The sequence below is a fragment of the Thauera sp. 28 genome (assembly GCF_000310145.2).
GTDB lineage: Bacteria > Pseudomonadota > Gammaproteobacteria > Burkholderiales > Rhodocyclaceae > Thauera > Thauera mechernichensis.
On the sequence record NZ_AMXA01000009.1, the window covers coordinates 1 to 57,671 of the forward strand.

General features: G+C 67.0%; 47 protein-coding genes and 1 tRNA gene (1 of these 48 running past the window's edge). 20 read left to right on the forward strand and 28 right to left on the reverse strand.

Annotation, left to right across the window (positions count from 1 at the left end):
- Window positions 1-286: 286 nt before the first annotated feature.
- Complete coding sequence (locus C662_RS08610; RefSeq protein WP_002927484.1) at window positions 287-706, forward strand: DUF4395 family protein; 420 nt, start codon at window positions 287-289, stop codon at window positions 704-706.
- 133 nt (window positions 707-839) lie between these two features.
- Here the strand turns inward: C662_RS08610 and pqqE are convergent, their stop codons facing one another.
- From pqqE to nhaR, 6 genes are all read right to left on the reverse strand, one after another.
- Window positions 840-1,994, reverse strand: coding sequence for a pyrroloquinoline quinone biosynthesis protein PqqE (pqqE, locus tag C662_RS08615; protein WP_002927486.1), 1,155 nt, complete (start codon window positions 1,992-1,994; stop codon window positions 840-842).
- Window positions 1,995-2,003: 9 nt separating this feature from the next.
- On the reverse strand, window positions 2,004-2,285 hold the full coding sequence (gene pqqD / locus C662_RS08620; RefSeq protein ID WP_002927490.1) for a pyrroloquinoline quinone biosynthesis peptide chaperone PqqD: 282 nt from the start codon (window positions 2,283-2,285) through the stop codon (window positions 2,004-2,006).
- On the reverse strand, window positions 2,278-3,081 hold the full coding sequence (gene pqqC / locus C662_RS08625) for a pyrroloquinoline-quinone synthase PqqC (RefSeq protein ID WP_002927491.1): 804 nt from the start codon (window positions 3,079-3,081) through the stop codon (window positions 2,278-2,280). The genes pqqD and pqqC overlap by 8 nt, the downstream gene beginning before the upstream one ends.
- Window positions 3,078-3,992: a pyrroloquinoline quinone biosynthesis protein PqqB gene (gene pqqB, locus C662_RS08630; protein WP_002927494.1), complete on the reverse strand. Its 915-nt coding sequence runs from the start codon at window positions 3,990-3,992 to the stop codon at window positions 3,078-3,080. The genes pqqC and pqqB overlap by 4 nt, the downstream gene beginning before the upstream one ends.
- Before the next feature lie 121 nt (window positions 3,993-4,113).
- Window positions 4,114-4,188 carry a pyrroloquinoline quinone precursor peptide PqqA gene (pqqA, locus tag C662_RS20645; protein ID WP_002927495.1) on the reverse strand — a complete coding sequence of 25 codons (75 nt, stop codon included), beginning with the start codon at window positions 4,186-4,188 and terminating at the stop codon, window positions 4,114-4,116.
- Between the two features lie 215 nt (window positions 4,189-4,403).
- A complete protein-coding gene (gene nhaR / locus C662_RS08640; RefSeq protein ID WP_232433246.1) occupies window positions 4,404-5,417 on the reverse strand; it encodes a transcriptional activator NhaR in 1,014 nt (337 codons plus the stop codon).
- Between the two features lie 36 nt (window positions 5,418-5,453).
- On the opposite strand from nhaR, the gene C662_RS08645 reads away from it, so the two are divergent.
- The 6 genes from C662_RS08645 to C662_RS08670 all read left to right on the forward strand — a co-directional run bounded on the left by C662_RS08645 (window position 5,454) and on the right by C662_RS08670 (window position 13,434).
- Complete coding sequence (locus tag C662_RS08645) at window positions 5,454-6,011, forward strand: hypothetical protein (protein WP_002927501.1); 558 nt, start codon at window positions 5,454-5,456, stop codon at window positions 6,009-6,011.
- 126 nt (window positions 6,012-6,137) lie between these two features.
- Window positions 6,138-6,440: a P-II family nitrogen regulator gene (locus tag C662_RS08650; RefSeq protein WP_002927502.1), complete on the forward strand. Its 303-nt coding sequence runs from the start codon at window positions 6,138-6,140 to the stop codon at window positions 6,438-6,440.
- Window positions 6,441-6,522: 82 nt separating this feature from the next.
- A complete protein-coding gene (gene pip / locus C662_RS08655; protein WP_002927503.1) occupies window positions 6,523-7,512 on the forward strand; it encodes a prolyl aminopeptidase in 990 nt (329 codons plus the stop codon).
- A gap of 154 nt (window positions 7,513-7,666) precedes the next feature.
- Window positions 7,667-9,865, forward strand: a complete 2,199-nt coding sequence (locus tag C662_RS08660) for a TonB-dependent receptor family protein (RefSeq protein WP_002927504.1) — start codon at window positions 7,667-7,669, stop codon at window positions 9,863-9,865.
- A 208-nt stretch (window positions 9,866-10,073) separates the two neighbouring features.
- Window positions 10,074-10,682, forward strand: a complete 609-nt coding sequence (locus tag C662_RS08665) for a LemA family protein (RefSeq protein WP_002927505.1) — start codon at window positions 10,074-10,076, stop codon at window positions 10,680-10,682.
- Between the two features lie 13 nt (window positions 10,683-10,695).
- Entirely contained in the window at window positions 10,696-13,434 is a 2,739-nt protein-coding gene (locus tag C662_RS08670) for a DUF6498-containing protein (protein ID WP_002927509.1), read from the forward strand.
- A 33-nt stretch (window positions 13,435-13,467) separates the two neighbouring features.
- Here the strand turns inward: C662_RS08670 and C662_RS08675 are convergent, their stop codons facing one another.
- The 4 genes from C662_RS08675 to C662_RS08690 form a co-directional block, all read right to left on the reverse strand.
- A complete protein-coding gene (locus C662_RS08675; protein ID WP_002927512.1) occupies window positions 13,468-15,468 on the reverse strand; it encodes a sigma-54-dependent Fis family transcriptional regulator in 2,001 nt (666 codons plus the stop codon).
- 174 nt (window positions 15,469-15,642) lie between these two features.
- Window positions 15,643-16,023 (reverse strand): DUF779 domain-containing protein, encoded by a 381-nt coding sequence (locus C662_RS08680; protein ID WP_002927521.1) that lies wholly within the window; start codon window positions 16,021-16,023, stop codon window positions 15,643-15,645.
- A 95-nt stretch (window positions 16,024-16,118) separates the two neighbouring features.
- Window positions 16,119-17,639, reverse strand: a complete 1,521-nt coding sequence (adh, locus tag C662_RS08685) for an aldehyde dehydrogenase (protein ID WP_002927522.1) — start codon at window positions 17,637-17,639, stop codon at window positions 16,119-16,121.
- Window positions 17,640-17,849: 210 nt separating this feature from the next.
- Window positions 17,850-19,043 (reverse strand): porin, encoded by a 1,194-nt coding sequence (locus C662_RS08690; protein ID WP_002927529.1) that lies wholly within the window; start codon window positions 19,041-19,043, stop codon window positions 17,850-17,852.
- Between the two features lie 304 nt (window positions 19,044-19,347).
- Here C662_RS08690 and C662_RS08695 point away from each other — a divergent pair, with 304 nt between their 5' ends.
- The gene (locus C662_RS08695) at window positions 19,348-20,280 is read left to right on the forward strand and encodes a ketopantoate reductase family protein (RefSeq protein WP_002927536.1); all 933 of its coding nucleotides are present in this window, start codon (window positions 19,348-19,350) and stop codon (window positions 20,278-20,280) included.
- Window positions 20,281-20,292: 12 nt separating this feature from the next.
- Here the strand turns inward: C662_RS08695 and gabD are convergent, their stop codons facing one another.
- The 8 genes from gabD to C662_RS08735 form a co-directional block, all read right to left on the reverse strand.
- Complete coding sequence (gene gabD / locus C662_RS08700; protein ID WP_002927539.1) at window positions 20,293-21,750, reverse strand: NADP-dependent succinate-semialdehyde dehydrogenase; 1,458 nt, start codon at window positions 21,748-21,750, stop codon at window positions 20,293-20,295.
- 35 nt (window positions 21,751-21,785) lie between these two features.
- A complete protein-coding gene (locus tag C662_RS08705) occupies window positions 21,786-22,736 on the reverse strand; it encodes a diguanylate cyclase (RefSeq protein ID WP_002927541.1) in 951 nt (316 codons plus the stop codon).
- Entirely contained in the window at window positions 22,733-25,780 is a 3,048-nt protein-coding gene (locus C662_RS08710; protein WP_002927543.1) for a hybrid sensor histidine kinase/response regulator, read from the reverse strand. Before C662_RS08710 ends, C662_RS08705 begins: the two co-directional genes overlap by 4 nt.
- The gene (locus C662_RS08715; protein WP_037984350.1) at window positions 25,773-26,318 is read right to left on the reverse strand and encodes a YfiR family protein; all 546 of its coding nucleotides are present in this window, start codon (window positions 26,316-26,318) and stop codon (window positions 25,773-25,775) included. Before C662_RS08715 ends, C662_RS08710 begins: the two co-directional genes overlap by 8 nt.
- A gap of 13 nt (window positions 26,319-26,331) precedes the next feature.
- A complete protein-coding gene (locus C662_RS08720) occupies window positions 26,332-28,554 on the reverse strand; it encodes a TonB-dependent receptor plug domain-containing protein (protein ID WP_002927546.1) in 2,223 nt (740 codons plus the stop codon).
- A 251-nt stretch (window positions 28,555-28,805) separates the two neighbouring features.
- Window positions 28,806-28,882, reverse strand: a tRNA-Pro gene (locus tag C662_RS08725).
- Between the two features lie 38 nt (window positions 28,883-28,920).
- Complete coding sequence (ispB, locus tag C662_RS08730) at window positions 28,921-29,889, reverse strand: octaprenyl diphosphate synthase (protein ID WP_002927547.1); 969 nt, start codon at window positions 29,887-29,889, stop codon at window positions 28,921-28,923.
- Window positions 29,890-30,020: 131 nt separating this feature from the next.
- Window positions 30,021-31,280 (reverse strand): extracellular solute-binding protein, encoded by a 1,260-nt coding sequence (locus tag C662_RS08735; protein ID WP_002927548.1) that lies wholly within the window; start codon window positions 31,278-31,280, stop codon window positions 30,021-30,023.
- Between the two features lie 188 nt (window positions 31,281-31,468).
- On the opposite strand from C662_RS08735, the gene C662_RS08740 reads away from it, so the two are divergent.
- Window positions 31,469-31,885, forward strand: coding sequence for a hypothetical protein (locus C662_RS08740; protein WP_002927549.1), 417 nt, complete (start codon window positions 31,469-31,471; stop codon window positions 31,883-31,885).
- A 38-nt stretch (window positions 31,886-31,923) separates the two neighbouring features.
- Here C662_RS08740 and C662_RS08745 read toward each other — a convergent pair whose 3' ends face one another.
- A complete protein-coding gene (locus C662_RS08745) occupies window positions 31,924-32,961 on the reverse strand; it encodes an aldo/keto reductase (protein WP_002927550.1) in 1,038 nt (345 codons plus the stop codon).
- A 178-nt stretch (window positions 32,962-33,139) separates the two neighbouring features.
- Between C662_RS08745 and rlmM the strand changes: the two genes are divergently transcribed.
- The 3 genes from rlmM (at window position 33,140) to C662_RS08760 (ending at window position 37,854) form a co-directional block, all read left to right on the forward strand.
- Window positions 33,140-34,234: a 23S rRNA (cytidine(2498)-2'-O)-methyltransferase RlmM gene (gene rlmM, locus C662_RS08750; protein ID WP_002927551.1), complete on the forward strand. Its 1,095-nt coding sequence runs from the start codon at window positions 33,140-33,142 to the stop codon at window positions 34,232-34,234.
- A 217-nt stretch (window positions 34,235-34,451) separates the two neighbouring features.
- On the forward strand, window positions 34,452-35,945 hold the full coding sequence (locus tag C662_RS08755; RefSeq protein ID WP_002927552.1) for a DEAD/DEAH box helicase: 1,494 nt from the start codon (window positions 34,452-34,454) through the stop codon (window positions 35,943-35,945).
- 100 nt (window positions 35,946-36,045) lie between these two features.
- Window positions 36,046-37,854, forward strand: a complete 1,809-nt coding sequence (locus C662_RS08760) for a putative bifunctional diguanylate cyclase/phosphodiesterase (RefSeq protein ID WP_002927556.1) — start codon at window positions 36,046-36,048, stop codon at window positions 37,852-37,854.
- On the opposite strand, the gene C662_RS08765 is transcribed toward C662_RS08760, so the two are convergent.
- The 9 genes from C662_RS08765 to C662_RS08805 all read right to left on the reverse strand — a co-directional run bounded on the left by C662_RS08765 (window position 37,848) and on the right by C662_RS08805 (window position 47,178).
- Entirely contained in the window at window positions 37,848-38,210 is a 363-nt protein-coding gene (locus C662_RS08765; protein WP_002927559.1) for a hypothetical protein, read from the reverse strand. The genes C662_RS08760 and C662_RS08765 overlap by 7 nt on opposite strands.
- Window positions 38,211-38,303: 93 nt before the next feature.
- The gene (locus tag C662_RS08770) at window positions 38,304-39,683 is read right to left on the reverse strand and encodes an NAD(P)(+) transhydrogenase (Re/Si-specific) subunit beta (RefSeq protein ID WP_002927565.1); all 1,380 of its coding nucleotides are present in this window, start codon (window positions 39,681-39,683) and stop codon (window positions 38,304-38,306) included.
- Window positions 39,680-39,982 carry an NAD(P) transhydrogenase subunit alpha gene (locus C662_RS08775; RefSeq protein ID WP_002927570.1) on the reverse strand — a complete coding sequence of 101 codons (303 nt, stop codon included), beginning with the start codon at window positions 39,980-39,982 and terminating at the stop codon, window positions 39,680-39,682. The genes C662_RS08770 and C662_RS08775 overlap by 4 nt, the downstream gene beginning before the upstream one ends.
- A gap of 12 nt (window positions 39,983-39,994) precedes the next feature.
- The gene (locus tag C662_RS08780; RefSeq protein WP_002927572.1) at window positions 39,995-41,119 is read right to left on the reverse strand and encodes an NAD(P) transhydrogenase subunit alpha; all 1,125 of its coding nucleotides are present in this window, start codon (window positions 41,117-41,119) and stop codon (window positions 39,995-39,997) included.
- Window positions 41,120-41,329: 210 nt separating this feature from the next.
- Entirely contained in the window at window positions 41,330-42,106 is a 777-nt protein-coding gene (locus C662_RS08785; protein WP_002927575.1) for a PP2C family protein-serine/threonine phosphatase, read from the reverse strand.
- A gap of 122 nt (window positions 42,107-42,228) precedes the next feature.
- Window positions 42,229-43,485: a glycolate oxidase subunit GlcF gene (gene glcF, locus C662_RS08790; protein WP_002927578.1), complete on the reverse strand. Its 1,257-nt coding sequence runs from the start codon at window positions 43,483-43,485 to the stop codon at window positions 42,229-42,231.
- 3 nt (window positions 43,486-43,488) lie between these two features.
- Window positions 43,489-44,559, reverse strand: coding sequence for a glycolate oxidase subunit GlcE (glcE, locus tag C662_RS08795; RefSeq protein ID WP_002927581.1), 1,071 nt, complete (start codon window positions 44,557-44,559; stop codon window positions 43,489-43,491).
- Window positions 44,560-44,624: 65 nt separating this feature from the next.
- Window positions 44,625-46,136 (reverse strand): FAD-linked oxidase C-terminal domain-containing protein, encoded by a 1,512-nt coding sequence (locus tag C662_RS08800; protein WP_002927589.1) that lies wholly within the window; start codon window positions 46,134-46,136, stop codon window positions 44,625-44,627.
- Between the two features lie 160 nt (window positions 46,137-46,296).
- The gene (locus C662_RS08805) at window positions 46,297-47,178 is read right to left on the reverse strand and encodes a LysR substrate-binding domain-containing protein (protein ID WP_002927590.1); all 882 of its coding nucleotides are present in this window, start codon (window positions 47,176-47,178) and stop codon (window positions 46,297-46,299) included.
- Window positions 47,179-47,350: 172 nt separating this feature from the next.
- On the opposite strand from C662_RS08805, the gene C662_RS08810 reads away from it, so the two are divergent.
- From C662_RS08810 to C662_RS08845, 8 genes are all read left to right on the forward strand, one after another.
- Window positions 47,351-49,042: a SulP family inorganic anion transporter gene (locus tag C662_RS08810; RefSeq protein WP_037984339.1), complete on the forward strand. Its 1,692-nt coding sequence runs from the start codon at window positions 47,351-47,353 to the stop codon at window positions 49,040-49,042.
- A 95-nt stretch (window positions 49,043-49,137) separates the two neighbouring features.
- Window positions 49,138-49,449: a 50S ribosomal protein L21 gene (rplU, locus tag C662_RS08815; protein ID WP_002927594.1), complete on the forward strand. Its 312-nt coding sequence runs from the start codon at window positions 49,138-49,140 to the stop codon at window positions 49,447-49,449.
- 20 nt (window positions 49,450-49,469) lie between these two features.
- Window positions 49,470-49,733 (forward strand): 50S ribosomal protein L27, encoded by a 264-nt coding sequence (gene rpmA / locus C662_RS08820; protein ID WP_002927597.1) that lies wholly within the window; start codon window positions 49,470-49,472, stop codon window positions 49,731-49,733.
- A 108-nt stretch (window positions 49,734-49,841) separates the two neighbouring features.
- A complete protein-coding gene (gene cgtA / locus C662_RS08825) occupies window positions 49,842-51,038 on the forward strand; it encodes an Obg family GTPase CgtA (protein WP_002927599.1) in 1,197 nt (398 codons plus the stop codon).
- A 37-nt stretch (window positions 51,039-51,075) separates the two neighbouring features.
- Window positions 51,076-52,185, forward strand: a complete 1,110-nt coding sequence (gene proB / locus C662_RS08830) for a glutamate 5-kinase (RefSeq protein WP_002927602.1) — start codon at window positions 51,076-51,078, stop codon at window positions 52,183-52,185.
- Between the two features lie 83 nt (window positions 52,186-52,268).
- Window positions 52,269-53,495 (forward strand): glycosyltransferase, encoded by a 1,227-nt coding sequence (locus C662_RS08835; protein WP_002927604.1) that lies wholly within the window; start codon window positions 52,269-52,271, stop codon window positions 53,493-53,495.
- Between the two features lie 165 nt (window positions 53,496-53,660).
- Window positions 53,661-56,435: an XrtA/PEP-CTERM system TPR-repeat protein PrsT gene (prsT, locus tag C662_RS08840; RefSeq protein WP_002927613.1), complete on the forward strand. Its 2,775-nt coding sequence runs from the start codon at window positions 53,661-53,663 to the stop codon at window positions 56,433-56,435.
- Window positions 56,436-56,617: 182 nt separating this feature from the next.
- Window positions 56,618-57,671, forward strand: the 5' portion of a protein-coding gene (locus tag C662_RS08845) for a sulfotransferase family protein (RefSeq protein ID WP_157354489.1). The gene runs 77 nt beyond the window's last position; only the first 1,054 of its 1,131 coding nucleotides appear in the window; the start codon lies at window positions 56,618-56,620; the stop codon falls past the right edge of the window.

Below are 57,671 nucleotides of genomic sequence, written 5' to 3' on the forward strand. Positions count from 1 at the left end.
TAGGAGCGGCGCCAGCCGCGAGGGGTTGAAGGCGATGGGCGTCGAGCGGGTGCGATGAAAGGCTCGCGGCTGGCGCCGCTCCTACGGGAGAGTGCCGCGGTGTCCGTTCCCGCCGTAGGAGCGGCGCGAGCCGCGAGGGGTTGAAGGCGATGGGCGTGGGGCGGGTGCGATGAAAGGCTCGCGGCTGGCGCCGCTCCTACGGGAGAGCCCACCGCGGCGATGCCTTGATAAATCAGAATTCGCTGATATACTTCATGACAACCCAACTTCCACTCGAGGACCTGTCATGCTGCGCTTCGACATCGCCCCCGTCTGCTCCAACGCCTATCGCTTCCAGGCCGCTGTCACCCTGGCGGTGAGCGCCATCTACTTCTTTACGCCCTACCAGTGGGTAGCGATCATCCTCGCGCTGGGCGGTGCACTGCGCGGCTTCGTGTCACCCCACAAGTGCCCGTCCTATCTCGCTTTCTCCGCCCTCACCCGCAAGCTGGGCATGGCCAAGCCGATCAACGCCGGGGCCAAGATGTTCGCCGACAAGCTGGTGGCGATCGCCGGCACGATCATGTTCGTCACCTGGCTGATGGGCTCTGAGATCGGCCTGATCCCGGCCGCCGTACTGATGGTGTTCGCCTTCATCGACCTCGTCAGCGGCTTCTGCGCGGCGTGCTGGGCCTACGCCATGTGGTACAAGGTGCGCGGCACCTGATCCGCTCCGGCGGCATCGCACACTGCATGAAGCAAAGCCCGGCCAACGTGCCGGGCTTTCTGCTTCTGCCGGCCAACACCGCAAGACAGGGCGCTAGGCCGGCATCCGCGCCCGGAGCCGGGCTGGACGGCGCTCACTTCATCCCGGCCAGCCCGGCAAGGCGCCGCCGCGACTCCTCAGGCCCGCGGAACACCAGCGGCTTCGCCACCACTGCAACCTCGCCGCGCTCGGCGCGCACCACGGCCTCCACCACCTTGTGGTGCGCGGGCGACTTGTCGCACACCGGGTCGGCTGCCGCGGGGTCGCCGGTGAGCATGAAGGCCTGGCAGCGGCAGCCACCGAGATCCTTCTCCTGCTCCGGGCAGCTGCGACAGGGCGCCTTCATCCAGCCCTTGCCCCGATAGCGGTTGAAGCCCTCGGAGTCGAACCAGATGCTGCGCACGTCCAGGTCGCGCACATTGGGGAAGGCGAGACCGGGCAGCATGCGCGCTGTGTGGCAAGGCAAGGCGGTGCCGTCGGGGGTGATGGTGAGGAAGACGTTGCCCCAGCCGTTCATGCACTTCTTGGGCCGCGTCTCGTGATAGTCGGGCACGACGAAGAAGATGCGGATGCGCTCGCCGTAGTGCTGGCGGCGCTCGTTGGTGACGCGCTCGGCGCGCTCGATCTGTTCGCGCGAGGGCAGCAGCTGGTCGCGGTTGAGCATCGCCCACGAGTAGTACTGGCTGTTGGCGAGCTCCAGGTACTCGGCGCCGAGCTCGACCGCCATGTCGATGATGCGGTCGATGTAGTCGATGTTGAGGCGGTGGATCACGCAGTTCATCACCATCGGCCAGCCGTGGTCATTGATGGTGGCGGCCACCTTCTGCTTGAGCTCGAAGGTGCGGGTGTGCGACAGGAAGTCGTTGAGCTCCCTTGTCGAGTCCTGGAACGAGAGCTGGATGTGGTCGAGGCCGGCGTCCTTGAGCGCCCGCGCGCGCGCATCCGTGAGGCCGACGCCCGAAGTGAGCAGGTTGGTATAGAAGCCGAGCTTGTGCGCCTCCGCGACCAGCACCTCGAGGTCGTCGCGCAGCAGCGGCTCGCCGCCGGAGAAGCCGCACTGCACACTGCCCGCTGCGCGTGCCTCGCGCAGTACGCGCAGCCAGTCGTCGGTGCACAGTTCGTCCGGCGCATGGGCGAAATCGACCGGGTTGTAGCAGAACACGCAGTGCAGCGGACAGCGGTAGGTCAGCTCGGCCAGCAGCCACAGCGGCGGGCCGGGCTGGTGTTTAACGACTTCGGGCGCATTCATGGCCTCACCTCACATATCGATCCACTGCTGCTTGCGCGCCAGCTCGAGAAAGGCAACGACGTCGGCTTCGAGCCCGGCGGTGGCGAAAGCCTGCTCCAGGTCGGCGACCACCTCGGCGACGCTGCTCACACCGTCGCAGCGGCGCAGGATCTCGCCCGCGCTCTGGTTGAGTTTGACCATGCCTTCCGGGTAGAGCAGCACCCAGGCCTGCTGCGCCTCTTCCCACTGCAGGCGGAAGCGCTTGGAGACGCGCGGCGTGGCGGTCGCGCCGATCGCCGAGGTGTCACTCATCGTGCGCCCCCTTGCGCGGGCCCACGATCGCCACCTTGCATTGACTCAGCATGATGGCGTCGGCCATCGCCCACAGCACGTCGAGCTTGAACTGCAGGATGTCGAGCGCGCGCTGCTGCATCGCCCGGCTCTGGCTGAAGTAGTCGAGCGTGAAGCGCAGGCCGTGCTCGACGTCGCGCCGCGCCTGGGTGAGGCGGTTGCGGAAGTACTGCAGGCCGGCGGTGTCCACCCAGGGGTAGTGCGTCGGCCAGGTGTCCAGGCGCTGATGGTGGATGTGCGGCGCGAAGAGCTCCGTGAGGCTGGAGGCCACCGCCTCCTGCCAGGGGCGCTGGCGGGCGAAGTTGATGTAGGCGTCGACCGCGAAGCGCGTGGCCGGCGCGACGAAGCGCAGCGAAGTGACGTCGTCGCGGCTGAGGCCGGTGGCCTCGCCGAGCCGGATCCAGGCCTCGATGCCGCCGGGGTCCTTGATGTCCCCGATCTCGAAGCCGTCGTGGTCGAGGATGCGCTGGATCCATTCGCGGCGGATCGCGCGCTCCGGGCAGTTGGACAGGATGGCCGCGTCCTTCACCGGGATCGAGATCTGGTAGTAGAAGCGATTTGCCACCCAGCCCTGGAGCTGTTCGCGGGTGAGCTTGCCCTCGGCCATCATGACGTGGAAGGGATGGTAGATGTGGTAGCTCGTGCCCTTCTCGCGCAGCAGGGCCTCGAACTCTTCGGGAGACCATGGCGGCTGATCGCCGGTACTGGTGATCAGCGCCGCGGTATGTTCGATGCTCGATTGTTCGATGTAGCTCACAGCGCGATCTCCATGCCGTCGAAGGCGACCTCGATGCCGTGCGCAGCCAGTTCGGCGCGCTCGCGGCTGTCCTCGTCGAGGATCGGGTTGGTGTTGTTGATGTGGATCAGCACCTTGCGCGTAGTCCCCGGCAGCCTGTCCAGCCACTCGAGCATGCCGCCGGGGCCGGATTGCGGCAGGTGGCCCATGGCGCGCGAGGTCTTCTGCGAGGCGCCAAGGCGGATCATCTCGTCGTCGGTCCACAGCGTGCCGTCGACCAGCACGCAATCCGCAGCCTGCATGGCGGCCCACACGTGGGGCTCCATCTCGCCCAGGCCGGGGGCGTAGAACAGCCGCTTGCCGCTCGCCGCATCGACCAGGGTGACGCCGATGTTGTCGCCCGCCTGCGGGCAATCGCGGTGCGGCGAGTACGGTGGCGCGTTGCTGGTCAGCGCCAGGGCCTCGAAGCCGAGCCCGGGCGCGCCGTCGATGGCGAAGCGCGTCTGCAGCGGCAGCTCGCGCCAGGCGATGCCGCTGTAATGGCCGAGCACGCCGAACACCGGGTTGCCCACCGACAGGTCCTCGCGAACGCAGGCGGTGCACCACACCGGCCATGGCTGGCGGTGCTCGCGCAGCATGTAGAGGCCGGTGGTGTGGTCGATCTGGGCGTCGATCAACACGATCGCGGCGATGCCGGTGTCGCGCAGCGCACGCGCGGGTTGCAGCGCGGGAAAGCTGCGGATCTGCTGCAGCACGTCGGGGGATGCGTTGAACAGCACCCAGTTCTCGTCGTCACCGCTGACGGCGATCGACGATTGGGTGCGGGCCTGGGCGCGGATACGGCCCTTGCGCAGGCCGTCGCAATTGGGACAGTTGCAATTCCACTGCGGGAAGCCGCCACCGGCGGCGGAACCGAGCACGCGGATCTTCATCGGTTCTCCTCGGGCCACGCGCTGGCCGGGTCGACCCGTGCGGGCCATGCACGCACAGGGCGCGCACGCAAAAAGGGCGACACGGCGCGGGGACACGCACCGTGTCGCCCCGGATCACGCCTTAGCGGTTGGCGATGTACATGGTGATTTCAAAGCCGAAGCGCATGTCGCTGGCTGCGGGGGTTTCCCATTTCATGGTCGTCTCCTGTCTCGTCTCTGGGTGGGATCGGCACCGCTTGTCGGCACCGCCGACCGGTGAGCCGACCGTGTGAGTAAGATTGGCTGGACGAGGAATAATTCGCATCACGAAAGTGCGGAAGCTGGCCTCATGAAAATCTTGAGCCCCCCTCGCCTCGAGTCCCTCGCGCTGCGGGCGGTTCAGGCCCGGGGGCATTCCGTTGCTCCGTTTGCCTACGCAGCGTATGGCACGAACAGTGCCGTGCGTGCAGCCTCGAGGACGGCACGTACTGCGGGTTGCTTGACGTGGCGTTCGGTGCTGATCAGCCAGAACGCTTCGCGCACCTGCTCCACCCGCCCCACCTCCCTGACGCCATAGCGGGCGCCGATCTCTTCCGAGAGGATCGCAGGTGCCGGGAAGAAGCCTTCTCCCGCCTGGGCAAAGGCCTTCATCAGCGCACTATCGTCAAACTCCCCGACCACCTGCGGCGACAGGCGTGCTTCGCCCAGCCAGCGCTCGATCTCGCTGCGCACCGCCGCATTCGGCCCCGGGAGCAGGAGCGGAGCCCCATGCAGGCAACCCGGGAAGGCTCCGCAGCGATCCGCCAGGGCCGGAGCGGCCAGGAAGGACACGGCGCTCTCGCCCAGTTTGTGGCTATGGCAGCGGACCGAAAGCCCCGCCGGCATGGGACGGTCAGCCAGCACCATATCCAGGCGATGCAGCGCCAGTTCGCCGAGCAGCCAGTCGATCTGCCCTTCGCGACAGATCAGCCGGACCGGCTCGGAGAGCGCCTTCAGCGAGGCCAGCAGCTGACGGGTGAGCGACTTGGGCACGACCACAGAGACGCCGACCCTGAAGGCGGGCAGCGCGCGGCAAGAGTGCGCGCGCAGCGACGAGAGCATTTCATCGCCCAGGGCGAACATCTCGTCGGCAAACGAGAGGGCGATCCGCCCCGCTTCGGTCAGTTCGAGCCCGCGGCCCGCCGGGCGCAGCAGAGGCACCCCCACCTCCTCTTCGAACAGGTTGATCTGGGCGCTGACCGTCTGCGGCGTCAGATGCAGGCGCTTCGCTGCGCTAGCGACGCTGCCGGTATGGGCGACGGTCCAGAAATAGCGGAGGTGTTTGAGGTTCATGAGCGTAAAGGATTCGTAAAAATCTGCGCGTTCATAAATATTAATCGACTTTATCTGATTGATTGAGCTTGTCAGAATTTCCGGCAGGAAGGCGACGACCCATCCCAGGGTCATCCAGGGCCGAGAGCAACGACAGGAGGGCGTACGTCAATGGACTGTGCTGTACACGAAAGCGCCGTAGCGGCTTCGACTCATCGAAGCCGTGACGCCGCGCTGCTGAGCGCACCGGAGGAGCTGGAATGCCTGCGCCACGAGCTGACCGGCTTGCTGTCGGTCCTCGGCAGCCGCAAGCCCTCGGTCCGCATGCACGATGCCCTGCTCGGCCTGTGGATCGACTCGCAGGGGCACACAGGCATGCCTGACATGCGGATGTGCAAGGTGCAGCCCGCTGGCGGTCACGACCTGCGCATGGTCGAGGCGATCAGCGCCGATGGCGTCTGGATGCTTTTCCATCTGGACCAGAAGACAGACGGGCCATCGCGCGCTGATCTCCTTGCATGCGTGCTGGAAGCATTCGGGCACGATGAGCATCGCGGCACGAGCGGGCGCTTCGTCCCGATATTCGGCGCCGATGCTCAGCCCACCGAGGTGCAGCAGGAAATGGAGCACCTGAGGCGCCTGCATGGCGATCTGACGCTGGCACCTCGACGCCCCGACCTCTCACCCTGGCACGGACGAACCGACATCCGGGCACGCCCCGCGGCCTGACGAACTGGCGTCCGCACCGATCCCACCCTGTTCCCGCCGCTGGCCTCGCGGTAGTATCCCACCCAGGGTTGCGGGCCTTGCCCCTGCCCTGACCGCGGAGCCCTTTCCAGACTCGAGACCGAACCGATGAACCGCCATGTGCGCAAGCTGCTGACCATCGTCACCGAGGCCGCCCTCGAAAACCTGCTCGTCAAGGACCTGGAGCGTCTCGGCGCCCATGGCTATACGGTAAGCGATGCCCGCGGCAAGGGCGCCAGAGGGGCACGCACCTCGGCCTGGGACACGAGCAGCAACATCCGCATCGAAGTGGTGTGCGACGAAGCGACCGCCGATGCCATTGCTGCCCACCTGCAGGCCCACTACTACGACAACTACGCCATGATCCTCTTCATGGCAGACGTGACGGTAATGCGGCCGGAGAAGTTCTGACCGGCTCCGGCAAGGCGATCGCAGCGGCCGCTGTGATGTCCTGCGCCCGCGCGCCCAGCCATACCGATCACACCGAGCAGCCTTGCCGCCAGACGCCCCGCTCTTCCCGCCCTTGCCACCCCTCGCCCACGGCGTGCTAGACGTCGGCGACGGTCATCGCCTGTACTTCGAACGCTGCGGCCATGCCGAAGGCCTCCCCGTACTGTTCCTGCACGGCGGACCGGGGAGCGGCTGCAGCCCTCGCCAGCGCCAGCTCTTCGACCCTGCGCGCTTCCATGTCGTGCTCTTCGACCAGCGCGGCTGCGGGCGCAGCACACCGCGCGGCGACTGCCATGCCAACACGACCCGCGAGCTGGTCGAGGACATCGAGCGCCTGCGCTTGCACCTTGGGATCGAGCGCTGGCTGGTCTTTGGCGGCTCGTGGGGAGCCGCACTCGCCCTGGCCTACTGCAGCGCGCATCCGCAAGCCTGCCTGGGCGCCATCCTGCGCGGCAGCTTTCTCTGCGGGCAGGCCGACCTCGACTGGTTCTTCGGCGCGGAAGGCGTGGGTGCAATCTGCGCCGAGGCCTGGTCAGCGCTGTGCGCAGCCCTGCCCGAGGCGGCCGAAGGGCGCGCCCTCGCCGCTCTGTGTGCCGCGCTGGGCGGCCCCGACGCGCAGGCCGCTGCCCGTGCGGCGCTGGCCTGGGCGGCATGGGAGAACGCCGTGATCGCGCCGGGGCAAGCGGCCCCCGCGCCACCCGCGCGCGACGATGCCGCCATCAGGGCACTGATCGACAAATACCGCGTGCAGGCACACTACCTCGCCCACCGCTGCTTCCTCGACGAGGACGGCGTGCTCGAGGCCGCTCGCCGCATCACCGCCATGCCCACTGCGCTGATCCATGGCCGGCTCGATCTGGTGTGCCGCGCGCGCAATGCGCTGCGCCTGCACCGTGCCCTGCCGGGCAGCCGCCTGCGCCTGGTCGACGGCGCTGGCCACAGCCCGTTCGAGCCGGCAATGGCGGCGGCACTGATCGGGGCCCTCGAGCACTTCGCCGTCCATGGCGACTTCAGCCACTGGCGCACGGACTGAGGCGATGCCGCCACTTTTACGCTGCACACCGGGCACGTGTGGAGCGGGCGGCTAATGATTTTCTGTAGGTGGCGCTCGGGCTTGCCATGAGGCGGGCACTGCCGGCCATCGGCGAGAATCGGGGTCAAGCCAAGACCCGCAAAGGATTCCGACCGTGACCGCCACACCCCGCGCCGTGAGCACCCCTGCCCCCCGACCCATCGCCCGCCTGCTTCGACTCGGCATCCCTGGCGCCTTGGCGGGCTTCGCCTGTGTAGCCGGCGCGCAAGACGCAGCAACGGCCGATCAAAGCGCCGTCACGCTCAATCCGGTCGTGGTCACCGGTAGCCGGGTCGAGACCAACAGTTTCGATCTACCCTTCTCGGTCGATGCGGTCGACATGCGCGCCAACCAGGCGGGCAACCTCGGCGTGAATGCCTCGGAGGCACTGGCCGGCGTCCCCGGCCTGGTCATCCAGAATCGCCAGAACTACGCCCAGGACCTGCAGATATCGGTGCGCGGCTTCGGTGCCCGCGCCGCTTTCGGCGTGCGCGGCGTCAAGCTGATCGCCGACGGCATCCCCGCCAGCAACCCGGACGGCCAGGGCCAGGCCGCCACCTTCAACCTCGACACCGCCGAACGCATCGAAGTGATGCGCGGCCCCTTCTCCACCGTGTACGGTAACCACGCGGGCGGTGTCATCCAGCTCTTCTCGCGCACCGGCGAAGGCGCACCGCGCATGCGCGCCAGCGTGCTCGGCGGCAGCTGGGGCACGACCAAGATCGGCGTCGGCCTGGAGGGCGAGCAGTCCGGCGTCGGCTTCATCGTCGATGCCTCGCGCTTCGACACCGATGGCTACCGCGACCACAGCAAGACCCGGCGCGACCAGGGCTTTGCCAAGCTCAGCTTCCGCCCGGACGAGGACAGCACGCTGACGCTGGTGGCGAACGGCCTGCGCCAGCCCGACACCCAGGACCCGCTGGGGGTGACGTGGGCAAGCTACCAGAACGACCCCCGGTCCTTGACGATCGACCCTGCTGACACGGAAACGCCGAAACGCCCCTTTGCCGTGCGCTATAACACGCGCAAGAGCATCCACCACCTGCAGGGTGGCGCAACCTACGAACGCCGCTTCGGCGAGGACAGGCTGCAGCTTTCGGCCTACACAGGGCGGCGCAGCGTCACGCAGTATCAGTCGATTCCCACCGGGCCGCAGGGCAACGCCCGCCACGCCGGCGGCGTGGTCGATTTCGACCGCGACTTCTACGGTCTCGGCGCACGCTGGATCGCCCAGCGCAGCCTCGGCGACGGCGAACTGACCCTCACCGTCGGCCTCGACTACGACCGCTCGGAGGACGACCGCCGCGGTTACGAGAACTTCATCGGCACCACGCTCGGCGTCAAGGGCAATCTGCGCCGCAAGGAAATCGACACCATCACCAGCACGGACCCCTATATCCAGGCCCTGTGGAAGCATGGCCCCTGGCAGTGGTCGGCGGGCGTCCGCCACTCGCGGGTGGCGTTCAAGGTCGACGACCGCTACATCGTGGGCATCAACGGCGACGACAGCGGCAGCGCGCGCTACAGCGAGACCACGCCGGCCCTTGGCGTGGTCTATGCACTGAGCCCGGTCACGAACGTCTATGCCAGCGCCGGCCTGGGCTTCGAGACGCCGACGCTCAACGAGCTCTCCTACTCACCGGCTGACGGTTCCTTCAACCTCGGCCTGAAGCCCTCCACCAGCCGGCAAGCCGAACTGGGCATCAAGACCTTCGTTGGCGACTCGACGCGCGTCAATGCGGCCGTGTTCAGGATCGAGACCGAGGATGAGATCGTCGTTGCGCGCTCGATTGACGGGCGCACGACCTTCAAGAATGCCGGCAAGACCTTGCGCCAGGGCCTGGAGCTGGCGCTCGAGTCCGAACTCGCGCACAACTTGACGGCACGCGCCTCATTCACCTATCTGAAAGCCGAGTACGACGAGGCCTTCACCACCCGGATCGGGATGGCCGACGTCACGATCCCGGCCGGAAACCGCCTGCCAGGCATTCCCAAGCTCAGCGCCTATGCCGAGCTCGCCTGGAAACCGATCGAAGCGGTCACACTCGCGGGCGAGGTGATCTACCGCGACAAACTCGAAGTGCATGACCGCAACATCGACAGAGCGGCACCCAGCTACACCTTGTTCAACCTGCGGCTCTCGGCGGAACAGCAACAGGGCCCATGGACGTTTGGCCAGCTGCTCCGCATCGACAACGTGTTCGACCGCAAGCACGTCGGCTCGGTCATCGTCGGCGACAGCAACGGCCGCTACTACGAGCCCGGCCCCGAGCGCAGCTGGTACGCGGGGGCGAGCGCAAGCTACCGCTTCTGATTGCGGCGGCGTGGTGGAGTCCCTGCGCCACCACCTTCAAGAGCTCGCGGCTGGCGCCGCTCCTACAGCGGGCGACGTGCGTGAGGGTTTCCCGTAGGAGCGGCGCCAGCCGCGAGGGGTTGAAAGCGATGTGCCTTGGGAGCATGAGCACCCGCACGCAGTCACGGCCGGAATTCTGGCAGGATACCGGCTCAAGGAGGGCAAGCTCATGGAATGGATCATCCTCGCGCTGGTGGCCGGCGTCATCGGCTACGGCATCGTCATCTACAACGGCCTGGTGGTGCTGCGCAACCGGGTCAGGAACGCCTTCTCGCAGATCGACGTGCAGCTGCAGCGGCGCTACGACCTGATCCCCAACCTGGTCGAGACCGCCAAGGGCTACATGGCGCACGAGCGCGAGACGCTGGAGGCGGTGATCGCGGCGCGCAACCGCGCCCACTCCGCCGCCCAGCGCGCAGCGGGCACCTCGGGCGCTGACGCTGGCGCACTGGGTGCCGGCGCGGTCGGCGAGCTGGCGAGCGCCGAAGCCGCACTGGGCGGGATGCTCACCCGCTTCTTTGCCCTCGCCGAGGCTTATCCCGACCTCAAGGCCAACCAGAACATGGCGCAGCTGCAGGAAGAGCTGGCCAGCACCGAGAACCGCATCGCCTTCGCCCGCCAGGCCTACAACGATGCGGTCATGACCTACAACACGCGACGCGAGCAGTTCCCCGACAGCATCGTTGCCAACAGCTTCAACTTCACGGCCGCCGAACTCTGGCAGCTGGAGAACGCCGAGGCGCGCCAGGCGCCGCGGGTAAGCTTCGGCAACCGCTGAGCCCGGCGGGGCGATGGACTTCTTCGCCGAACAGGACCGCGCACGCCGCGCCGGGCGCTGGCTGCTGCTCGGCTTCGGCTGCGCGCTGGCCGCGTGCATCGTACTGGTCTATCTCGCGCTGCTGCCGATGACCGCAGGCGAGTACGGCGAGGAAATCGCCTTGTGGCAGCCCGGCCTGTTCCTGATCGTCGCGCTGGCGGTAGGGGGCGTCATCGGCGGGGGCTCGGCCTGGAAGGTCGCCGCGCTGGCCGCTGGCGGCGGCGAGGCGGTGGCACGCACGCTGGGTGGGCGGCTGGTGGCACGCAATACCACGGATGCGGCCGAGCGCCGGCTGATCAACCTCGCCGACGAGATGGCGATTGCTGCCGGTATTCCGGCGCCACCGGTGTATGTGCTGGAGGACGAAACCGCGATCAACGCCTTTGCCGCCGGCGACCATCCGCGCGCGGCAGTGGTGGCGGTCACACGCGGCGCACTCGACCGCCTCACCCGCGACGAGCTTCAGGGCGTGATCGCCCACGAGTTCAGCCACATCCTCAATGGCGACATGCGACTCAACATGCGCCTCGTGGGGGTACTGCACGGGCTCTTCATGCTCGCCGGTGCCGGGCGCGTGCTACTGCGCAGCGGCGGCGGACGCAGCTCGGGCAAGGACAAGAATGGCCTCGTCGTGCTCGGCCTGGTGCTGGTGGTGGCCGGCTATCTCACCGGGCTTGCCGGCCGCCTGGTGCGTGCCGCAGTGTCTCGCCAGCGTGAATTCCTCGCCGATGCCTCGGCGGTGCAATTCACCCGCAACCCGCAAGGCCTGTTGGGCGCCCTGCACAAGGTGGCGCAGCAGGCCAGCGGCCTGGCGCACGGCCAGGGCGAGGCGGTGAGCCACATGCTGTTCGACGGCCGCAGCAGCGCCAGCGCCCTGCGCAGCGCGGGCGGCCTGCTCGCCACCCACCCGCCGCTGGCCGAGCGCATCCGGCGTCTTAGCGGCGGCCGCGTGGCGGCCCCGGACCTTGCCGACGCAGTCGCTGCGACGACACCCGCAACGGCCGCCAGGGAGATGGATACCCTCGCACCTGCCGGCCTGGTCGAGCCCGCGGCGCCGGCCAGCGCGTCGATCGCCTTGCCGTCCGCCCCCCCTGCCCCGGCGATGAGCGCGAGCCCAAGGGCAACACTCGAGCTCGTCCCGCTCGCCTTCGCGTCACCACCGGCAGCAGCCCTGGAGGCTGCACAGCACACGCTCGACGCCCTGCCCGGCGCGTTGCGCCACAGCGTTGCCAGTCCGGACGGCGCAGCTGCAGTCGCACTCGCCTTGCTGTTCTCCCGCGACCCGCAGCGCCGCACCCTGCAGATCGCCGCGTTGGCGAGCCACAGCGAGCCGACACGCGCCACCGCGGCCGCCGACGCCACCGGATCGCTGCCACCAGCAGGCCAGCGTCTGGCGCTGATGGAGCTCGCCCTCGGCAGCCTGCGCGAACTCCCGCGCAGCGCGCGCGAACGCCTGCTCGGCCAGGCCAATGCCGTGGTGGGCGCCGGCGGCAGCGGCAGCCTGTCCGCGTTCCTGATGCTGCGCCTGCTGCGTGACGCCCTGCTGCCACGCACGCCGCAACCGCTGCGGGTGTCACCGCAGGCGCTCGGGGCACACTGCACCCTGCTGCTGTCGGTGCTCGCTCATGCCGGACAGCGCGAACCCGAGGCCGTACGCGCAGCCTTCGCCCGCGGCGCGGCCCTCGCTCCCGCGGACGGCCTGACCGGGCCGCTGCCGATCGCGCAGATCCGCATGGATGCGCTCGACCAGGCGCTCGATGCCCTGGCCGATACGGCGCCGGGCTATCGCCGCCGGCTGGTGGAGGCGCTCGACGCCAGCGCACGCCACGACGCCCACATCACCCCGGGCGAAGCAGAACTGCTCGCCGTTGTCTGCGGTGCGCTCGACTGCCCCCGGCCGATCACCAGCGCAGGGGCATGCGCTGCGGATGCTGCCGCCCAGCCAACGTCCACCGCACTGCCTGCTCTCGCGCTGGATGCCAAGGCCGCACCGGCTGACGTGCTGTCCCGGGCCGATCGCGCGCCCATCCAGGCCCTGGTGGCGGCCAACCTGGTGCCAGTGTTCGGCGTGCTCTTCCTCGGCTGGGAGGCGCAGACCCTATTGCTCGTTTACTGGCTGGAGAACCTGGTGCTCGGCGTCTACACGCTGGTACGCATGGTGCGGGCGGGTGGCGTGCGCGCCTTCTTCGAGCCAGGCCTGTTCTTCATCTTCCACTACGGCTTTTTCTGCGCCGGGCACGGCATGGTGCTGATGGGCATCGCCACCATGGCCGGAATGCCGGGCGACGTGATCGAGCCCTACGTCGGCCCGGTGGAGTGGCCCGGCCCCTTCGTGGTCTTCCAGCACCTGTTCGGGATCCTGCAGTGGATCGCGCATGAGCAGATGGGCATGGTGGTGGCGACGATCGGCTTCTTCATCAGCCACGGCTTCTCGCTCGTCACCCACCACTTCGTGCGCAATGAGGACGCAGGCCGCAAGCTCGCGGAGATCATGTGGGATCCCTACAAGCGCATCGTGGTACTGCATGTAGCGATGATCGCCGGCATGTTCGTGGTGATCCTGTCGGGTGGCGGCTCGATCGCACCGGTCCTGCTGATACTCGTCGCCGGCAAGATCGCGCTCGACATCCGCCTGCACCGTGCAGCCCACCGGGCAAGGCTGACAGCTGCGCTCGGGCGGCCGGACACGGCCGACAACACGTCATCCGATTGAGCCTCGCGAAGCAGGGAGCCCAATCGGAGCGCGTCAATAATCGCAGCCCATGCGCCGGTACAAGGTATTGCGCGCAACCCCGAGGTGACGCGCCGCAGCCGACAGGTTGCCCTCGAAACGCTCGAGCGCTTCGCGGATCATGGCGTCATCGATGTCCTTGGGGCGGCGGCCGCGCAGCGGCAAAGTGGCCGGGGACATCGCCGACGCGCTTGCGGGGGCTGCGGCTGCAACACGCGTGACCGGCGATGCCCCCTGCACTTCCTCGGGCAGGTGCTCGGGCAGAATGCGCTCCTCATGGGCATCGAGCAACGCGAGCGCGACCTCGAGCACGTTCTGCAGCTGACGGATGTTGCCTGGCCAGGCATACGCTTCGAGCAGACGCATGGCTGAAGGGTCGACCGTAATGGCGCGCGGTTCGGGGTGATTGCTGCTGCCATCGATCAGGCGGCGCACGATCTGGTGCAGGTCGGTGCGCTCACGCAGCGGCGGCAGCATTGCTGTCAGGCCATTGACGCGGTAGTACAGATCCTCGCGGAACTGCCCCGCTCTGGCCAGATCACCCAGGTTGCGGTGCGTTGCGCACAGTAGGGCGATGTCGACCGCCACCGGTTCGCTGCCGCCCACCGGCTGCACGCAGCGCTCCTGAAGCACACGCAGCAACCGGGCCTGCATGGCCAGCGGCATGTCGCCGATCTCGTCAAGGAAGAGCGTGCCGCCATCGGCCTGCTGGATACGGCCGATGGCGCCCTCCTTGCGCGCGCCGGTAAAGGCGCCGCCGACATAGCCGAAGAGTTCGGATTCGATCAGGTGCTCGGGAATCGCCGCGCAGTTCACCGCGACGAAGGGGCCGTCCGCACGCGGCCCGCTGTTGTGACAGGCACGGGCAAGCAACTCCTTGCCCGAACCCGACTCGCCCTGGATCAACACCGGGATCTTGCGCCCGATCACCTTGGCGCAACGGTCGAGGGTGAACTGAAGCCCCGCATCGCCTGTGGCCAGGGTCTCGAGCGTGATGCGCTGACGTGCCGAACGCGATGGATCCTGGCCCTGCGCGACGCGGGCGCGAGCGCTCGACGCGGCATGGGCGTTCGCGCTCCAGGCGGGACTGACCCGAACCCGCGCGAACATGCGCGCTCCATCACGCAACTCGAGCTCCATCAGCGCAGCCGGGTCGCGACCCGCACGGCTGATGACCGTGCCGAAGCCGCTGCGGAAGAGGTTGCCGAACGCCCCCAGACGTCCGATACGGCGATCCTCTATCCCGAGCAGCATGCGCGCCTGCCGATCTGCCGCCACGATCTCACCATCCGCATCCACTGCGAGCAAGCCCTCCTGTAGCCCACCCACGCCCTCGGGACGGTTGTGGAAGGCAAAAAGGGCATGACGTGCATGTTCGCTCTCGAACATGCGGCGTTCGACCAGCCTCACCCCCATGCGAGCCAGACCCAAGGTATGTGGCTGAGGCTTGCGGTGGTCGCCGGAGATGTCGAGCGCCCCCAGCAAGACGCCCTTGGAGTCGAAGATGGGCGCCGCACTGCAGGTCAGTACGCCGTTGCACTCGAGGTAGTGCTCGGCACCGAAGATCTCCACCGGTGCGCGCTCGATCAGGGTGGCGCCGATGGCGTTGGTGCCGCGCTGGCATTCACTCCAGCTCGCGCCCGGCTGCAGGGCCACACGGCTGGCGCGGTCGACGAAGGACGGGTCGCCGATACCGTGCAGGATCAGCCCGCTGGCGTCGGCAAGCAGCACCATGCTGCCCGAGGCGCGGATCTGCTCGTAGAGGTGCTCCATGACGCCGCCGGCATGGTTGAGCAGCGTCAGATTGCGCTCGCGGGCAAGCATCAGGTCGGCGCGCGTGGTATTGGCTGGCCGGCCGCGCTCGCCGATCTCCAGCCCCAGGCGCTGGCAGCGTTCCCAGGAACGCAATACCGAGGCCGAAAGCCCGCCCTCGGGCAGATCGCCACGCTCCAGGTAACGCCGCCGCAAGGACTCGAGCTCGCCCCCTTGTGCCGCACGCACATGCATCTGACCCATCTTTTCGTCTCCCCTGTCGCCGGGTGTCTACGGCGCCTGTAGCAGACGCGCTTGCGGACCCCGACGATGATCATTCGAGCCGGATTGTGCCACCTTGGCGCACCCCGCTTCAGAGAAGGACTAAAGCAAGAAAAATACCTGCAGGCGGCTCACTGCCCGTACGGCGGGCTGCTCCTAGCGCCCGAGCCTGCGGTCCTCCGCCTGGACTTCGGCAAACTCCTCGTCGGTAAACAGTCTCGATCGGGTATGGAAAGCCTTGCCAGTGTTGCCCTCGAGTGAAAACGTGCCGCCATGGCCGTCGACCACGTCGATGATCAACTGCGTGTGCTTCCAGTATTCGTATTGCGAGGCGCTGATGTAGAAGGGCACACCGCCGATGTCCCCCAGATGGACATCGTAGGGCCCGATGGTGAGGTCCGTGGGCAGATAGCAGTTGGCAGCGCTGTTGTCGCAGCAACCGCCGGACTGGTGGAACATCAGTTCCGGGCCATACTCGGCCTTGAGCCGCTCGATCAACTCGAGCGTCGCAGGGGTGGCAATGACGCGTTCGACCATGTCGTGTGCCTCCGGCATGAAAAAAAACGGGGGCGGTCACCCGCCCCCGGCAAGTCACCCGCAAAGAACGGGCAGAGGGAGAAACACGGAGCAGATCAGAAGAAGCCGAGCTTGTTCTCGCTGTAGCTCACCAGCAGGTTCTTGGTCTGCTGGTAGTGGTCGAGCATGACCTTGTGCGTCTCGCGGCCGATGCCCGACTCCTTGTAGCCGCCGAAGGCCGCGTGCGCCGGGTAGGCGTGGTAGCAGTTGGTCCACACGCGACCGGCCTGGATGGCCCGCCCCATGCGATAGGCCACGTTGCCGTTACGGCTCCACACGCCAGCGCCCAGGCCATACAGGGTATCGTTGGCGATCTCGAGCGCTTCGGCCTCGTCCTTGAAGGTGGTCACCGCGAGCACCGGCCCGAAGATCTCTTCCTGGAAGATGCGCATCTTGTTGTGGCCCTTGAACAGCGTGGGCTGGATGTAGTAGCCGTCGGCCAGGTCGCCACCGAGTTGAGCGCGCTCGCCGCCGATCAGCACCTGGGCGCCTTCTTCCTTGCCAAGCTGCAGGTACGACTGGATCTTGCTCATCTGCTCGGCAGAAGCCTGCGCGCCCATCATGGTGTCGGTATCGAGCGGGCTGCCCTGCTTGATGGCGGCGACACGCTTGAGCGCACGCTCCATGAAGCGGTCGTAGATCGACTCCTGAATCAGCGCGCGGCTCGGGCAGGTGCACACCTCGCCCTGGTTGAAGGCGAACAGCACCAGGCCCTCGATCGCCTTGTCGAGGAAGGCGTCGTCCTTGTCCATGACGTCGGCGAAGAAGACATTGGGCGACTTGCCGCCCAACTCGAGCGTGGCCGGGATCAGGTTGTTGGCGGCGGCCTGGGCGATCACGCGGCCGGTGGAGGTCGAGCCGGTGAAGGCGATCTTGGCGATGCGCTTGCTGGTGGCGAGCGGCATGCCGGCCTCGCGGCCGTAGCCATTGACGATGTTGAGCACGCCCGGCGGCAGCAGGTCGGCGATCAGCTCCATCAGCACCAGGATCGAGATCGGGGTCGATTCGGCCGGCTTGAGCACCACGCAGTTGCCCGCACCCAGCGCCGGCGCCAGCTTCCACGCCGCCATCAGGATGGGGAAGTTCCACGGGATGATCTGGCCGACCACGCCCAGCGGCTCGTGGATGTGGTAGGCCATGGTGTTCTCGTCGATCTCCGAGATACCGCCTTCCTGCGAACGCAGGCAGCCTGCGAAGTAGCGGAAGTGGTCAACCGCGAGCGGGATGTCGGCGTTGAGCGTCTCGCGGATCGGCTTGCCGTTATCGACGGTCTCGGCATAGGCGAGCAGTTCGAGGTTGGCTTCGAGGCGGTCGGCGATCTTGAGCAGGATGTTGGAGCGGGTGGTAGCGTCGGCCTTGCCCCACTTCGGGAAGGCGGCGTGCGCGGCGTCGAGCGCGAGTTCGATGTCCTCGGCGGTGGAGCGGGCCGCCTGGGTGTACTTCTGACCGGTGACCGGGGTAACCACGTCGAAATACTGTCCCTTGACCGGAGCCACCCACTTGCCGCCGATGAAGTTGTCGTAACGGGACTTGAATTGAACCTTGGCGTCGGCTTGGCCGGGCAGTGCATACAGCATGGTATGGTCTCCTCAATCTTGAACGTGTGCGGGCGGGTTGCCTCGAGTGATACTAAGCAGGCCTCGTGCCAGCTCTTAAAATCCAATAAAATCAGCAGCTTGAGCGGTCGTTAAGGTTTTTATGTGTTCATGATGTGCGACTAATATTGCCCGGACCGCTCCAAGTGCTCCATAAATGCGGGCAACTTATGGAGCAGTCCGATACAGCGCTCAGAAGAACAGGATGCCGCCCAGGGAGATCGTCCGCGTCTTCAGATCGCCCGGGAAGATGTCGCTGCCCTCGCCTTTCTCCTGGTTGTATTCGCCCACGAGCGTGATGTACTTGTTCAGGCTGTGGTAAACGCCCACGGTGGCCGAGCGGAACTTGTTGGTGTCGGCAAGCAGTCCGCCACGGTCGCGGTTCTCGCCGAAGTTGAGGCCGAACTTGGTCTTGCCGACGGTGTAGGTGCCCTGCAGGAAGTAGCCCTTACCATCGGTCTTGGCAAACGGCGAGAAGTACATGGCACCGACGGTGGACAGGCCCAGACCGCTGGCATCGAAGCCATAGGCCACGGCCTCGAAGGCGCCAATGCCGACCTTCGCCCCCAGTTCGAAGCCGCTGGCGTTGAAGCTGCCGGTGCCGCTGGTGCGCTGGTGGACTGCACCCAGCCAGACCGAGCCCTTCGCCGTGCCCGCCTCCCAGTCATAGTTCGCCATGGCCTGGAAGCCAGGGTCCTTGGTCTCGCTGCCGGCGAACTTGTTGGGATCGAAGATCCCGAACGAGGCCGACAACCCGCCCTTGGTCGGCGTGGTGTAGGTGATCTGCGGCTGGAAGCCGGTGTACATGTAGCCGTGGCCGATCATGCCGAAGGTGGTGTTGAAGGGCGTCGAGGCGTAGCTGTTGCCGCCGAGGCCGAGCAAGGTCATGTCGGAGAGGATGATCTTCTGCCCGAACAGTCCGATGTCGCGGCCGAACTTGATCGTGCCCCACTCGGCATTGCCGAACTGGAAGTACAGGTTACGGGTGTCGATCTGGGTGAAGGGGCTGTCGCAGCCCGTAGCCCCGCCACACCCCGGATCGCTCGGCAGGCCGACGACGTCGGACTTGTCGTTGATGCCCGGCGCGAAGCCGACATGGGCCTTGATGTCGAGCCCGTCGACCTTGGTGGTGAACACGAAGTTGATCCAGCCCGGCAGCAGGCCGTTGGTGAGCGCCGAGTTGGTGGTCTTGACCCCGCCCGACTCTGCGCTGCGGTGCGAGTAGAAGCCGTTGATGGTGCCGTTGATGTCGAGCGTGGCATCGCCCTGCGAAAAACTCACCGCATGGGCCGGCCCCATGCCAAGCGCCAGCAAGGCCCCGGTCAGCAGGCTCAGGCGCTTGCCTCCGGTGGCACGCAGGCCCTTGCGCGTCGTCGTGTTATCCATTGTTTCCTCCTCGAGAGTGGTGATCTTGTCGTTTGCACTGCAGGGCCGGGGCAAGGCACCGGCCTGGTGCGGGCAAGTGCAATCGCTGTGCCATGCCGCGACAAGTCGCGCCAGACAAGGGGTTTCAGGTCATAGGTGTTCGCCCCCTCTGTTCCAGATGCTCCACAGAAACGATGTACCCCCTTGATCCGAAACGAAACTTCGGAACAGAAATGCGCGGCTGCGGATAAAATCGCATTCGCATGCATACGGTCTCTTACGACTGCATGCGCGCGCCCACTCCACGCCCTGATGCCAGTCCTCGATGACGACGTTCCAGCCCTTGATCGCCGCTGCCGCCTCTCCCAGCTCGCAAACCATTCCTTACCCTGCCCGCTATCCCGTTGCCATCATCGGAGCCGGCGCGCTCGGGCTCAGCTTTGCGGCACGCATTGCGCGCACGCTGCGCGTGGCAGTGGTCGCACGCGACCGCGCTGCAGCCGCCAGACTGCGCCAGGGGGTGCGCGTAGGCGATACGCTCTTCCAGCCCGAGGCGTGGGCGCCTGAAGAGGCGCCGCAGGCTGACTGGGTGATCGTGCTGGTCAAGACCTGGGACACGGCCGCAGCTGCACGCAGCGCTGCGCGCATGCAGCCCCTGGGGGTGCTGTCCTTGCAGAACGGACTGGTCGAGCCGGTGCTGCAGGCTCACTGCCCGCTGCCGCGGGTCGCGCAGGGCATCACCACAACGGGGGCGTTTCGCGACGCGAGCGGGGTGACGCCATCAGGCGACGGCGAGGTGCTGGTGCCGCCCGGCTTCGAGGCGCTGGCGTCCATGCTGGCGCGGGCGGGGCTGGACGCTCGCGTCGAGGACGACATCGTCCCCGCACGGCTGACCAAGCTGCTCGTCAACCTCGCCATCAACCCGCTTGCCGCCTTGTTCCGGGTACGCAACGGCGAGCTGCTCGAAGCCCCTTACCGGCTCTGGCTCGATGCGTTGGTTGCCGAGGCCTGGCCGGTGTTGTGCGCCGAAGGCCTGGCGCTGGACGAAGCTGCAGCTCACGCACGAGTGCGGGCAGTCGCACAGGCCACCGCCACCAACCGCGCGAGCATGCTGCAGGATGTGCTCGCCGGCAGGCCGACCGAACTCGACGCGATCACCGGCGTGCTGATCGAACTGGCCGCACGCCAGGGCGCGGCCGTACCGACGCACCGCGCGGTGCATCGGCTGCTCAGCCTGGTGGAGGCCCCCGCAGGCTGAGCCCGGCGGCGTTCAGCGAATGCCGCCCATGCACAGGTACTTGATCTCGACGAAGTCGTCGATGCCGTAGCGCGAGCCTTCGCGGCCGATGCCGGATTCCTTGACGCCGCCGAAGGGCGCAACCTCGGTCGAGATGATGCCTTCGTTGATGCCGACGATGCCGTACTCGAGCGCCTCGGCCACCCGCCACACGCGCGCGATGTCGCGGGCGTAGAAATAGGCGGCAAGGCCGAACTCGGTGTCGTTGGCCATGCGCACGGCCTCCTCCTCGCTATGGAAGCGGAACAGCGGCGCCACCGGGCCGAAGATCTCCTCGCGCGCGACGCGCATCTGCGCGGTCACGCCGGTGACGATGGTGGGCTCGTAGAAGTTGCCACCCAGGGCGTGGCGCTTGCCACCGCACAGCACCTGCGCGCCCTTGTCTACGGCGTCCGCGAGCAGTTCCTCCACCTTGGCGACGGCATCGGCATTGATCAGCGGCCCTTGCTGCACCTCGCCAGACAGGCCCGGGCCGACCTTGAGCCTGGCCACCGCCTCGGCGAGCTTGGCGGCAAAGGCGTCGTAGATGCCGTCCTGCACCAGCAGGCGGTTGGCGCACACGCAGGTCTGGCCCGCGTTGCGGTACTTGGACGCCATGGCCCCCGCTACGGCGGCGTCGAGGTCGGCGTCGTCGAAGACGATGAAGGGCGCGTTGCCCCCCAGTTCCAGCGCCACCTTCTTCACCGTGCCCGCGCACTGGCGCATCAGCAGCTTGCCGACCGCGGTCGAACCCGTGAAGGACAGCTTGCGCACCACCGGGTTGGCTGTGAGTTCGCCGCCGACCTCGGGCGCACGGTTGGTGGTGACGATGTTGAGCACCCCCGCTGGCAGGCCGGCACGCTCGGCCAGCACGGCGAGCGCGAGCGCGCACAGCGGGGTATCTTCGGCCGGCTTGATCACCATCGTGCAGCCGGCGGCAAGGGCGGGGCCGGCCTTGCGCGTGATCATCGCGATCGGGAAGTTCCACGGCGTGATCGCCGCCACCACGCCGATCGCCTGCTTGACGACGACAATGCGCTTGTCAGCACCATGGGATGGAATCACGTCGCCATAGATGCGCTTGCCTTCCTCGGCAAACCACTCGATGAACGAGGCGCCGTAGACGACTTCGCCGCGCGCCTCGGCCAGCGGCTTGCCCTGCTCGGTGCTCATGAGCACGGCAAGGTCTTCCTGATTGGCGAGTATGAGCTCGTACCAGCGCCGCAGGATGGCAGCGCGTTCCTTCGCCGTACGCGCGCGCCAGGCCGGGAGCGCCGCATCGGCAGCAGCAATGGCGCGACGGGTTTCGGCCGCACCCATGTCAGGCACGCTGCCGACGCGACTGCCATCAGCGGGATTGGTGACGTCGAAGCTGCCGCCGTCGTCGGCGGCCAGCCATTGGCCATCGATATATGCCTGCGCACGCAGCAGGCCAGTGTCGTTCAATTGCATGTCCGTCCTCGATATAGGGTTTGGTTGAAGCCTCGTCAGGCCGTATCGGCATCCGTCGGCATATCTGCTGCCCCGCCCGCGACCACGGGCGCCGACCACACGACCCGGTTGCGGCCGGCACGCTTGGCTTCGTAGAGCGCGGCGTCGGCTGCAGCGAACAAGCCATGGTCCGGTTCGATCCGCCCGGGCAGCGTGGTGGCGCCGCCCATGCTGACCGTAAGCGGGAGTTGCAGCCCGCCCGGTGCCGGCACATGCTGCGCCTCGACGTCACAGCGCGCCGACTCGGCAAGTGCCTGCGCGCCTTCCATGGCAATCCCCGGCAGCAGGATGACGAACTCCTCGCCACCATAGCGACAGACGAAATCCGCCGGCCGGCGCAGGGCACGCTGCAGCGTCAGCGCAATACGGCGCAGCACCTCGTCGCCCTCGGTGTGACCGAAGTCGTCATTGAAGCGCTTGAAGTGGTCGATGTCGATGACGACCAGCGAGATCGGCTCTTGCGCACGCAGGCAGCGCCGCCACTCGAGCTCGAATACCTCGTTGAAGCGACGGCGGTTCGGAATGCCGGTGAGGCTGTCGAGCATGGCCAGTTGCTCGAGCAGACGGCGCTGATGCACGGATTGCAGGTGGTTGCGCACGCGAACGCGCACGATCGGTGGATGGAAGGGCTTGGCGATGTAGTCCACGGCGCCCAGCTCCAGTCCTTTCTCCTCATCGATGGTCGAGTCCAGTGCGGTTATGAAGATGACCGGAATGTCACGCGTGGCATCGTCGTGCTTGAGCTGGCGCAGGACCGCATAACCGTCCATGCCCGGCATCAGGACGTCGAGCAGGATCAGATCGGGCAGGTGGGCACGCGCGCGCTCCAGGGCTTGCTCGCCGTTCTTGGCGAGGATCAGCCGATAGTCCTCGCCAAGAAGCTCGGTCAGCAGGTTGCGGTTGTGCTTCTCGTCATCGACGATGAGGACGGTGAATTCGGTGGTCATGATGGTATCCGTTCGAATTCGGGACGAAGCGCATCGAGCAGCGCACGTGCACGCTCGTACTCGACATCCTCGACGAGTTCGCGCAGGTCTGCCAGGCGTGCTTCGTACGCGCTACCGCGCAATGCGTCGGCCAGCTCGCCGACCAGGGTCTCGGCTGCAGCATCGTGCCGCGCCAGACGTTCATCGAGCCGGGCGGCAGTCGCAAGCAGGTGCTGCAGCGTCGGCGGTGCAGCCGGCGGCTGGACATGCGCCCCGGCGTCTGCCTGCAGGCGGGCCAGCCCACGCAGTACGGTATCCAGCGCCGCCTGCAGCGCGGCCCGTGCCGCCTCGCCCGGCCACTGTCCGCGCTGTAGCTGTTGCTCGAGCTCGCGCGCGTGCATGGACACCTGCGAGGCGCCGATCGTAGCCGCTGCCGACTTGAGCGAATGCGCAAACCGGCGGGCCTGCTCGAGATCCTGGCGCTCGACCGCGTCGGCCAGACTCGATGCGGCATCGCCGAACTGGAGCCTGAAGCCCTCGAGGATCCTGCGGTACAGCCCCATCCGTCCCATATGGTTGGCCAGTCCGCGCACGGTGTCGACACCATCGAGCGCGGGCAGCGGCGTCTCGCTCGTCGGCTGCTGGAGCGCAGGGACAAGGCCCGGAGCCGGGCTGCGCGGGGTCACCCACTTGAGCAATACGGCATAGAGGGCATCAGGGTCGATCGGCTTGGTGAGATGGTCATTCATGCCCGCACCGAGACTCTGCTCGCGACTGCCGCTCATGGCATGCGCGGTCATGGCGATGACCGGCAGCGCGCGCAGGCGTGCATCGCTGCGGATCAGCCGGGTCGTCTCCAGGCCATCGAGCACGGGCATCTGGATGTCCATCAGGACCAGATCGATGCCTTCGCGCGCCAACCGGTCAAGCGCTTCGCGGCCGTTTGCGGCCTCTTCGACCTCGAGTCCGGCGATGGAAAGGAACTCGCGCGCCACCTCGCGGTTGAGCGGGAGGTCATCGACCACCAGGATACGCGCACCGCGCACCGCCTCGAGGGCTGCCACCTCGTGCAGCACGCCGGCCTCGCGCCGGGCACTGCCCACCGCACGCGGTTGCGCGGCCTCGGCAAGTGCATCCAGCAGCCCCTCCGCGGTCGCGGGCTTGACCAGGACGGCATCAACGCCACACTTGATCAGCCGCGGAGCGACCGCCTCGTAGGTGCCCAGGGTGATCGCAAGCACGAAGGCCGGGCGCGCCCCGGGAAGCGCGAGCGCCTGCATGCGCTCGGCCAGCTGCAACCCGTCCATGCCTGGCATCTGCCAGTCGGCGACGATGAGATCGAACGCGCGCGGCCCCGTTGCCGCGCTCTGCAACAGCGCCAGGCCGGCCTCGCCTTCCACACAAGCCTCGGCCTCGATACCGTTGCGCTGCAGCAGTTCGACGAGTACAGCGGCGGCGGTGGCATTGTCATCGATCACGAGGGCACGCCCGAAAGGCTGGTTGGCACGCCCGTGCCCGCTCGCACCCGCCACCGCGGCCAGGGGCAGCTCGACACTGAACGCAGCCCCCTGGCCGGGTTCGCTGTCGAGCGCTATCGTGCCCTCCATCATCCGTACCAGCTGGACACAGATCGACAGGCCCAGACCGGTGCCACCGAACCGGCGTGTCATCGAGTCGTCGACCTGCGAGAAGGGGTCGAACAGGCGCTCGCGTTGCTCGGGATCGATGCCGATGCCGGTGTCGCGAACCACGAAGCGGATCAAGGGAGGCCTGCCTTCCTGTGCCACGAGCCCGACCTCGAGCACGACCTCACCTTCGGCAGTGAACTTGATGGCGTTGCCGAGCAGATTGATCAGGACCTGCCCAAGGCGCAAGGGGTCGCCGATGACCCGGCGTGGGACCTCGGCGCCAACGCGGTGGATGAGTTCGACGCCCTTCTCCTCCGCCCGCAGGGCAACGACCCCAAGGGCGCGCTGGCAGACCTCGCCGAGGTCGAAGGGGATCCGCTCCAGGGTGAGCTTGCCGGCCTCGATGCGCGAATAGTCGAGCACATCGTCGATGACACCGAGCAAGCTTTGCGAGGACGCGAGCAATTTGTCGATCTGATCGCGCTGCGGGCGCGACAAGGGACTGCGCTGCAGCAAGCGCCCGAGGCCGACGATGGCGTTCATCGGCGTACGGATCTCATGGCTCATGCGCGCAAGGAAGGCCGACTTGCTGCGATTGGCCTCGCGCGCATCTGCGATTGCGCGCTCGAGCGCTCGCGTCCGTGCGTCGACCAGGCGCTCGAGATTGCCACGGTACTGCTCGAGTTCGGCATCGCGCGCCTGGATGGTATCGATCAACGTATTGAAACCACGCCCAAGGTCGGCAATCTCGGTACCGCCGTCCGGGCGTACGCGCTCGCTCAGCCGGGTGTCGGCTGCCAGCCGCCGCATCAGCGCCCCGAGCTCCGCCACCGGCACGAGCAGGCGATGCAAGACCCGCCAGGTCAGTGTCACCGAGACGGCGAGGACCAGCAGCAACACCGCCAGCGAATCGCGCAGGGCGCGCGCGGACAAGGCCTCGATCTGCTTCAACGAGCCCAGCAGCTCGACCCGTGCCACGACACGCTGGCCTTCGAGAATCGGCGCCCAGGCGGCAATCACCCGGTCGTGAAAGACATGCCCCGCTGGGGTGGGACGCAAGGCCGGCACGAAGTCGTCGGCGGGATACTCGTGCGTGTCATCGGCATAGCGCGCGAAGTTACGGCCATCCGCAAGCACGACACGCGCCTCGAACACGAAGCGGCTGTTGGCCAGCGCGGACAACAGCCGCTCGGCCTCGACGGCGTCGCCGAAGGAGACGGCCGCCACGGTGTTGGTGGCGATCAGTTCGGCCTGCGCCGACAGCGAAGCGGCCCACTCGCTGCGCAGCAAGCGCTGCTGCTGCAGGCTCATCAGCACGAGCACGAGGCTGGCAGCGAGGATCAACGACAGCGAGCCCAGCACCAGCAGGCGCCCGCGCAGCGTCTGCGGCAGCCAGGCCAGCGCCAGGCGCTGCCAGCCAGGCAGGTGCTCACTCATCGATGACCTCCGCCAGGCGCAGCAGCTGTGCCATGAACTCCACCCCAGCCTTGCGTGAGGCAACCCGGTTGATGATGATGGACAGTCCCTCGCGCCGCTCGCGCACGCCCAACTCCACCATGCCGCCCGAGCGCGCGAAGCCCGGGATGTCGGACACCGTGACCAGTCCAGGGCGGTTCAGCTCGGCGAGCACTGCTGCCACGCGATCGGCTTCGGAGCGGGCGATGAAGATGAAGTTGCAGTCCCTCGCCTCATGCGTCGAGCGCAGCAGTCTTAGCTTGCTCGCCAGCCCCTCGACCGGCGCCTCGGCCAGGCTGACCAGCGTTTGCTCGAGCGGACTGCGGCCGAGATGGCACAGCAGCACCGTATCGTGCCTCACCCCCGGCGCACGGTAGGTGAACAGCGGCAGCTTGTAGAACAGCACGGCCTTGAGCGCTTGTTCGGGCGCAGCCGCAGGCGTCTGCGCGCGCGCAGGCAATGCAGCCGTCACGCACGACAGCAGCGCTGCAAGCAGCACGGCACGAACCCGGAAAGGCATCTGCTTACGCACCCTAGAAGCGGTACTCGAGCGTGGCCATCCAGGACCGGGGCGGCTGCGGCATGCTCACGAAGGTCGTACTGGCCGAACCATGGGCTGCGCCATAGCGGCGATCGAACACGTTGTCCACGTCGAGCCAGAGACTGGCCCGACCGTCGAGCAGTTGATGCCATCCGACATGCAGGCTGGCGACCACATAGCCGTCGGTCCTGATGCGATCGCCCTCGCGCAGCGGGTTGTTGCGACCGGTGCTGGTGTCATCGACCCAGCGCAGGCGCGGCGTGATCGTCAACCGGTCGCGATGGCGGAAAGTCGCTCCGAGCTTGACCTTGCGCGGGGCAACATAGCTCAGCTCGCGTCGCGGCCCGCCATCGGTCTCGCGGATGTGGCCATCCACCCAGCTGAAGCTGCCCCAGAGCTCGCCGTCCCAGTCAGCGCCGAGGCCGAAGCGCCAGTGTGCGATCCAGTCGATGCCGTGATGCACCTCCTCTCCAGCATTGCCTTTGACGGTCGTGTCGCTCAGCACTGCACCATCGATGAACTGCGTCGGCACGGCCTGCTTCTGCGTCACCACGAGGTTGCGGATGCGGCTGTGATAGACGTTGGTGACCAGGTTGAGATCGGGACGCACGCGCCAGTCCCAGGTCACGCTGTACGTGCGCGCAACTTCGGGCTCGATGCTGTCATTGGGTACGCGGAAACCAACACCAATATAGCGCCCCTCTGCATCCCGGGCGCCCGTAAATGAGCCGAAGGTACCGAGCGACTCCTCGGGCGACGGCGCCCGGAATGCCTCGCCAGCCAGCGCCTTGAAGATGTGACGCTCATTGGCCCGCCACACCACGCCCAGGCGAGGATTCACGCTGCTGCCGTAAGCGGAATGATCGTCGTAGCGCACACCGACCATCGTCGTCCAGGCGTCGTTCCAGTCAGACTGGATCTGGGCGTAACCGTGAGCGTTGTGGTAGCGCGCTTCACCGATGCGGATGCGCAGATCGGTATTCGGGTAGACCAGCCCCTGCTCCTCAGCTCCCCGGCCGCGGTCGTAGGGACGCGGCAGGTCTGGCGTCATAAGCGCACGATAATCGTTGTAGCCGACTCCGGCCTGGACACCATGGCGCTCGGAAACCTGCCAATCGATTGTCTGCTCGATGCCGGTACGGCGCGAACGCGCATACACGTAGCCCTTGTCCATGAAGCCGGTGTAGATATTGACGTACTTCGAGCGCGGATCGATCTCCTGCTCCGAATGGTCGATCAACATTTCGGCCCGGATGTCGGGCGCAGGCTGAAAGCGCAAGCGGGCATGCGTCGTCTCGCTCAGGGTATCCCAGCGCGCATCGCGGAGGAAGAGCGCAGTATCGGGCCGGTCCCCCGTACTGGTGAGTTGACGGAAGAAATTGCGGTAATGGCCCACCGAGAGCGTGTCGCCGACATCGACCCGTGCGAACACACTGTGACTCGAAATATCGCCCGCGTAGCCCTCGCGCTCTGCAGCCGGGGTGACCAGCGCCCCACCGAACGCCCTGGCATCCTTGCGCGCGAACTCCGCGGGGTAGTACTTGTCGAGCGGCGCCCTGTCGCTGGACTGGCGATGCCCCCCTACCGTCAGGGCAAGCTGGTCGCCGGCCCGTGCCGAGGCAAGGAAACTCGCCTCCTTGCTGTCGAAGCGCCCTGCGCCCACCAACACCCAGCTTGCCGAGGCGTCTGCCGGACGGTCCGTGATGATGTTGATCACACCTGCCACTGCGTCCGCACCGTAGAGCGCCGCCGCAGGCCCGTACAGGACCTCCACCTGACGTGCCTGGTAGAGGGCGAAATTCTCCGCCACGGGGATCTTGCCGCCGGCAGGATGATCGATGCGCACACCATCGAGCATGATCAGCAGCTTGTTATTGCTGTTGTAGCCCTGCACGCTGAAGTTGTTGAAGGTCGACGACTTGGTGCCGCGCATGAAGTCCACGCCAGGCAAGTCTTCGAGCAGGTCGGCAAGGTTGCGATAGCGGCGCTCGCGAATCTGCGCGCGCGTGATCACCATGATGTGCGCTGGCGTGTGATCGCGCGCCTCGCTTCGCCGCGAGGCGGTGACCACCGGCGTATTGATCAGCTCTTCGAGCGAAAGCGGGAGCAGGCGGACGACCGCCGCTTCGACTGCGAGCGCCGACGCGCCCGGGACGAGCGCACAGGCAAGTGCCGCAGCGAGCCTGGCAAAAGCGGGATTGGGGCGTGAGGACATGAACGCATCTATGAAGGCTTTATGGAATGATAAAGCCCGAGCGTGAAGCGGTGTGTGCATGAGCGCCCGACCGGCCGAAAACGGAGTACGAACGGTCGGCGCCGCCCGACGTCTGCGCGCGCGGGCCAGGCCAAGCGTCTGTCCGACGCCTCGCGCGAGTCGATAACTGGGGCAGCCGAAACCACAAGAATGGCCGCCAGAAATAAAAAGCGCCCAAGTGACTGAATCACTTGGGCGCTTTCGGGAATACTTGGTCGGGGAAAGAGGATTCGAACCTCCGGCCCCTGCGTCCCGAACGCAGTGCTCTACCAGGCTGAGCTATTCCCCGACACTTTCACTCGCTGCCTTGCGAAGCCCACTAATATATCAGTGATTTCGCCTAACTGCAAAGTCCGATAATTGTAGCAGCGCATCCTTGAAAATGGAAGGGGGAAGAGTCGATATTGCGTCTATGGCCAGTTGCGCCTCTGCCGCAGCGTGACGACGCGTCTCTTCCAGCGCACAGGTGTCCTTGATTGCCGCCAGCACGGCAGCAAAGTCATCGCGACCGCCATTCTCGATCGCACTGCGGACCAGCGCGGCCTGCTCGGGACTGCCCTTCTGCATGACGTGAATGAGCGGCAGGGTCGGCTTGCCCTCGGCGAGATCGTCGCCCAGATGCTTGCCGGTGTCGACTTCGTCGGCCGAGTAGTCGAGCACATCGTCGATGAGCTGGAAAGCCGTTCCCAGATGCATGCCAAAGGCGGCAAGACGTTCCTCGAGGGCGCTGTCGGCGCCCCCCAGGATGCCGCCGAGGCGCGCAGCAGCTTCGAACAGTTTGGCGGTCTTGTAGCGGATCACGCGCAGATAATCGTCGATGACGACATCTGCGTTGTTACAGTTCAGGAGCTGCAACACCTCGCCTTCGGCAATCACGTTGGTCGCATCGGCCAGCACGCGCATCACGCGCATGTTGTCCACCCCGACCATCATCTGAAAGGCGCGCGAGTAGAGGAAGTCGCCCACAAGCACCGAGGCCGCATTGCCGAACATCGCATTGGCCGTCTTGTTGCCACGCCGCAGGTCGGACTCGTCGACAACGTCATCATGCAGCAAGGTCGCGGTATGAATGAACTCAACCACCGCAGCAAGCTCATGGTGCTGCGTGCCCTTGTAACCCATGGCGCCCGCGGTGAACAGGACCAGTGCCGGACGCAAGCGCTTGCCGCCGCTGTGGATGATGTACTCCGCCACCTGACGGATCAGGACGACATCGGAGTAGAGACGATCGCGAATGACGGCGTCGACTGCCTGCATGTCGGCGGCGATCGGCGCGAATAGCTGCTTGACGGACAAGGCGGACACGCTCGCGAAAAAAGCGGGATGTTAGGCGCCGCGCGCGCGCGGCGTCAAGCCGACCAGCCGGGAGCGAAACCTGCTTCCGGCTGGTCGCAAGTGCCCGTACCCGCAGGCAATATCCACAAGCGCTACTGGCCGCCCTGCGCCCGCATGACGGCGTTATCGAGCGCCTCCTTGGCGGCCTTCTCGTCCGCCCACACACCGGCCAGTTCCTCGTCGAGGATACGACGCACCTTGCTGCGCTCGACCGCAGGCTGAGCGGAAGACTGCGGCGTTGCCGGCTTGTTGGTGAGCTGCTCGACCGCAACGCGGACGTTGTCGAGGTCATCACCGAGCAGTTCGCTCGTCGACGCCAGCAGGCCGGCACGATTGAGCGGCAGATAGCCCGTCTCGCGCTGCCACGCGACCTGGTTCTCAGGCTGCAGCCAGAAGGCCACGAAGCGTGCGACCGCCTTGTATTCGGTCGGCTTCTTGCCCGCCGAGACCCACAGAGCAGGGCCGTCGGCAACGGTGTTCTGCGGCGCACCGGGGAAGTCGTCGTAATACGGCAGACGGACGACACCGACATCGACCTGACCACTGCGCCGGAAGTCCACCCAGCTTGCCGAGGGGGCGGCAATCACCGCGCAGTCGCCACTGGCAAAGCGGCGCTCGGACTCTGCCTGCTGATCGAACACATGCAGATAGCGGGCACGCGTCCAGCTCGCCATCATCGCCACATGCTTGACCTGGAACATGCCGTTGAAACTGGGCACGACGCGCTTGTCACGCATTGCGGCCACGGGCTCGTTGTGCCACGCACTGAGATTCTCCACCATCACCCGGCCCGGCTCCGACACGGTGTAGGGGCAGGCATGGCCGGCATCGGCCAGGCGCCCCAGTGTCTCCTGAAGGTCGAACCAGGTGGAGATGGCCGTCGTCTCGGGGTTCATGCCAGCGCGCCGCAAGGCATCACGGTTGAGGAAGAGCACCGGCGTGGACAGTCCGATCGGCAAGGCCAGCAGACGCCCCTGGGCATCGACAGGCGTACGCGTCATCATCGCCGGCGGGCGCACGGCCTGCAGCGCCACGCCGCTCTCGCGCATGAGCGCATGCAAGGGCTTGAAGCGCGGCTTGCCGGAGACGAACTCCTCCTCGTCATCGCCTTCGAGAATCATCATGTGCGGATTGCCGGCACGCCAATCGACGTCGCTGAGCACGACCCGCACGTCCTTGGACTGGGCATTGAAGCGCTCGACCAGGTCGGCCAGCGCGCCGACCCGGCTCTCGGGCAGGCGATGATGAAGCTCCACTTGCAGAGGGGCCGCGGCCTGCGCCGGAAGCGCGCACGCGAAGGTGACGAAAAGGCTGGCGGCCAGAGGGCCGAATGAACCACGAAAACGCTTCATATACATATACTTGACACACAGGACGAGAAGCCCGGACCGACGGCCCGCAAGCACGCGGATTATAGTGTTGCCAGCGCGTCAAGCGGGTGCCCCCGGATGTAACATGCGGGGCCGGCATCAAGTATCCGACGCGCCTGCCGATAAGCACTCAACGCCCTACCCTGCAGCCCACTCCGATCGCCCCGACCATGCACCGTCGCACCCTGCCCAAGCTCCTGCCCACCCTTGCGCTGCTCGCGTTGCTGCCGCTTGCGACGGGATGCGATCAGATCGCCGAACTGCTCGAACTGCCCAACCCGGAGCGCGATGCGGCACGGATGGAAGCGGAAGGACGCGCCATTGGCAGTGGCTGCCGACATTCCGGCCGCTCACTGGAGGACTGCTACACACTCAACCCGTCGGCCGACAAGGCCGCGGTGTTTGCCGGCTGGCGCGACATGAACGACTACATGCTGGAACGCAAGCTCGAGGTCGTGCCGGCCCAACTCACCCAGCTCCCGACCCTGCCAGGCACGCCCGCGGCAACCGATCCGTCCGCAGCCACGGCATCCCCGGCGGCAGGCAGCCCCGCTCAGCCCCCCGCACAGGCACCGGCCACGCGCTGAGGCCGCTGGACGCAGGCACGCGTCTCGCGGCTCGACACTCAGGGCGCAGGACTGCCATGCACCGCATGCAGTGTCTCGACCTTGGCCAGCACCTCCGGCGGCAGGGCGAGATCCCAGGCGGCAACGTTCTCCTGCAGCTGTGACAGGGTAGTGGCGCCGATGATGGTGCTGGTGACGCACCAGCGCGTGTAGACGAAGGCGAGCGCGAGCTGGGTCAGGCTCAAGCCGTATTCGCCCGCCAGGCGGGCATAGGCCTGCACGGCGCCGCCCACGCCGGGCTTTGCATAACGTGCGCCGAAGCTCTCGAACAGGGTCAAGCGTCCGCGTGCCGCCGGATCCTGGAGGTACTTGCCGGACAAGTGACCGAACGCCAGCGGCGAGTATGCGAGCAAGCCCACCCGTTCCCGGAAGCCAATCTCGCTGAGTCCGAACTCATACGTGCGATTGAGCAGACTGTAGGCGTTCTGCAAGCTCACCACGCGCGGCAGATCGAACTCACGCGCATGGCGCAGGAACTCCATCACCCCCCACGGCGACTCGTTCGACAGGCCAACCTGGCGCACCTTGCCCTCCGCGACCAGCTCGGCGAGCACCTCGAGCTGGCTGCGGATGGGCGTGCTCTCACGCTCGCGCGCCGGATCGAACAAGCCCTGCCCGAACAGAGGCTGATTGCGCGCGGGCCAATGCAGCTGATAGAGGTCGATATAGTCCGTGCGCAGGCGACGCAGACTCCCCTCCACCGCTGCGCGGATGTTCGCGCGATCAAGTGCGAGCGGGCCGCCGCGGATCCAGTCCACGCTGCGCGCCGGCCCAGCCACCTTGGTCGCGATCACCAGCTTTTCGCGCGCCTGGCGTGCCAGCCAGCTGCCGACGATCGATTCGCTTGCACCGCTGGTTTCGGCGCGCGCCGGCACCGGATACATCTCGGCCACATCGATGAAGTTGATCCCGTGCGCCACGGCATAGTCGAGCTGCTCATGCGCCTCGGCCTCGCTGTTCTGCTCGCCGAAGGTCATCGTACCCAGGCAGATCGCCGACACCCGCGTTCCATTGTCGCCCAAGGGCCGGTAAACCATCTCGCGCATCTTCATGTTCTCCTGTCGTTTCCAAACCCGTTGCTACACGACCAAAGGCGGCGGGCTCGCCACCGAGGCCGCGGCGGCTTATCATCGGGATCTCGGCCCACGCTGCGCCCCGCCCCGGCATGCAAGCTTCGGGCCCCATCATACTTCAGCGCCTGCGCGCCCTCGCCCAATGAACCAGCACACCCCCGCCGCCGGCCTGCTCTGCGCCGGCCTCATCGGCTATTGCCGCGCCGGCTTCGAAAAGGAGCTGGCAGCCGAGCTAGACGACCTCGCCGCCGAGGCCGGACTCATCGGCTACGTGCGCGCCGAGCCCAATTCCGGTTTCGTCGTATACGAAACCTTCGAGCCGACGCCGCTCGGCAACTTCGGTAACGCTACCGACTGGCAACGCGCCACCTTCGCCCGTCAGCTGCTGCCCTGGTTTGCACGCGTCGAAGGCCTGCCCGAGCGCGACCGCGCCACCCCGATCGTCGATGCGGTCAAGGCCTCGGGCCAGCGTTTCTCCGGCGTCATGCTGGAAACCCCGGACACCGACGAGGCCAAGCAGCGCTCCGGCTTCTGCAAGCGTTTTACCGAACCGCTCGCCAAGGCCCTCGAGAAGGCCGGCTGCCTGCGCACCAGCCGCGCCGGCCTGCCGGTGCTCCATGTGCTGTTCTCGGACGCCACCACCGCCTGGCTCGGTGCCGGCCAGCCCGGCCAGTGCTCGACCTGGCCGATGGGCATCCCGCGCCTGCGCATGCCCTCGAGCGCCCCCAGCCGCTCGACCATGAAGCTGGCCGAAGCATTCATGGTGCTGCTCGACGACAACGAGCGCGACAACATGCTGCGCGCCGGCCAGCGCGCGGTAGACCTGGGCGCCGCCCCTGGGGGCTGGACCTGGCAACTCGTACAGCGCGGGCTGCGCGTCACCGCCATCGACAACGGGCCGCTGCGCGACACCGTGATGGCAACCGAGATGGTCGAGCACCTGCGTGCCGACGGCTTTACCTGGCGCCCGCACCGACCTGTGGACTGGCTGGTGTGCGACATGGTCGAGCAGCCCAGCCGCATCGCCTCACTGATGGCGGAGTGGGTCGCCACCGGCCGCTGCCGCTACGCCGTCTTCAACCTCAAGCTGCCGATGAAGCGCCGCGTCGAGGCCGTCGAACAGTGCCGCGAGCTCATCCGCAAGCGGCTCAACAGCGTCGGCCCGTTCGATCTGCGCATCAAGCACCTCTACCACGACCGCGAGGAAGTCACCGCCTTCCTGATGCTGAGGAAATAGGCGGCGGCGGGCCCGGGATGAAGCAAGGCTCAGGGCTTGCGCCGCGCCTGCTGCGGGGGATGCGCGCAGCGGGTCGTCGCTGGCGATCATCCAATAACCCTCGGCGCGAAGCCCCTGTGCGGTAAACGATTTTTCGCGCCGTGTATAATCCGGCCTTTACCAATCCGGCAGTCGCGCGCACCTTTGCAGCGGGGCTGCACTCTCCGCAAAGGCGCCCATGAGTTTCGCCGATCTCGGCCTCATTCCCGAACTGCTGCAAGCCGTCACCGACGCCGGCTACAACGAACCCACGCCCATCCAGCGCCAGGCCATCCCGATCGTGATCGCTGGCCACGACGTCATGGGCGGCGCCCAGACGGGAACCGGCAAGACGGCCGGCTTCACCCTGCCGCTGCTGCACCGCATCGCCCGCCACGCCAACACCAGCACATCGCCTGCCCGCCACCAGACGCGCGCGCTCATCCTCGCCCCGACCCGCGAGCTGGCGATGCAGGTCTACGAATCGGTCAAGACCTACAGCAAGCATCTGCCGCTGCGCTCGGTGTGCGTCTATGGCGGCGTCGACATCCGCCCTCAGCAGGCCGAGCTGCGCCGTGGCATCGAGGTCGTCATCGCCACCCCGGGGCGACTCCTCGACCATATCGAACAGAAGTCGATCAACCTCTCGCAGGTCGAGGTGCTGGTGCTCGACGAAGCCGACCGCATGCTGGACATGGGCTTCATCCCCGACATCAAGCGCATCCTCTCCCTGCTGCCCGCGCAACGGCAGAGCCTGCTGTTCTCGGCCACCTTCTCGGACGAGATCAAGAAGCTCGCCGACCAGATGCTGAAGAACCCGCAGCTGATCGAGGTCGCGCGCCGCAACATGGTTTCCGAGACCATCACCCACGTGGTGCACCCGGTGTCCTCGGGCATGAAGCGCAACCTGCTCGCCCACCTTCTGCGCCACAAGCCCGACACCCAGGCGTTGGTCTTCGTCGACACCAAGCTGGTGTGCGGCCGCCTGGCCCACTATCTCGAGCGCGCCGGCATCTCGGCCGACGCCATCCACGGCGACAAGGGCCAGCAGCAGCGTACCGAGACCCTGGAAGCCTTCAAGTCGGGCAAGCTGCGCGTGCTGGTCGCCACCGACGTCGCCGCACGTGGCATCGACATCGACGAGTTGCCCTTCGTCATCAACTTCGAGCTCCCGCATACCGCCGAGGACTACGTGCACCGCATCGGCCGCACCGGCCGCGCTGGCCACCACGGCTATGCGATCTCCCTGGTGAGCTCGGAAGAAAAGCACTGGCTGGCCGAGATCGAGAAGCTGATCAAGTTCCAGATCCCGCAGGAGATCGTACCCGGCTTCGATCCCGACCCGGACTTCCATGAGGCGGGCTCACGCGGCCAACGCGGCCGACGCAGCGCGGCGGGCACGCGCCCCGACGACGAAGCTGCGCGCACACCTGCCAGCTCGCGCACGCCGGACAAGCGCCGGGATGGCGACCGCGAACGCGGGCGCGACGACACGCGCCAACAGGCTCGACGCGGACGCTCGACGGTCGCCGCCGACGGCTTCGACTTCAGCAAGCCTTACGAACCCGCCAGCGGCGTCAACACCGGCGTCAGCGACGCGGCGCCCGCACTCACGCCGTCGCCCCAAACCGACCCGCTGCGTCGGCCGAAACGGCCGATCGCGGTGCTCCTGGGCGGCTTGGGCAAAAAATAGCCCCCACAGCGCGGCCTTTTCCGGTCACGGCTCGGACACAGCATCAAGTATCCTGCAGGTCGTGCCGTAAAGGCAGGAAACCTCAACGCTGAAGCCGCCCGTGAATCCATCTGGACGCCCCCCGGGCACGCCCCCCAAACCGGGCCTGCCCACTACGACCGAAGGTTTCGTTCCCGACCTCTCGGAGGGCGCCGAGACCGGCGTCTACCTTGCCCTGCTCGAGTTGCTCGACGAAGGCCTCGTCATTACCGGCGATGAGGTCGTGCTCGATGCCAACAGCGCCGCCTGCACCCTGCTGGGGCGAGACTATCGCCAGGTTGCAGGCCGCCCGCTCGCCGAACTGTTTCCCAGTGAAGAGGCCTTCCTGGCCGCACGCGCACGCGTGCTCATCCAGGGCGAAAAGCGCGGCACGCTCGCCTTCGCGCTGCCCGGCGGTGGCGAGCGCGTTCTCGAGTTCATCGCGGCCCCCCGGCTGCGACCGGGCATCCACGCCATCATCCTGAGCGCGCCCGCGCAGCCCGGCGCAGCCGTGGAATCCAGGAGCCGCAAGGCGATACAGCCAACACGCAGTGCCTCTGCGGCAAGCGAAGGCAGCGCCGACTTCCGGGCCATGTACCTGGCCTGCCACGACCTGCTCACCGGCCTGCCCAATCGACGCCTGCTCGAAGCGCGCTTCGACGACAGCGCCGCCCGCGTGCGGGCCCAGCACGGCACCATGGCGCTGGTGCGCATCGACATCGACGGCTTCAAGGCCGTCAACCGTGCACACGGCGACCATATCGGCGATGCCGCCCTGCAGCATCTCGCACATCGCCTGAAGGAAGCGGCAGGACAGACGGCGATCGTCGCACGCGAGCGCAGCGACAGCTTCCTGGTACTGCTCCCCGAGATCGACCTGCCGAGCCAGGCAGCGCGCGTTGCCAGCGCACTGGTCGCCAGCGTCGCACAGCCCCTGCTCGTTGGCGTCTGCAGTCTCGCACTCACCGCCAGCGCCGGGGTCGCGCTCTTCCCGCAGGACGGGCGCGACCTCGACACCCTGCTCCGCCACTCCAGGCTTGCCCTGCAGCAAGCACGCCGACTGGGCGGCAACAACCATCAGCATTACGACGTCCTCGCCGACGACCCAGGATTCGATGACGCCTACCTGGAGAGCGGACTGCGCGATGCGCTCGAGCAGCATCAGTTGCTGCTGCACTTCCAGCCCCTGGTCGATGCACGTACCGGCATCGTCCAGGCAGGCGAAGCCCTGCTGCGCTGGCAGCACCCCGAACTCGGCCTGCTGCCCTTCCGACGCTTCATCGGCGCGATCGGCGACCCGGTCCTGCTCGCTCGCCTGGGCGACTGGGTCCTGCGTACGGCTTGCCGACTGGCCCATGACTGGCCAGCGGTCGCGGGGGGCAGGCCGCCGCGCCTCACGGTGAACGTCGGTCTCGAGCAATTGATCCACGGCGACTTCGCCGAACGCGTTGCGGTGACCTTGCGCGCAACCGGCCTGTCCGCCGATCGGCTCGAACTCGATCTCGACGAGAAGATCCTGGAAGAACAGGGCTCCGAGCTGAGCGCAACCCTGGACCGCCTGAGCGAGATCGGTATCCGCCTTGCAGTTGATGACTTCGGGCGCGGCCTGTCTTCGATACCCCGTTTGCGCCGCTACCCGGTGAAGGCCCTGAAACTGGACCCCGCCCTCGTCCGCGGCGTAGGCAAGGACGAAGATAGCGAGGCCGTCGTCGAGGCCGTGGGCAGCCTGGCGACCACGCTCGGGCTCGAGATCTACGCCCGCGGCGTCGAAGACCCTGGACAGCAAGCCTTCCTCTGCGCCCTCGGCTGCCAACTGCAGCAGGGCCCGCTGTTCGGCCGCCCGCTCCGCGCAGAAGAGTTCGCCGCTTTCCTGGCCAGCGCCGCTCAGTAGTCGAGCAGCGTGGTGCAGGTTTCCTCGCGCCCGGTGAGCTGACTGAAGCGCTGCAAGCGAGCACGCACGAATTCGTCTGACACGCGGCGATCGGCGCAGTAATCCCGCAGCCGCATGGCGTGCGCCACGTTCTGCATGCGCGCCACCGTGTCGGCCAGCGCCGGGAATGGGTAGCCCGCGGTGCTGCGCCACTCGGGCGGCTCGCGCCCGTTGGCGCCTTGATTCGCTGTTTCTGCCCCCTCCGGAGTCCCATCGACGGCAGCGTCATCGATGCCGGCAGCACCGTCGGCCTGGGCATGTACCTGCCCAGCGGCAAGCATCAGAATCATCGACATCAACAGAGGCAAGAAACGCATCGGGCCGCTCCCGGGAACACATGGTTCCGGTAACGGCCCGATGCCAGTCAGACTTGAGCACCCCGCCGCAAACTGACGGCGGGGCAGAACGCGTCAGACCTCCAGCGCCTTCACGTGCTGGATCACTTCACCGATGGCTTCCTGCGCGCTGCCGTAGAGCATGCGGCAGTTGTCCTTGTAGAACAGCGCATTCTCGATACCCGAGTAGCCGGCACCCTTGCCGCGTTTGACCACGATGACGTTCTGCGCCATGTCGGCATTCAGGATCGGCATGCCGTAGATCGGGCTCGACTTGTCGGTGCGCGCCACCGGGTTCACCACGTCGTTGGCGCCGATCACCAGCGCCACGTCCGCCTGCGCGAAGTCGGCGTTGATCTCGTCGAGGTCGAAGATCTTGTCGTAGGGCACGCCGGCCTCGGCCAGCAGCACGTTCATGTGGCCCGGCATGCGGCCCGCGACCGGATGGATCGCGAACACCACCTCGACGCCGCCCTCCTCGAGCAGCTGCGCCATCTCCCACACCTTGTGCTGGGCGCCGGCCACCGCCATGCCGTAGCCCGGCACGATGATGACCTTCTGGCCGTAGCGCATCAGTGCTGCCGCGTCCATCGACGACAGTTCGCGCATTGTGCCCTCGACCGCCTCGCCGCCTTCGGCCGCCGCACCGGTGAGCGGGGTGAAGATGATGTTCCTGATCGGGCGGTTCATCGCCTTGGCCATGAGCTGGGTGAGCAGCATGCCCGAGGCGCCGACCACGATACCGGCCACGATCAGCGCCGGGTTGCCGATCACGAAGCCCTTGAAGCCCACCGCCAGGCCGGTGAAGGCGTTCAGCAGCGAGATCACCACCGGCATGTCGGCGCCGCCGATCGGCATCACCAGCACCACGCCGAGCGCCAGCGCGAGTACGAAGAACAGGAAGATCTCGAAACCGCCAGGCGAATCGGAGTAGGCCACGGTCAGGCCCACGCCGAAGGTCAGCAAGGTCAGGAAGAAGTTCACGTTGTTCTGCTGCGGCAGGCGGATCGCCTTGTTCATCAGGCCTTGCAGCTTGGCAAAGGCCACGCACGAGCCGGAGAAGGCGACCGCACCGATGATCGCGCCCAGGGCGAGCAGCGTCGAGGTGATGGCGTCATGCTGCACACCACGCACCAGCTCGATCGCGGCGATGCCCGCCGCCGCGCCGCCGCCCATGCCGTTGTAGATGGCGACCATCTGCGGCATGTCGGTCATCTTGACGATCTTGCCGCTGTACCAGGCGGCACCGCCGCCGAGCACGATCGCCAGCACCATCAGGCCAACGTTGTTAAGGCCGGGCATGAAGAAGGTCACCACGGTCGCGCCGACCATGGCGAAGCCCGCCCACACGATGCCCTTGCGCGCCGTCACCGGCGAGGCCATGGCCTTGAGGCCGAGGATGAAGACCACGGCGACGATGAAGTACGCCATGCTCACGAACCAGTTCGACGTCATTGCTCACCCCCCTTGCGGCCGCCGGCCTTGAACATGCCGAGCATGCGTTCGGTGACGATGTAGCCACCGGCGGCATTGGCCGCACCGAGGAACACGGCGAAGAAGCCGATCACCAGTTGCACCGGGTCTTCCGGGTCGGCGTGACCGAGCGCGACCATGGCGCCGATCAGCACGACACCGTGCACGAAGTTGGACCCCGACATCAGCGGGGTATGCAGGATCACCGGCACGCGCGAAATCACCTCGTATCCGGTGAACGCGGCCAGCGCGAAGATGTACAGCGCGGTAAAGCCATCCATGGCGTGTCCTCCTTACAGGCCGAGCGCGGCCTTGACGCCGGCGTGGCGAAGCTCGCCCGCATGCGTCAGGCAGCTGCCTGAGAGCACCTCGTCCTGCCAGTCGAGCGCGAGTGCGCCGTCCTTGACGAAGGGCGAAATGAAATTGAACAGATTCTTGGCGATCATCTCGGACGCATGCACCGGCATGCGGCTGGCGATGTTGGTCGGACCGATCACGAGCACGTCGTTGATCCACACCTTCTCGCCGGCGACCGTGCCCTCGACGTTGCCGCCGGTCTCGGCCGCCATGTCGACGACCACGGCGCCCGGCTTCATGCGCGCGATCATGTCGGCGGTGATGATCTTGGGTGCTTTCTTGCCCGGGATCGCCGCGGTGGTGATGAGTGCGTCGCACTGCGCCACGGCCTTGGCCAGGCGTTCGGCCTGCTTGGCCTTTTCCTCGTCGGTGAGCTCGCGCGCATAACCGCCCGTACCCGCAGCCGACACGCCGGTGTCGACGAACTTGGCGCCGAGCGACTCGATCTGTTCGCGCGTCTCGGGACGCACGTCATAGGCCTCGACCATGGCGCCGATGCGGCGCGCAGTGGCGATCGCCTGCAGACCGGCCACGCCAGCGCCGATCACCAGTACCTTGGCCGGGCGGATGGAGCCGGCGGCGTAGGTCAGCATGGGGAAGAACTTGGGCGAGTGGTCAGCGGCGATCAGCGCACACTCGTAGCCGGCGACCGCCCCCTGGCTCGACAGGATGTCCATGCTCTGCGCGCGCGAGATGCGCGGCAGCAGCTCGAGCGCGAACGCGCTGATCTGGCCGTCGATGAGCTGTTGCGCACGCTCGGCGCTCGCCCACGGCTGCAGCATGCCGCACAGCACGCTGCCCGGCTTCATGGCGCCGATGATGGCGGCCGGCGGGGCCTGCACGCACAGCACCACGTCGGCCGCGGCGGCAACCGCTTCTGCGCTATCGACGAAGCTCACATCGGCAAAATCGGTATCGCGGAAGTGCGCGGCCTTGCCCGCCTCCTTCTGCATCACCACCTGGGCGCCAAGGCCCTGATACTTCTTGACCACATCCGGCACGACGGACAGGCGTCGCTCGCCGGGATGGGTCTCCGCTAGCACTCCGATGACCAGAGGCATGGGCGTAGTCCTCCCTGTAGAACAGTATGAAATTGCAATCGAAAGACGCGTCGGCCGCCCTATTGTTGATCTCTCCCTGCCCCGCGCTCAAGGCGCATGGGGCCGACACGAAAGCCATATTAACGGCATTCGCGGCCTATGCAATCATCCAAATGCACCAGAAGGGGGAGCGGGCCCCGCGCTCGCAGCGCGCCAAGGCCCTGCAATGGGTCAGCGCAGCGGCGGCAGCGCGCTCTTGGGCGCGGCAGGAACGAGCTTGATGATGGCAAGCGAGATGTTGTCGCCGCTGCCGCAGGCGCGCTGGCGCGCAAGCGCGATCAGGCGCTCCGCCGCCGCCCGCGGCGCCAGCTCCTGCAGTGTCGAAGCGAGCTCGGTATCGCTGAAGTAGGCCCACAGACCATCGGAGCACAACAGGAAACAGTCGCCGGCAACGGGTGCCTCTTCGCTGCCGTACTCGATGCGCGGTTCGCGCTCGCTGCCAAGGCAGGCGAGCAGCACGTTGCGCTGAGGATGGTTGAGGGCGCCGGCTTCGTCCAGGCGCCCCTTGCGCTGCAGCTCGCCCACCAGCGAGTGGTCTGCGCTGCGCGACACCGTGCGTACGCCGCGGAAATGGTAGATGCGCGAGTCACCGCAGTGCGCCCAGTACGCCTTGCCTTGCTGGAGCATGAAGACAACGGCTGTGCTGTGCGGATCCTGCTCGCTGGTGAAGCGGGTGAGCTTGATGACCGTGTGCGCCTCGTCGATCACGCTGCCGAGCAGGTGCTGGGGGGTTTCGTGCAGGGGTGCGTAGGCCTCGAAGTTCTGCCGTGCGCGCAACAGCACCTGCTCGGCGGCCATGGCACCACCGCTGTGCCCCCCCATGCCGTCGGCGAGCACGGCCATCATCATGCCGGGCCTGGTCGGATGCCCGAAAAGGCCCACGCGGTCCTGTTGTTCCTTGCGGTCGCCCGTGTGCATGGCGACGCAGGTCTCGGCGGTGAATGACATCGAAGAAGAAGCAGCCCAAGGCTTGGTGACGAAGCATCATAGCAAGGGCGCCGGCAGGGCGGCAGAGGCGGCACGCGGTCAACCAGACCGGGCGACCTGCGGCGGCGTGATTTATTTCACGCTCAGCCGCCAACGCCTGGCTCACGCCCGGCCAGGCAATCGTCGACAAGCTCGACCCAGTGCCGCACCGGCGTCCCGGTCCCGCCCTGAAGGTGGGATATGCAGCCGATGTTGGCCGAAGCGATCAGCCCCGCACCGCCTGCCTGCAGGGCATCGAGCTTGTCGTCGCGCAAACGCGTCGACAGCTCGGGCTGAAGCAGGGAATAGGTGCCCGCCGAACCGCAGCACAGGTGAGCGTCACGCACGGGAGTCAGCTCGAAACCGGCCGACGCCAGCAAGCGCTCCACGGTGCCACGGATGCGCTGCCCATGCTGCAGCGTGCAGGGCGCATGCCAGGCCAGGCGACGCCGCGGCAGCGCGCGCGCGCCGAGCGCAGCAACAAGCGCATCGGCCTCGGCGGCCACGACCTCGGCGATGTCGCGCGTCAGCTCGCTCACCCGCGCGGCCTTGTCGGCATATGCGGGATCGTGCTGCAGCAGATGCCCATAGTCGCGCACCTGGACCCCGCAGCCGGAAGCGGTCATCACGATGGCTTCGATCGCGCCGGACTCGATGGCAGGCCACCAGGCGTCGATGTTGCGTCGCGCATCGTCGCGCGCGCCCTCCTGGTCATGGAGGTGGAAGCGCACCGCGCCGCAGCAGCCGGCGCCTGGCGCCTCGGACATCGATACCCCCACGGCGTCGAGCACGCGCGCCGCCGCCGCGTTGATGGAAGGCGCCATCGAGGGCTGCGCACACCCCGCCAGCGCGAGCACCCGCCGAGCGTGGCGGGCCGCCGGCCATGCCCCCGCCGGGCGCGGCACCATGACCTTGGCCTTGAGCGTGGCCGGCAGCAGTCCGCGCATCGCCTGGCCAAGCTTCATCGCCGCGCCGAACAGACGCGGACGCGGCACGAACTCGCGCAGCACCCAGCGCGTCATCGCCGCGCCGCCGCGCTGCGGCACGCGCTCGTTGACCATGTGGCGGCCGATGTCGAGCAAGCGGCTGTAATGCACGCCCGACGGACAGGTGGACTCACAGGATCGGCAAGTGAGGCAGCGGTCGAGGTGCAGGCGGGTCTTCTCCGTGACCTCAGCCCCTTCGAGCATCTGCTTGATCAGGTAGATGCGCCCGCGCGGTCCGTCGAGCTCGTCGCCGAGCAATTGATAGGTCGGACAGGTCGCGGTGCAGAAACCGCAATGCACACACTTGCGCAGGATCTCCTCGGCCTCGGCACCCTCGGGGGTGCCGCGCACGAAATCGGCGAGTTGGGTCTGCATGCTTCAGAACTCCGCGTAAAGACGGCCGGGGTTGAGGATGCCGGCAGGATCGAAGGCCTTCTTGAGGCGATGGTGCAAGGTCGCGACGGACGCGGCGAGCGGATGAAACACCGCGCCGCGGCGATCGCCACCACGGAAACAGGTGGCATGGCCACCCACGGCCGCAGCACGGGCGCGCACGACTGCGGCATCGGCCGGCCCTGCCAGCCAGCGCAGACCGCCACCCCACTCCATCACCTGACGCCCGGGCAGGCCGAGCGCGGGCGCCGTGGTCGGCACGGCCAGGCGCCACAAGGACTCGCCCGGCGCCAACGCGAACGCTTCGTGGGCGTGCTCGCGCACCGACTGCCACAGCACGGCGGCCGTTGCATCGTCGATGCGCTCGCCACCCAGGCGCGCACAGGCAGCGCGCACGGCGGCATCCGCCCCCGACAGGCGCAGGTGCAGCACACCGGCCTGCCAGAGCGTGGCCGACACCGGCAGGGGCTGTCCGCCCCACGCATTCATGCGCTCGATCGCCCCAGCCTCGTCCATCTCGAAACGCAGCGTCGCCTCGGCTACCGGCCGCGGCAGCACCTTCAGTGAGACTTCGAGCACGATGCCGAGGGTGCCGAGGCTGCCGGCAACGAGCCGCGACACGTCATAGCCGGCGACGTTCTTCATCACCTGGCCGCCAAAGGAAAGCAGTTCGCCACGACCATCGAGCATCTTCACGCCGAGGACGAAATCGCGCACTGCGCCCTGGCTCATGCGCCGCGGCCCCGCCAGCCCCGCCGCCACACAGCCGGCGACCGTCGCGGCTGGACCGAAGTGGGGCGGCTCGAAGGCGAGGAACTGGTTCTGCGCCGCGAGCAGCGCCTCGAGCTCGGCCAGCGGCGTACCGCCGCGCACGGTCACCACCAGTTCGGTCGGCTCGTAGGCCACCACGCCGGTGTTGGCGCGCAGCTCGAATACGTCGCCGCCTGCCTCGCGTCCGTAGAAATCCTTGCTGCCGCCGCCACGCAGGCACAGCGGCGTGCCCGCCGCAGCCGCCGCCCGCACGCGCTCGCGCCACAGCGCTTCGATTGCCGTCATTGCCATCTTGTCCTGCTGCCCCCTCGTTGATTGTCGCCCTGCGTCCACCACGCCCCTGCTCCGGCTCAGAACCGCGGCAGATCCGGGTAGGGCACGTGATCACGGCTCACCCGCATGCGGCCGTACTCGGCACAGCGGTTGAGGGTCGGGATCGCCTTGCCGGGGTTGAGCAGGCCGGGTGGGTCGAACGCGGCCTTGACGCGAAAGAACTGGCGCACCTCGGCGGTGGTGAACTGCGAGCACATCTGGTTGATCTTCTCCAGCCCGACGCCATGCTCGCCGGTGATGGTGCCGCCCAGCGCCACCGACAGCTCGAGGATCTCGGCGCCGAAGGCTTCCGCGCGCTCGAATTCGTCCGCCTGGTTGGCATCGAACAGAATCAGCGGGTGGAGGTTGCCGTCGCCGGCATGGAACACGTTCATGCAGCGCAGGCCATAGCGCCCCTCCATCGCCTGGATCGCGGTCAGCATCTCGCCCAGGCGCTTTCTCGGAATGGTGCCGTCCATGCAGTAGTAGTCGGGCGAGAGTCGCCCCGCCGCCGGAAAAGCCGCCTTGCGCCCGGCCCAGAAGCGCAGGCGCTCGGCCTCGTCACGCGACACGCGGATCTCGGTGGCACCACTGCCCTCGAGCACCGCGCGCACGCGCTCGATCTCTTCTGCGACTTCCTCCGGCGTGCCGTCGGCCTCGCACAGCAGGATCGCCTTGGCGTCGAGCGGATAACCCGCACGCACGAATTCCTCGACCGCGGCGGTCGCGGGCTGGTCCATCATCTCGAGGCCTGCCGGGATGATGCCGGCAGCGATGATGCGCGCGACCGCCTCGCCCGCGCGCACGACATCGTCGAAGGCCGCGAGCACGCACTGGGCAAGCTGAGGCTTGGGCACCAGCTTGACGGTGACCTCGGTCACCACCACCAGCATGCCCTCGGAGCCCGTCGCCAGGGCGAGCAGGTCGTAGCCCGCAGAATCCGGCGCATGGCTGCCGATCTCGACGATCTCGCCCTCGATGGTCACGCCGCGCACACGCAGCAGGTTATGCACCGTGAGACCGTACTTGAGGCAGTGCACTCCGCCCGCATTCTCGGCGACGTTGCCGCCGATGGTGCACGCGATCTGCGACGACGGGTCGGGCGCGTAATACAGCCCGTGCGGCGCAGCCGCCTCGGAGATGGCAAGGTTGCGCACCCCCGGCTGAACGACGGCAGTGCGTGCCAGCGGGTCGAGAGCGAGGATGCGGTTGAAGCGCGCCAGCGACAGCAGCACGCCCCGGGTATGCGGCAGCGCACCGCCCGACAGTCCGGTGCCTGCGCCACGCGCTACCACCGGCACGTCCAGTTCATGGCAGATGCGCAGCACCTCGACCACCTGCGCTTCGGTCGTCGGCAGCGCGACCACCAGCGGCAGCGCGCGATACGCGGCCAGGCCGTCGCATTCGTAAGGACGCAGGTCCTCGGTCTCGTACATCAGCGTGTTCGGAGGCAATACGCGGCTCAGCGCTTCCACGACGCGTGCCTTGTCGACGCTTGAGAAATCGCGTTCGGCTTCTCCGAACGGCAGCACATCGGCTTCTGGGTTCATCATCGAGAGTCCTCGCGACAAGCGTCCGCCAGGGCCCGCCCCTGCCGCCGCAGGCTCGAAGTATAGGCGGCGCTCGGCGCAACCGGCTTGAAGCAATTTCGCCACACCCTTGAAAAAACTTCACGCCGGCAAGCCGGGCTTGCGCCCTGCACCCCTCCACTCAGGGCAGCACGCTTTGCAGCCAGTCCGCAAACGCAGCGCACTCCCAGCGCTCGAGCGCGCCTGGCGTCCAGCAGATGTAATGCCCGAAGGGCGAGTTCATCGGTCGCGCCGACAGGCTGAGCAGGCGGCCGCTGTCGAACCACGCGGCACCGAGCTTGTGGCGCACCAGCGCCACGCCGAACCCGCTCGCCGCGGCATCGTAGACCAAGCCGAGGTCGTTGAACTGCGCGCCGCTGGCCGGTTCTGCGAGCGGGAGTCCGCAATGCGCGTACCAATGCGCCCAGGGCTCGAGCGGGCTGCGAACCAGGCGCACGCGCGTACATTCGGCCTCGTGCTCAAAACCGTCGAAGGGGCCGAACTCGTCCAGGAAGGCCGGGCTGCACGCCGGCGTCACCACGTCACTCAGGATCAGCCTGTGCTCGACATCGGCGTAGCCGCCCAGGCCGTAGCGCACCTCCAGGTCGGCCGCCTCGGCGGTCACGTCGCGCAACGGGATCGATACCTGCAGCGTGAGCTCGATGTCGGGATAGCTGCGCCGGAACAGCTCGAGCTTGGGCATCACGAACTGGCGGCAAAAGGATGGCGTCACCGCGACACGCAGGCGGCGCGGCCCCACCGCGGCGCGCTCACCGGGCATCTGCTGCAGCGCGGCGAGCGCGGTAGCGACGTGCTGCAGGTAGGCCGCACCCTCGGCAGTGAGGGCAAAGTCGCCACGGCAGAACAATCGCACGCCCATGTGTGTCTCGAGCTGGCGCAGCCGATGGCTGACCGCACTCACCGTCACGCACAGCTCTTCCGCAGCACGGCTCGCACTACGCAGGCGCGCCACCGCCTCGAAGGTGAGCAGGCACTGGATCGGGGGAATGCGGCTGATCGCCATCTGCACGGGGCTCCGGACACGTCGGGGAGGCCTGCATTATGCCCTCGCGGCTCGCGCCGCTCCCACTGGAGAGCGCCAGCGCCGGGGTTTGTCCTTAAAATGTGAGCTCCCGCACCGCTTCGCACTCACGACACGCCTGCCCGCTCGCAGTCACCGCTGCCGCACAGCCCCCATGCCGCCTTCCGTGCGTTTTCTCCCCTTTCTGTCCTGGCCAGCGCAATGGCGGGCGCACGGCGTGCGCGGCGATCTTGTGGCCGGGATCACGGTGGCGCTGGTATTGATCCCGCAAGCGCTGGCCTATGCGAAGCTCGCCGGCCTGCCGCCACAGGTCGGGCTGTACGCGGCCCTCCTCCCTGCCGTGGTGGCGGCACTGTTCGGCTCCTGCGGGCAGCTGTCCACCGGACCGGTGGCACTCACCAGCCTGCTCGTCGCGGCCAGCATCGTGCCCCTGGCCGGGCTTGCCGGCGGCGACCTGCTCGGACTCGCCCTCCTGCTCGCGCTGCTGTCCGGGCTCATTCAGCTCGGGCTCGGGCTGATGCGGCTGGGCTGGTTGCTGAACCTGCTCTCGGTGCCAGTGCTGATGGGTTTCGTGAATGCGGCTGCGCTGATCATCTGCCTTACCCAGGTTCCGCCCCTGCTTGGGTTGGCAATGCCCCATTCGCAGCACCTGGTGCTGGACTTCACCCAGGCCCTTGGCGGCCTGACTGCCCCTCACTGGCCGTCGATGGGCCTCGGCCTGGGTAGCCTGGCCGCACTGGTCGCGCTCAAGCGCCTGTGGCCGCGCCTGCCCGGCGTCCCCCTGGTAGTCGCCACCGCCACCGCACTGTCGGCGTGGTCCGGCTTTGCCACCAGCGGCGGCGAGGTGGTCGGCGACATCCCGCGTGGCCTGCCCCTGCCCAGCCTGCCACCGCCGAGCCCGGACCTGGTTGCGGCAATCCTGCCGGCCGCCTTCGTGGTGGCGATGGTCAGCTTCATGGAAGCCGCCTCCAGTGCCAAGCTCATCTGCGGCCGTACCCGGCAGCCTTGGCGACAGGACCAGGAACTCATCGGACAAGGGCTGGCAAAGATATCCGCCGCCTTCACGTCCGGCATGCCCGTGAGCGCATCGTTCTCGCGCTCGGCGCTCAATTATGTAAACGGAGCCCGCACCGGCCTGTCCTCGCTCGTCACTGCCGCTCTGCTGGTACTTACGCTGCTCTACCTGACCCCGCTGCTATGGCACCTGCCCAAGCCGGTGCTGGCCGCGGTGATCCTGCAGGCCGTGGCCGGCCTGATCGACACCGGGGTGCTGCGACGCGCCTGGCGCGCGAGCAAGGACGACGGTGCGGCAGCCGCCGTCACCTTCCTCGGCACACTTGCGTTCGCCCCCAACATACAGAACGGCATCTTCACCGGCCTCATCCTGTCGCTCGGGCTGATGGTGTATCGCGGCATGCGCCCGCGCGCAGCCCTGCTCGGCCTGCATGAGGACGGCACCTACCGCGACCGCGAGCGCTTCGGCCTGCCTCACCCCCACCCACAGCTCGTCATCCTGCGCTTTGACAGCCCACTCACCTTCGTCACTGCAGCCACCTTCGAGGACGCCATGCTTGCAGCCGCACGTGCGCAGGACAAGGTACGCATGGTGCTCGTGTCGGCGACCGGCATGAACGACATCGACGCCACCGGCCTGCACACCCTGGCCGGTCTCATCGAGCGCTTCCATGCCCAGGGCCAGGCCATCGCCTTCTGCGGACTGAAGAAGCAGGTCATCGATGCCATGGAGCGCGATGGTCTATGGCCGCGCATCGCCGCCCAGGCCAGCTACCGCACCGAACACCAGGCGCTCGCCGCCTTGCTGCCCGGACTGGCGGCAAGTGACTGAGCAAGCACGCATTGCAGCGCAATGTGCATTGACTTCACGCGCCAGCTCAGTTATCGTGCGCGATTCTTTGCAGACCCATCAACTGGAGTAACACCATGTACGCGGTGATAAAAACCGGTGGCAAGCAGTATCGCGTTGCCGCTGGCGAAAAGATCAAGGTAGAACAGATACCGGCCGACGTGGGTTCCGAAATCACCATCGACCAGGTCTTCATGGTCGGTGAAGGCGAGGCCGTCAAGATCGGCACGCCGGTGGTTGCCGGAGCTACCGTCAAGGCGACCGTGGTTTCCCACGGCCGTCACGACAAGGTCAAGATTTTCAAGATGCGCCGCCGCAAGCACTACCAGAAGCACCAGGGGCATCGTCAGAACTACACCGAGCTTCGCATCGAAGCGATCTCGGCCTAAGGCGCAGGGGGTAATCCGACATGGCACACAAAAAAGCTGGCGGTAGTTCGCGTAACGGCCGCGACTCGGAATCGAAACGCCTCGGCGTGAAGCGTTATGGCGGTCAGTTCGTGCTCGCCGGCAACATCATCGTTCGCCAGCGCGGTACCGAGTACCACCCGGGCGACAACGTCGGCATCGGCAAGGACCACACCCTGTTTGCACTCAAGGACGGTGTCGTCAAGTTCGCTGTCAAGGGCGCCCTGCGTCGCCGCACCGTGATCATCGTGCCGGAAGCGGCCTGATCGCACGCGTTCGATCGCATCGCAGTCCAAAAGCCCTATCCACGTGGTAGGGCTTTTTTGTTTCCAGGGCGCGCACTGCTGCGTGTTCCGCTAAGAGGTTGATCAGGCATGAAGTTTTTTGACGAAGCCCGCATCGAGGTCTACGCCGGCGACGGCGGCAACGGCGCGGCCACCTTCCGCCGCGAGAAGTTCATTCCCAAGGGCGGCCCCAGCGGCGGTGACGGCGGGCGCGGCGGCAGCGTTTACGCAGTGGCCGACCGCAACCTCAACACCCTGATCGACTATCGCTACACGCGCAGCTTCCGCGCAGAGCGCGGCGAGAACGGCGGCAGCCGCGATTGCTACGGCAAGGGCGGCGACGACATCACGCTGCGCTTCCCGGTCGGGACGGTGATCAAGGACCTCGAGAGCGGGGACCTCGTCGCCGATCTCGATGAGGACGGCAAGACCGTGCTGATCGCCCGCGGCGGCCGCGGCGGTCTCGGCAACATCCACTTCAAGTCGAGCACCAACCGTGCCCCGCGCAAGAAGACGATGGGTCAGGAAGGCGAGTACCGCAACCTGCACCTGGAACTGAAGGTGCTGGCCGACGTCGGCCTGCTCGGCATGCCCAACGCCGGCAAGTCCACCTTCATCCGCAGCGTCTCGGCCGCCAAGCCCAAGGTCGCCGACTACCCCTTCACCACCCTCGCCCCCAACCTCGGTGTGGTACGCACCACCGAGGCGCGCAGCTTCGTGATCGCCGACATTCCCGGCCTGATCGAAGGCGCAGCCGAGGGTGCGGGCCTCGGCCATCAGTTCCTGCGCCACCTGCAGCGCACCCATGTGCTGCTGCACCTGGTCGACCTCGCACCATTCGACCCCGAGGCAGACCCAGTCGCGGACGCCAAGGCGATCGTCGAGGAGTTGCGCAAGTACGATGAGGATCTTTACAACAAGCCACGCTGGCTGGCGCTCAACAAGCTCGACCTCATCCCCGAGGATGAGCGCGAAGCGCGCGTCAAAGCCTTCCTCGACGCCTACGGTCCGGTCGAGCGCCACTTCGAGATTTCCGCCATCAAGGGCGAAGGCACCCAGGGGCTGATCTTCGCCATCCAGGACTTCCTCGACGCCGAGCGCGCCCGCATCGAGGCCGAGCGCGCAGAACGCCAGGCTGCCGAAGTCGCACGGCTGGCGGCACTGGAAGCGGCTCGCGCGGCAGCCGACGCGGCTTTCGAGGAAGAGGCGCTGGGCGAAGACGAGGATACCCTGCCCGAAGACGATGGCACGCCCGACGCCGGGAGCGACGCGCCGAGCCACCCCTGACCGTCAGAAGCCCATTCAACCGCGCACACGCATCGAAATGAGAACCAAGATCCGCAACGCCCGCCGCCTCGTGGTCAAGGTCGGCAGCGCACTCGTCACCAACAACGGCGCCGGCCTCGACAAGGACGCACTCGACGCCTGGGCGCGCCAGATCGCCGCATTGCGCGCCGAAGGCCGCGAGGTAGCGCTGGTGTCCTCGGGTGCCATCGCCGCCGGCATGCAGCGCCTGGGTTGGGCGAAGCGCCCGCATGAGATGCACAAGCTGCAAGCCGCAGCCGCCGTCGGCCAGATGGGCCTGGTCGAGGCCTACGAGAAAGCCTTCTCGCGCCATGGCCTGCACACCGCGCAGATCCTGCTCACGCACGAGGATCTCTCCGACCGCACACGCTACCTCAACGCCCGCAGCACGCTGACCACCCTGCTCGAGCTCGGTGTGGTGCCGATCATCAACGAGAACGACACCGTGGTCACCGACGAGATCAAGTTCGGCGACAACGACACCCTGGGTGCGCTGGTCGCCAACCTGATCGAGGCGGAGGCGCTGATCATCCTCACCGACCAGCAAGGCCTGTATACCGCAGACCCGCGCCGCGACCCCACTGCGACACTGATCAGCGAAGGCCGCGCCGAAGACCGCCAGTACGAGACCATGGCCGGCGGCGCCGGCACCGGCATCAGCCGTGGCGGCATGATCACCAAGATCCGCGCCGCCCAGCGCGCTGCCCGCAGCGGCGCCCACACCTGCATCGCCAGCGGGCGCGAAGCCGACCCGCTGCTGCGCCTTGCCGCAGGCGATGCGCTCGGCACCCTGCTCTACGCCACCAGCACGCCGCTGCAGGCACGCAAGCAGTGGATCGCAGACCACCTCCAGCTCGCCGGCGACCTCGTCATCGATGACGGCGCCGTCGCTGCCCTCAAGGGTGGCAAGAGCCTGCTGCCGGTGGGCGTGATCGAGGTGCGCGGCGACTTCAAGCGCGGCGCAGCCGTGGCCTGCCGCACATCCGCTGGCGAGGAGGTGGCACGCGGACTGGTCAACTACTCGGCATCGGAATGCAGGCGGATCGCGCGCAAGCCGACGGCAGAGATCGAGAAGCTGCTCGGCTACATCGACGAACCCGAGCTCATCCACCGCGACAACATGGTGTGACGCTAGGCGCGGTACCGGCAACGCGCGGATAATGAGGCCAGCCGCAGCGCGCGGCATCCTTATTCCCGCAACCGGATGCGCCCATGCCCGACCATACGCTGCAATCCGTCCTGCTGCTCGCGGAAGGCTCGACGCTGGCGCACGTTGGCCGCCCCCTGCTCGTCGCGCGCCTGCTCCACAACCACGGCATCCGGGTCACGCTCGCGCGCCCACCTGCCTATTCGTGGATGACCCGGGACGAGCCCTTCACCGTCGTCGACCTGCACACCCAGCCCCCCGCCGAGTTCGCCCGCCGCCTGGATGCGGGCCAGCCGCTGTACGACCTCGACACCCTTGAAGCCTATGTCACGGCCGACCGCGCATTGTTGAGCGGCCTCCGCCCCGATGTCGTGGTCGGTGACTTCCGCCTTTCGCTTTCGGTGAGTGCACGCCTTGAGGGCATCCCCTACGCCACGTTGTGCGATGCCTACTGGAGTCCGGAAGCACCGCTCAAGCCAGCACTTCCGGTCTTTCCGTGGACGCGCTTCGCCCCCATCCAGCTGGCACAGGCCGTGTTTCAACGCGTCGCACCGCTCGCCTTCCGCGTCCACGCCCGTCCGATGGAGCGCCTGCGCCGTCGCCATGGCCTGGGCAGTCTCGGCCACGACCTGCGCCTGTGCTACACCGACGCCGACCTGCGCCTGTTCGCCAACCCGCGCGCCTTGTTTCCAAAGGTGCGCGAACATGCGGGCGCCGCCTTCATCGGCCCCCTGGCGTGGTCCCCTGCAGGTGAGGGCGAACTGACCGCACTTAAGCAGGACGGCCGCCCTCTTGTGTACGTGACCATGGGCAGTTCGGGCTCCCCGGCGGTACTCGCCGCCCTGCTGCCCATGCTCGAGCGCTTCGATTGCGACATCGTGCTCACCACCGCAGGCAAGCCACTGCCGATGGGCCTCGACACCGGCCGTGCACGCATCTTCGACTACCTGCCCGGCGACCGTGTGTGCGCCCAGGCCAGCCTGGTGATCTGCAACGGCGGCAGCCCCACCACCAACCAGGCCCTGAGTCACGGCGTACCAGTGCTGGGTATCGCACGCAATATGGATCAGTTCCTGAACATGCGGGCGATTGAAGACTTCGGCGCCGGACTGCTGATGCGCGCGGACCGCGTATCGCCTGTGCTGGCGGCCACTACACTCAGGGCATTGCTGACACATCCGGGCTTCACGCAACGTGCACGCGACCTCCGCGACACGGAACAGGGCATCACAGCAGGTACCGCCGACAGCCTCGTCGGCCACCTCACGAGCCTCACCGGCGCTACCGGCTAGACCACACCGTCTGACGAGTTCACGACGAACGGACACCATCACCGCGGCATTGCGTCACCCTATGGCGTGCGCCCGCTTTGCTACAATGCTTTTTGACTGTGACCGCCGGGCGCAACCTCGACACGCGCCCACCCCGACACACCCCAAGCCCACCGAGGATGCCGTATGCCGCACCGCCGCCCAAGCACGTCGCTCCGGATCATTGCCCTTGCAAGCCTGCTCGCCCTCGGCGGCTGCGGCAAGGACCTCTCCCCGGACGACTACATCCGCAAGGCTGCGGGCCATATCGACCAGAAAGCCTTCAACGCGGCCTCGATCGAGCTCAACAACGCCTTGCAGCAGGCGCCCCAGAATCTGGAGGCACGCTGGCTGATGGCGCAAGTCGCACTCGAGCTCGGCGACGGCGACAAGGCTGAGCGCGACGCCCGACGTGCCATCGAACTCGGCATTGCGCGCACGGAAGTGCTTCCGGTTCTTGCGCGCGCGCTCCTGTTGCAGCAGGACCCCGCGCGCCTGCTCACGGAGACCTCGATCCTGCCGCAGGACGCCTCGCCGGAGGTCCAGGCAACGCTGCTCGCCCTGCGCGGCAAGGCGCTGCTGCTTCAAGGGGAAACCGAAAAGGCGGACGAGCAGTTCGCGCGCGCGCAGGAGATCGACATCGGCAACGTGGATGCGAGCATCGGCGCCGCCTTCGTACTCGCCACACGCGGGCGGCTGGACGACGCCAAGGCGAGCTTGCGTGCGGCTGTCGAACGCCACCCCGACAGTGCAGACGCGTGGGCCTTGCTCGGCGATCTCGAGCTCGAACAGGGCAATTACGAGGCCGCGGAAGCCGCTTACGACAAGGCTGTCGCCAACCGCGCCTATCTCACGCTCGACCGCGCCAAGCGAGCCCATGCAAAACTGTTGCAGAACAAGGTCGAAGAGGCGCTCGCCGACCTCGCGCCGCTGTCAAAGGTTGCGCGCACGTCCTATGTCGCCTACGTGCGGGGCCTGGCCCATTTCCAGCAACAGAAGCTTGTGGAGGCGGCCAACGAGTTCGAGGTCAGCCTCAATGACGACCCCAACTTCATCCCCAACCGCTACTTCCTGGCCACGACGCGCCTGCTGTTGAACCAGCCTGAGCAAGCGCTCGTCCACGCCGACTTCATCCGCTCCCGTGCGCCGCAGTCGCGATCGGCGAACATCCTCGTCGGCGCGGCCCAGGCGGGTCGCTCGGACTTCGCCCTTGCAAAGGCACCGCTCGAAGCGGCACTCAAGGCCAATCCCGACGACACCCTGGCGTTGCAGATGGTCGCATGGACGGCACTTCAGGAAGGCGACGCCCCTCGTGCCCTGCTGCATGCGGAGCGGCTTGCCCGGCTTGCCCCTGATTCTCGCGAATCGCTCAACCTGCTGATGCTGGCTCAACTGATGGCCGGACAGCAGCTTCCCGAACTCGGCGCCGACAGCGAGGACGCCTACAGGACCTCCTTCCTGCTCGCTCTGCAATCCTTCAGGGATCAGCGCTATGACGAGGCGCGCACGCGCATCGCGGCCCTGCGTGCCAGCCACCCCGACCAGCTGGGACCACTCGGCCTCTCTGCCGCCATCGACCTTGCGACCGGTCAATGGGAAAGCGCCCGCGGCATCCTCGAGCAGGTTCTGCAACGTGACCCCGCCAATGCGAGTGCGCGTATCAACCTGGCCAGACTCGCCCTCAACGACCGCGACTTCGCGCGCATCGACACGCTCATCCGCCCCTTGGCCGACCAGCGCCCGAACGACGAAGTGGTCGCACTTCTGCTGGTCGCGGCCGCACACGGCCAGGACAAGCAAGCGGAGGCGAACCGGATCCTCGAGCGCCTGCTGCAACAGAACCCGCGCGCGATCACCGCTCGCAGCCTGCTGGCGCGCCGCCACCTGAATGCTGGCACGCCGGACAAGGCCCTCGCGGTGCTGGGCGAACTCAGCCCCAAGCAGATCGAGACCACCCCAATCTTCCTGGAACTACAGGGCACTGCCTACCTGGCCAAGGGCGATGCCGAAGCGGCACGCACCGCCTTCATGCACCTCAGCCGGATCGCCCCGGATGCGGCTTATGCACGCGTTCTGCTCGCCGAAGCACTCCTGCAGCAGCGGGATTTCCGTGGCGCCCAACGCGAGCTGGCCGAGGCACTCCGCCTCAATCCGCGCCACCTTCCGGCGCGCATCGCCGAGTTGCGCTTCCTGACCCAGTCCACCCAACTCGAGAAAGCGGCCGGCGCCGCCTCGAAACTTGCGGCGGATTTCGGTGAGCTGCCCGAGGTTTTCGCGGCCACCGGTTGGCACGCCTTGGTGACCAGCGACTTCGCAAAGGCCGAGGACCTTCTTGGCAAGGCACTCGAACATTCGCCCCGCTCAGAACTTGCCCAGCAGTTCGCCCGCAGCCTGTGGGGGCAGAAGAAGCATGACGACGCCTTCCAGTTCATGAAGCGCTGGCTCACCGACCATCCGGACGATACCGGCATGCTGCTCCATCTTGCCGGCGCCCACCTGGAACTGGATCAGACGACGGAGGCCATCAGCGCCTACCGGAAGGTGCTCGAACGGCATCCCGACCATGTCCCGTCGCTGAACAACGTCGCCTGGCTAAGCCGCAAGAGCGCACCCGACGATGCCTTGCGATCGGCGCGCCGAGCCAACGAGCTTGCTCCCGAAGACCCGCACGTCCTCGATACCCTGGCCATGATCCACTTCGAGCGCGGCGACCTGACCCAAGCACGCTGGTTGCTGGACCAGGCACTCAAGTTCAACCCGGAGAGCGGCCAGGTTCGGCTGCATGTCGCCCAGGTGCAGGCCGCCCAGGGTGATGCGGCGGGCGCGCGAGCAACACTCGAGAAGCTCATCGTAGACGGCGTCGGCACCCGCTTCGAGGCCGAGGCGCGGGCGCAGCTTGCGGAGATTGGATCACACCGCTGAGCGCTACGGCTTTCCAAGCGCAGCATCCAGTGGCCTGAGGGCAAGAGCAAGGAGAACCGACCGTGCCATCGAACACACCCCCTCAGCAAAGCTTGCTGGTCAGGACCTGGAACCTGCTGTCGAGCGCCCTCGGGCGATCGGCAAGCCAACCGCTGTCTTCCGCAGCACTCATTGCCTCGGCGATGGAGAAGAGCGGCAGCAAAGTGTCCTTGCCCGCGGATGCCGCAACAGGGCTGGAGCATCTGGTGGGCGCATTGAACGAGTCAGCGGACCTCCATCCGTTCGGTCGCTACTACGTCTCTGAGCTACTCGTCGGCTTGCTGAGCAACCACCTCAAGCTGATGACCTACCAGGCCGCACACCCGGAGGTCATCAACGCTCCGGTAAGCCGCCCGCTCATCATCCTGGGCCTGCCGCGGTCGGGAACCTCTTTCCTCTTCAACCTGCTCGCATGCGACCCTGAGCACCGCTATCTCAGCAACTGGGAGACAACCGTTTCCCAGATGCCGCCCAGGCAAGCAACAGCCAGGGAGCACGACCCTCGGCGTCGAACAGGACGCTTTCTGATGGCGTTCCAGCGCTATCTCGCACCACAGCTGGAACACATCCACGAGTTCTACCTCGACGGCCCCGAGGAATGCACCCCGATCCTGATGCAGCGCTTCGCAACGCAGGCACTTGCGGGCATGTTCAACGTACCCGGATACTCCACATGGCTCGACCATGTGGACCACCGGCCAACCTACCTGCATCACAGAGGCGCGCTGCAGGTACTGCAAGCCACGTACCCCGCCAAGCGCTGGTTGCTGAAGTCGCCCGACCATCTGGCCGCCCTCGACTGCCTGCTTGACACCTATCCGGACGCCTGCCTGGTTCATCTGCACCGTGACCCGGTTCAGTCGGTTGCCTCCTGGGCCAGCCTCAATGCCGCATTCCGCGGCATATGCGCGTCACGCATCGACAATGCGGAGCTCGGCCAGCAGGTGCTGCAGCGCCTTGCGACGGATATGGACGCATATCTGGCTGCACGCCGACGCCGGCCAGAACACGGCGTTCTCGATATCCCCTACAAGCGCCTCATCGCAGACCCGATGGGCACGGTGTCCGCCATCTACGGTCACTTCGGGCTTGAATTCGGAGGCAGCGCACGTTCGCAGCTCAGCGATTTTCTCGCCAAGGACCGCGAAAAACCGCGCAGTCATCGCTACACGCCCGAGGACTTCGGCTTGTCGGGCG

Coding starts and splice junctions, on each gene's coding strand:
- prsT (WP_002927613.1), top strand. CDS start 53,661: ATGCCGCACCGCCGCCCAAGCACGTCGCTCCGGATCATTGCCCTTGCA.
- C662_RS08650 (WP_002927502.1), top strand. CDS start 6,138: ATGAACCGCCATGTGCGCAAGCTGCTGACCATCGTCACCGAGGCCGCC.
- nhaR (WP_232433246.1), bottom strand. CDS start 5,417: ATGACCCTGGGATGGGTCGTCGCCTTCCTGCCGGAAATTCTGACAAGC.
- C662_RS08740 (WP_002927549.1), top strand. CDS start 31,469: ATGCACCGTCGCACCCTGCCCAAGCTCCTGCCCACCCTTGCGCTGCTC.
- C662_RS08735 (WP_002927548.1), bottom strand. CDS start 31,280: ATGAAGCGTTTTCGTGGTTCATTCGGCCCTCTGGCCGCCAGCCTTTTC.
- rpmA (WP_002927597.1), top strand. CDS start 49,470: ATGGCACACAAAAAAGCTGGCGGTAGTTCGCGTAACGGCCGCGACTCG.
- C662_RS08695 (WP_002927536.1), top strand. CDS start 19,348: ATGACGACGTTCCAGCCCTTGATCGCCGCTGCCGCCTCTCCCAGCTCG.
- C662_RS08720 (WP_002927546.1), bottom strand. CDS start 28,554: ATGTCCTCACGCCCCAATCCCGCTTTTGCCAGGCTCGCTGCGGCACTT.
- glcE (WP_002927581.1), bottom strand. CDS start 44,559: ATGACGGCAATCGAAGCGCTGTGGCGCGAGCGCGTGCGGGCGGCGGCT.
- C662_RS08715 (WP_037984350.1), bottom strand. CDS start 26,318: ATGCCTTTCCGGGTTCGTGCCGTGCTGCTTGCAGCGCTGCTGTCGTGC.
- C662_RS08810 (WP_037984339.1), top strand. CDS start 47,351: ATGCCGCCTTCCGTGCGTTTTCTCCCCTTTCTGTCCTGGCCAGCGCAA.
- C662_RS08800 (WP_002927589.1), bottom strand. CDS start 46,136: ATGAACCCAGAAGCCGATGTGCTGCCGTTCGGAGAAGCCGAACGCGAT.
- C662_RS08785 (WP_002927575.1), bottom strand. CDS start 42,106: ATGTCATTCACCGCCGAGACCTGCGTCGCCATGCACACGGGCGACCGC.
- pqqD (WP_002927490.1), bottom strand. CDS start 2,285: ATGAGTGACACCTCGGCGATCGGCGCGACCGCCACGCCGCGCGTCTCC.
- C662_RS08710 (WP_002927543.1), bottom strand. CDS start 25,780: ATGAGTGAGCACCTGCCTGGCTGGCAGCGCCTGGCGCTGGCCTGGCTG.
- C662_RS08780 (WP_002927572.1), bottom strand. CDS start 41,119: ATGCCTCTGGTCATCGGAGTGCTAGCGGAGACCCATCCCGGCGAGCGA.
- pqqB (WP_002927494.1), bottom strand. CDS start 3,992: ATGAAGATCCGCGTGCTCGGTTCCGCCGCCGGTGGCGGCTTCCCGCAG.
- C662_RS08775 (WP_002927570.1), bottom strand. CDS start 39,982: ATGGATGGCTTTACCGCGCTGTACATCTTCGCGCTGGCCGCGTTCACC.
- C662_RS08665 (WP_002927505.1), top strand. CDS start 10,074: ATGGAATGGATCATCCTCGCGCTGGTGGCCGGCGTCATCGGCTACGGC.
- C662_RS08765 (WP_002927559.1), bottom strand. CDS start 38,210: ATGCGTTTCTTGCCTCTGTTGATGTCGATGATTCTGATGCTTGCCGCT.
- C662_RS08675 (WP_002927512.1), bottom strand. CDS start 15,468: ATGGGTCAGATGCATGTGCGTGCGGCACAAGGGGGCGAGCTCGAGTCC.
- C662_RS08805 (WP_002927590.1), bottom strand. CDS start 47,178: ATGGCGATCAGCCGCATTCCCCCGATCCAGTGCCTGCTCACCTTCGAG.
- C662_RS08645 (WP_002927501.1), top strand. CDS start 5,454: ATGGACTGTGCTGTACACGAAAGCGCCGTAGCGGCTTCGACTCATCGA.
- C662_RS08745 (WP_002927550.1), bottom strand. CDS start 32,961: ATGGTTTACCGGCCCTTGGGCGACAATGGAACGCGGGTGTCGGCGATC.
- proB (WP_002927602.1), top strand. CDS start 51,076: ATGAGAACCAAGATCCGCAACGCCCGCCGCCTCGTGGTCAAGGTCGGC.
- C662_RS08690 (WP_002927529.1), bottom strand. CDS start 19,043: ATGGATAACACGACGACGCGCAAGGGCCTGCGTGCCACCGGAGGCAAG.
- C662_RS08770 (WP_002927565.1), bottom strand. CDS start 39,683: ATGACGTCGAACTGGTTCGTGAGCATGGCGTACTTCATCGTCGCCGTG.
- glcF (WP_002927578.1), bottom strand. CDS start 43,485: ATGCAGACCCAACTCGCCGATTTCGTGCGCGGCACCCCCGAGGGTGCC.
- C662_RS08610 (WP_002927484.1), top strand. CDS start 287: ATGCTGCGCTTCGACATCGCCCCCGTCTGCTCCAACGCCTATCGCTTC.
- gabD (WP_002927539.1), bottom strand. CDS start 21,750: ATGCAATTGAACGACACTGGCCTGCTGCGTGCGCAGGCATATATCGAT.
- C662_RS08680 (WP_002927521.1), bottom strand. CDS start 16,023: ATGGTCGAACGCGTCATTGCCACCCCTGCGACGCTCGAGTTGATCGAG.
- C662_RS08755 (WP_002927552.1), top strand. CDS start 34,452: ATGAGTTTCGCCGATCTCGGCCTCATTCCCGAACTGCTGCAAGCCGTC.
- C662_RS08670 (WP_002927509.1), top strand. CDS start 10,696: ATGGACTTCTTCGCCGAACAGGACCGCGCACGCCGCGCCGGGCGCTGG.
- rlmM (WP_002927551.1), top strand. CDS start 33,140: ATGAACCAGCACACCCCCGCCGCCGGCCTGCTCTGCGCCGGCCTCATC.
- adh (WP_002927522.1), bottom strand. CDS start 17,639: ATGCTGTATGCACTGCCCGGCCAAGCCGACGCCAAGGTTCAATTCAAG.
- pqqE (WP_002927486.1), bottom strand. CDS start 1,994: ATGAATGCGCCCGAAGTCGTTAAACACCAGCCCGGCCCGCCGCTGTGG.
- rplU (WP_002927594.1), top strand. CDS start 49,138: ATGTACGCGGTGATAAAAACCGGTGGCAAGCAGTATCGCGTTGCCGCT.
- C662_RS08835 (WP_002927604.1), top strand. CDS start 52,269: ATGCCCGACCATACGCTGCAATCCGTCCTGCTGCTCGCGGAAGGCTCG.
- cgtA (WP_002927599.1), top strand. CDS start 49,842: ATGAAGTTTTTTGACGAAGCCCGCATCGAGGTCTACGCCGGCGACGGC.
- C662_RS08705 (WP_002927541.1), bottom strand. CDS start 22,736: ATGACCACCGAATTCACCGTCCTCATCGTCGATGACGAGAAGCACAAC.